The sequence below is a fragment of the Rhizobium sp. T1470 genome (assembly GCF_042140505.1).
In the GTDB taxonomy this organism is placed as follows: Bacteria; Pseudomonadota; Alphaproteobacteria; order Rhizobiales; family Rhizobiaceae; genus Rhizobium; species Rhizobium favelukesii.
Genome location: NZ_CP148091.1, coordinates 1,628,299 through 1,684,454 on the forward strand (window position 1 = coordinate 1,628,299; position 56,156 = coordinate 1,684,454).

The window sequence follows — 56,156 nt, forward strand, 5'->3', positions numbered from 1 at the left end:
AAAGCCGACCTGGTGAGAGAACGGGCACGCACCAGTGCTGGGCGCCGGCACTATTCCGAAGGCGCGATCGCAGGAGGTTTGCTGCCTTCAGCATTGCGGTCGGTCCGGAAAAGACGACGCTTGACAGCCTCCCTGACTGTTTGGATGAAAATATACAGAAGCGGAATGATGAGAATGCCAAATACGGTGCCGACGAGCAATCCTCCGAGCACTGTCGTGCCGATCGCCTGCCGACTACCAGCTCCCGCCCCCGTGGCCACGACCAAGGGTATGACGCCAAGCACAGACGCCATAGCTGTCATCAGCACAGGCCTAAAGCGCTGTGACGTTCCCTCGGTTGCAGCTTCCATGATGGTTAGACCTGCTTCCCTGCGCTCCTTGGCGAACTCAACGATAAGGATCGCATTTTTGGCAGCGAGCCCGATGAGCAACAGCAGGCCTATTTGCGCGTAGATGTTGAGGTCGATGCCCCCAACCACAAGGCCCCCCAACGCCCCGGCAACGGCCACGGTCACAGACAACATTACTGCCAGAGGCACGCTCCAGCTTTCATATTGTGCGACGAGAAACAGGTAGGTGAACACGATCCCCATGATGAGAATGACCACGGTCTGGTTGCCGGCCTGCTTCTCCTGAAGAGCCAACCCTGTCCACTCATACCCGAAGCCGGGTGGGAGTTTTTCCGACGCCAGCGTTGCCATGGCACCCAACGCATCGCCAGTACTGGATCCGGCTGCTGCCTGTCCGTTGATCGCGGCCGATGGGAAGAGGTTGTAGCGGTTGACCGTGCTGGGACCATAGACGGTCGATATCGACAGCAGGCCCTGCAGCGGAATAAGATTGCCGGACTGGCTGCGCACCCTCAGTCGCTGAATGTCCTCGACGCGACTTCGAAAACTTGGCTCGTCTTGAATACGAACCTGGTATACACGCGAAAATATATTGAAATCGTCCACATAAGACGATCCGAGGTGAGATTGTAGCGCGCCGAATATCGTCGCCGGCGAAACGCCATAAAGTTCTGCACGCTTTCGGTCAATGTCGAGATAAACCTGTGGTGAGTCAGCCGAAAACGTGCTGAATACACTCGCCAGTCCCCGGGTCTGGTTTGCCGAGACAATCAGGCTTCGCATGACTTCGGCCAACTCTTCCTGACTTTGCCCGGCGCGCGCCTGAAGGCGGAAGTCGAAGCCACCCGTTGTGCCGAGGCCGGGGATGGCAGGTGGATTGAATGGCACAACTGATGCCGTCGTGATCGCCGCGAACTCAGCCCGCAATCGGTTCATCAGGGCAAAAACGCTTTGATCCGCGCCACGCTCATTCCACGGTTTCAACGCCGAGATGATCATACCGGAATTGGAGCCGCCCCCGCCCACCATGCTTGCACCGGCAATTCCGATCGTGTTTGCAACGCCTGGCGTACGCTGAAGCATCGAGGTGACTGTTGCAATTGTCTGCTGTGTGCGTTCGAGAGACGCGGCATTCGGCAACTGGACGTTCATGAAGAGATAGCCCTGGTCTTCGGAGGGGATGAAGCCGGTCGGCAGGACACGATAGAAGCCGTAAATGCCAGTTACAATTGCCACAAGCAGCAAGGCACTAAGACCAAGCCTTCGGGCGAAGAGCGCCAATAAATGCAGATAAAAGCGGCGTGAAGCGTCTAGCCCCTCATTCACCTTGCTGAAAATTCGGGACTGGCTCTGTTCCACGGGAGGCCGCAGCATGAGGACGCATAGGGCAGGGCTAAGCGTGAGTGCATTGATCGTGGAAAACGTAATGGTGACCAATATGGTAACCGCAAACTGCCGGTAGAGCTCGCCGGTGATACCAGCCAGAAAAGCCACCGGCACAAACAGCGCGGCCAACACGAGCGTTGTGGCGACGATTGGACCCGTGACCTGGTTCATTGTTTGCAGCGTCGCTTCGCGCACGCCGATCCCGGTTTCGCTCATGATGCGCTGAGCGTTCTCCACGACGATGATGGCGTCGTCCACAACCAGGCTGATCGCGAGGATCATCGCAAAGAGCGTGATCGTGTTGGCCGAGTACCCCATGAGGTAAAGAACGGCAAAGCCACCCACCAGTGAAACGGGTATCGTTAAGGATGGAATGACTGTTGCACGCCAGTCTTGCAGGAAAATGAAGACAACGGCGACGACGAGGACAAATGTAATTGCCAGGGTGATGAAAATTTCCTCGATGGTTTGTCGAACAAAAGCGGTCGTATCGAAAACCACCGTATAGGCGATGTCGTCGGGGAACTGCTTTGACAATGTCTCCAGTTCGCCAAGCACAGCGGTGGACACCGAAAGCGCGTTGGCATCGGAGGATTGGTAGACAACCACCGTCGCGCTGGGCTGTCCATTCAGCGTCGAGGCTGTATCGTATGATTGTGCTCCGAGTTCCACGCGCGCAACGTCGCGAAGACGCACGATTGCTCCATCCCTGTTCGTGCGAACGATTATGTCGCCGAACTCTGCCTCGTTCGCCAGTCGTCCTCTTGCCATCACGGTCAGTTGCAATTGCTGGCCTTGGGTCGAGGGAGGAGACCCCAGTTGGCCGGCGGAGGCTTGCGCGTTCTGCGCCTGGATGGCTGCAGTCAGATCGGAGGCCGTGACCCCGAGGGCCTGCATGCGATCAGGATTCATCCATATCCGCATACTATAGGCAGGGCCAAAGACGCTCGCCTCTCCGACCCCCGGTAGCCGTGCGATTGCGTCTCTAATATTGATCGTTGCGTAGTTACTGAGGAAGACATCGTCGTGCGTACCCTTCGGGGAGTAAATTGCGAAGCCGAGCAGCATGCTCGACGAACGACTTCTCACCGAAACGCCGGTTTGGGTCACCGCAGCAGGAAGTCGCGGCGTCGCCATTGCTACGCGATTTTGTACATTTACCTGGGCGATTGCAGGATCTGTTCCGGCAGCAAACGTCACTGTCAGGCTGTAAGCGCCATTGTTGGTACTGGAGGACGACATGTAGAGCATGTCTTCAACCCCGTTCACCTGGTCCTCAATCGGTGCTCCCACGCTGTCGGTCATGACGCTGGCGTTGGCACCTGGATAACTCGCGGTAACCTGCACCTCCGGCGGAGTGATCTGAGGAAATTGGGCGACAGGTATTTGAAGGAGGGCGACAGCACCCGCGATGATCATGACGATTGCAATGACCATCGCGAACCTGGGTCTTGCAACGAAGGGCGCGGATATATTCATTGCGATGAACCGGACTGGGAGACGATCGACGTCACGCTGTTGTTTGCGGGCGAGGCTTGCGTGACAGTGACAGCCAATCCTTCGGCGACATTCTGTATTCCTTCCACGATCAGGCTTTCGCCGCCTTTCAGACCGTCGTCCACTGCCCAGTTTCCACCCACCTGTTCAGAAACTTTTATTCGCCGGAGCGCGACCTCGTTGTTCTCGTTGACAAGCAGGACAAACTTGCCCTCGCGATCCTGTTGGACAGCGCCCAACGGTACGATCGGGCGCATCTTCTTTTCCGCCTCCGAGACGATCACTGTTACGAACTGGCCCGGAACCAGCAGAAAGTCCGGATTGGGAAACAGAGTTCGAATCGACAGCGTTCCGGTTGCCTCATCGATCTCGTTTCCAAAAAACTCGATCTTGCCCGGCCCCTTGTATTCCTGCCCGTTGGACAGCCGCAGGGTGGGTACGAATTTTCCAGCGAGCTCATCCTTGCTGATGCCGCCGGCGGCCGCACGAAGCTCGAGAATTGATCGGTCGGTTACTGAGAAAACCACGCGAATGGGATCCATCTCTACGACGCGGGCAAGTGTCATCGAACTGCCACTCACAAAGCTGCCGTCCGATAATTGCGCGGCACCGATACGGCCCTCGATTGGTGAGCTTATCCTGGCGTAGCTGAGATTGAGTTCGGCTTGACTGACCCGTGCTTGCGCCGCCAAAAGGTTTGCTTGACCAGTTTCCAGCGCTGTTTGACTTTCCTCCAGTGTTGCGCGTGATACTGTCTGGCTGCTCAGGGATTTATTTCGCTCGACGCGGCGTTGTGCGTCTGCCAGCGTTGCCTGCGCACTTGCAAGTGATGCCTTGGCATCTGCCAGCGCAATTTCCAGCGCGCGACTGTCAATGAGGAACAGATCCTGCCCGCTCTTGACGGCCTGGCCTTCGTTGAAAAGGCGTTTGTCAATGAAACCCTCGATCCGGGAACGGATGTCAACGGCGTTCATCGCTTCGACGCGTCCCACGAACTCATGCTTTGGGGATACGTCTCCGACTGCAACGGCCATAACGCCGACGGAGGGACCGGTCTGCGCCAATGGGCTTTGAGGTACGAAAGCCGCCAGTATTACCAGCAGATAGGCCGGCGGAACTCGACGAGGCACTTTCATCGACCAATCTCCCACAAGACCGAGGTGTCTTTTCAACTCAAGGCATTCGAAGTCGATGGGCGCCAATGCGTTGATGCTGCCGGTGGTCGTTTCGATCCGCAAGCCCTGGCAAATACCACACTCACGGGGGGCGATCAGGTCGAAACCCATGACGAGCAGACCGATGCACTAACGGACCCTTTCGCCTCGCATGCCCACATTTGCGACCCGTTGCGGGGCAGTTGGCCACATACCATCGCCCGTATCACTCGCCGCCGGAACAATCTGCCGCTTGGCCTGCGACGTCGCCTGTCACGGCTGCTCGCCCCGCCGTTAGCGGTGCCGACGGCGATGCCGCGAAGATTGTTTGTCGCTGCCCCCGCCAGAACTCCGGTCGTTGCCAATGCCGGGTGCTTGTTGCGTTGGCGTGCAGCGAGTGATCATTCCCATGGTTCGACGGACAACGTGCTAGATTGTTGACTTCGCGTTGCCGGCTTCGATGCGCACGTCCGCGGGTGCCTTGGGGGAAAGCGCCGTGCGCAGTCTCGTTTCCTGTTCCGGCGAGAGCGAAGTCCGCAAGATCCGCGCGTTCGCACCTTTGAATTCCTCAAGGACCTTTTCCGGCTGGACTTTACGAACAAGCAGAAAGAGGGCCGAGCTGTCGACCGGAATGGTGTCCGCCAATTTCTTGATTAAATTGTCGTCTATGCCAAAATCTGTGATCGAACCGGCAAGTGCTCCAGAACCAGCTCCGAACGCTCCGCCAAGGACCATGCCGGCCAGCGGGTTCAGAAACAAAAGACCCACAAGAGATCCCCAAAGCGCGCCGGACAAACCACCCCTTGTGGCTCCCATTGTCGTGAGGTTCACGCTCTGCTTGAGCCGGACCTTTCCTCCGTTGTCGCGAACCGCGACAACCGCGTCCTCGAGGTCGATCAGGTACTCCTTTTCGAGCGTCAACAAGCGATTGAGTATGGCGTCCGCCTCATCGGCCTTATCGAAGCCAAGCACCACGAGTTCAGACATTGCTCCCTCCCTGATACGAATTCACGTCCAGATAGCGCCGCGGCTAGCTTCGTCCAGAGGTAGCTATCTACATTTTCGGCCTGTCATGTGAGATCATGTCGCGAGCATCCGTCAGCCGCCGTCGTTTATTCTTTTTGACCAACTCGTCGCAGGGACGTTCGACCGCAGGCTGATATGGCCCACCAGAAGCTCTTTGGCTGCACGAGATTCATAGACACCAAAGAGGAACGTCGGCGTTGCCACGCTCGCTTCAAAGGTCTCCCAATGGATGCCAAAGTCAGAGAGACAGCCTCGTCAAACGCCGTTTCGACGCCAGATTGAAGACGGGCGGCGGCTGCTTCGCGCCTTCCTTGGCGCGAATGAACGCGGTCACAAACGATTGAACAAAGATGCATTGACGGAATTCGAATTGCGCGATAATAGATTGTGCACAATCTAAAAGCAGGAGAAGAAAGATGAAATTGCTGTTGAGATCATTGCTGGCCTTTGGTGTCCTGGCTGCTCCGGCCGCCCCCGCGGTCTCCGCGCAGGCAAAGCCCACTGTCGTCCTCGTCCACGGTGCGTTTGCGGATGCATCCAGTTGGAACGACGTTGTCGCTCGGCTGGAGAAGGACGGCTACCCCGTCGTCGCGGTTGCCAATCCGCTGCGCAGCGTAAAGAGCGACGGTGATTACGTCGGCCGCATCCTCGCCGGAATCAAAAACCCGGTTGTGCTGGTCGGGCATTCCTACGGAGGATCGGTGATCAGCGATGCGGCCGCACGTGCAGACAACGTCGAATCCCTCGTGTATGTGGCGGCGTTCGCCCCGGAAAAGGGAGAAACAGCCGTCGAGCTTTCGAGCAAATTCCCCGGAAGCACCCTGGCTCCCACACTGGCCGAACCAGTTGTGCTCGATGGCGGCGACAAGGACCTCTATATCCAGCAAGGGAAGTTCCGCGAGCAGTTTGCGGCCGACGTGTCATCTAGAGCGGCCACGTTGATGGCAGCGACACAGCGGCCGATCACCGAAAGTGCGTTGAACGAACCAGCGCCAAACGCGGCGTGGAAAAACATCCCGTCCTGGTTCATCTACGGGGACGCCGACAAGAACATTCCGGCCAAGGTGCTTGGATGGATGGCCGAGCGGGCCCATTCCAAGGGGACTGTCGTGGTCAAGGGAGCCTCCCACGTCGTCATGGTCTCACACCCCGATAAGGTCGTTCAGGTCATCGAAGAGGCTGCTTCGGCCAAGTAGGTCTCGCAATGGGCGGCGACATATCGCGCCGCCCATCATGGCTGCGGTAGCCTCTCATGGAAGGGGTCCGCGGACATTCACGCTGTGCGGAATCACGAATAACGCGCGGGGGAGCCACCCGCCGGGCTAGCGCCTTTCGCGCGCCGCCGAGCCCAGTGGGTCCCTTGGTCTACCTCTCTGCATTTTCAAGAGAATCCCGTCGACAATGACGGCGAGCGGCGCAGTGGCGTCGATTACGAGACCACACTGCGGAACATCCTCTTTCGTCGCATGCAATCGCACAATCAGCTCCCGTTCGCCAGGTCTTCCGCCAAACTCGTCTTCTGGTCTCCCGATGGCCTGATCATCAGCTTCCTTGGCCTTGGCGACGGCAAGTTCGGCCACCGCAGCGGCTCGTTCCGCCCGTGCGACGATCAGCTCTGCCTCAAGGGCAGCGGCGTAATCGGGGTGCTGTTCCGAGCCGGTTTCCATGCTCGAAGTGGACCGCAAAACCCCTGATTTGCATAGCTTTTCTTCGGATTCTGAGCCGCAAATCCCGGCAAAATATGCGCTATCCGGCGCTCGTCGGACGCCAGGTCTGCAGCGGGTTTCGCCAGTCGATCCCCTCAAGCAGATAGGACATCTGACCGGCGGAAAGAGCGATCGCGCCACCCTCGGTCGCGGGCCAAACGAAACGGCCCCGCTCCAGGCGCTTTGCATAAAGCGATAGCCCGATCCCATCGTGCCACAGGGCCTTTATCAGTCGTCCATTTCTCCCGCGGAAGACAAAAACGTCACCTTGGAAGGGGTCACGACCGAGACCTTCCTGCACCAGAAGTGCGAGCCCCTGCATCCCCTTGCGCATGTCGCAGTGACCGCTCGCGATCCACACCCGCACCCCGGAGCTGATCGGGATCATTTGAGTGCTCGCATGACCGCAGCCGCCAGTTCGGCAGGTGCGGTACAGTCAATTCTCACCTTCGCGCCATTCGGGAAGTCCCACGAACATAGCCGTTTCGACCCCGCCGTTACCCGGAAGGCCAACGACCCGCGCTGGTACGAAGGCAGGGCCGACTTCTGCAGCCAAAGCCTGCCGCCGCCAAGTATAAATCAACCGGTCGAAACATCGAAGCGACGCGCAACTTCGGAAACAATCCCATCCGGCGCAAACGCCGCCGCCAGTATCTCTGCACGCTCATCTCGGGACCATCGCCGACGTCGCTCTCGCCCGGTCAATAAAATTGCCTGTGCCATCAGTCCTCAATGCGCTCTTAAGCCCACTCTTAAGAGCGCAAACTCACAACATCACAACAATTCCGCAAGGTGGCCCCCGCCGAAGGCGTACGCCGGTCAAGCAGGGCCTTCTTTAAGACTGGGCGCGCGCCGGCAAGGGGCGACGATGGACGTGATCGGCGTCACGACTGGGACAGGAGCCGTCATGCTCGCGAATGCACGCGTCGAAGCCGAGCTTCTCGGTCCGTCGAAGCCCCGCTGCTCGACGACCGCTACCTTCTTCGCGACGATCGCGCTGAGAGGGCCGCGAGCCGACCGGTTGGGATTGCCGACGTCGCTTCGGCCCTGCCGCCACTCGAAACACTTTCCGCGGAGAAAGCCCGGCGTGTGGCAGCACGTGAAAGCGGGCACACCGTTGTCGCGTTCGCGCTCGAGCGAAGCTGCACGGTCAGCGTCTCGATGCGCAAGCAGTTCAGAACCTTCTCCTCGGGTTCGCCAGTGGTTTGATCTACTCGTGCTGAATTTTGTACTAGCGGACGGCCTGCTTAAACTTCGCCGGCGTCAAGCCGGTAGCACGTCGAAATGCGCGCGCAAAGCTCGATTGCGACGAGTATTGACAATCAAAGGCAATCTCGCTGAGTGACATTTGTCCTATCGCGAGGAGTTTTTTTGCTCGCTCCAGCCGACGCCTACTCACATAGCTATGCGGTGGCGTCCCGACACTGGCCGCAAATGCGCGCGTAAAATGGAACACGCTCAGACACGCTATGCTCGCCAGATCGCTCACTGTAATTTCCTCGGTGAGATGCTCTTCAATGTAGGCAAGAACACGCCGCAATCTGACGTTATCAAGTCCAAGTCTCGGCTGGCGTTCTAAACGACGTAACGAACTTTCTGAATGCTCATGAAGGAGTCGGGCTGCCAGAAAGAGCGACGCAGTCTCGATCAGCATAGGTCCAGACGTCGTTGGATCCGACATTTCGCGTAGGATCGACAAAGCAATCTGGTTGATAAGGCTGTCGTGCACACCGGAAACATAGCGGATAGACTGTCCGGGGGTTCGAGGCACGCTGAAGTCTGTCGCCAAGCGGATGAAAGCGGAGGATGGAAGATAAAGGTGAGCGACTTGCAGTTCTTCCGTAAGCGCTAATTTCTGTGCGCCTTCTGTAGCGGAGTGCTGTGAGGCATGAAGCGTCCACCAAAAAATAGGTGGACACCAAATCATGGATGAAGATGCTCCTAAACTGCAGGTACGGCTTGTTGGTCGCGACGGCCGCCGTCGATATGACCCTGCGTCGAGAGATCAGCTTGTCGCGGCGTGCTTAGAACCCGGCGTTTCGGTCTCGCGGCTGGCGCTGGAGCACGGCGTCAATGCGAATCTCGTCCGGAAGTGGATGAAGAAGTCCAGAGCGGAGCGTCAATTGCCTTTGGCCTCGGCGTTCGTTCCGGTTCAGATTGCTCCGGATATGCACTCGGGTTCTGCTGGCGATCTGAAGAAGACCAAGCCATTGAGCCAGTGCCTTCCCGCATCCAAGGTGAGCGCACTCCTGCCGAACGGGGTCAGCCTGACCGTCGAGTGCGCCGGTGTGGAAGTGCTGGAAGCAATCATAGGAGCGCTGGGTCATGTTCAGACTGGGCGGTGATCTCAAGGTTTACCTGCATCGCGAACCGATCGACTTCCGCGCGGGCATCAACAGCCTGGCGGTCCTGGTCCAGGAGACGATGGCGCTGGATCCGTTTGCGCCTGCGGTTTTTGCCTTCTGCAATCGCCGGCGTGACCGAATGAAGCTGCTGTTTTTTGATCGTTCCGGTTTTGTGATGGTCCTGAAGCGGTTGACCGAGGACAGGTTCAGATGGCCCCGTTGCGAGGTGCCGGTGGTCATGCTGACGACAGAACAGCTTCACTGGATCCTCGATGGCATCGATATCGACGCAATGGTGCGCCATCCGGTGCGGCAATATCAGATTGCCGGCTGACGGATGTCGAATTGAGCAGTTGACGCGGCTGGGCGGTTCAGATTCAAGAATCTGATGACTCGCACCGGCGAACCGAGCATTGCAGAACTGATGGCGCAATTGGCAGCCAATGCTGCCGAAATCGCTGCGCTCAAAGCCGAGAAGGAAGCGCTCTCGCAGCGGGTCGTCAAGCTGGAAGAAGAGCTTGCACTGGCAAAACTCCATCGCTTTGCCCCCCGCAGTGAAAAGCACATTGATCGTCTCTTCAACGAGGCCGAAGAGGCTGCGGTCGAGGATGGCAGCGAAGCAGGCGATGTTGTCGAGCTTCCGGACACCGGCCTGCCAGCGGTAGAAGGTCAAACGGGAAAGAAGCGTGGACGCAGACCTCTGCCAGAAGACCTGCCACGCGAGCGCGTCGAATATGACCTCCCCGACGATCAGAAGTCTTGTCCCTGCTGCCAGGGTCAGATGCATCGCATGGGCGAGGCTGTTACCGAGCAGCTCCATATCGAGGTCAAGGCAAAGGTCCTACAGAATGTGCGGTTCAAGTACGCTTGCCGCCATTGCGACCGCACCGGGATCAACACACCCGTCGTGATCGCACCGATGCCGACGCAGCCCCTGCCGGGCAGCATCGCTACCGCCTCGACGTTAGCCTTCGCGCTCGTCCACAAATACGTCGACGGCACACCGCTTTACCGCGTGGCTCAGACATTCGAGCGTGCTGGTGTTCCGATCAGCCGCGGCGCTCTCGCTCACTGGGTCATCGGCTCAAGCGAGAAGCATCTGCACCGCATCTATGATGCGCTGAAACTGCGGTTGCGATCGCAGCCTCTCATTCATGGCGATGAGACGACGGTTCAAGTCCTCAAGGAAAAGGACAAGGAGGCCACCAGCACATCGTACATGTGGGCCTATCGCAGCGGCGAGGACAGTGACCAGCCAATCGTACTGCTCGATTATCAGCCCGGGCGCGGCCAGATCCACCCGCAGACCTTCCTTGGTGACTACCGCGGCATATTGGTGAGCGATGGCTACACAGCCTGGCGCACATTGCATGGCGCAACCCATGTCGGATGCATGGCTCACTCCAGGCGGCGCTTCGTCGAAGCCCTCAAGGCAAGAAAGAATGGCGGCGGCCCGCCGGAGCAAGCGCTCAGGTTCTTCGAGCAGCTCTACCGGATCGAGAGGCAGGCGCGAGAGATAAAGCCCGACGCCGGTGAAACGCAGGCCGCCTGCATTCGCCGCTTCCGGCAACAGCACAGTTTGCCTGTCCTGAACGCCCTCAAGACGTGGCTCGATAACATCGCGCCGAAGGTCGTGCCGGATACCAAGCTCGGCGATGCTGTGTCCTACACCCTGAACCAATGGGATTATCTGACGCGCTACACCAGCGACGGCAGGATGCCGATCGATAACAACATCCTGGAACGCGACATCAGGGTTTTTGCGACCGGAAGAAAATCGTGGCTGTTCAGCGACACTGCTGACGGAGCCAAGGCCAGTGCTGTGATTTACAGTCTGATGCTGACATGCCGCGCCTGTGGCGTCGACCCTCTGATCTGGCTGCGCCACGTACTCACCGAGTTGCCACAGCGCGAAGAGAATGCCGACATCGGCGACCTGCTCCCGTTCAACTTCTCCAAGACCTCCACGACCGAATAGAGCCGGATACCGCGACCGATGCTATCCGCCGTTCGGTGTGGAACAGGCGTCAATACGCATCGAAAATCGCGCTTACGTTCTTCCGATGCGATGTGAATTGCGTCGGCTTTGGCAGCCATGGGATTGAGCCAGATCGTACCGTCGGAAGGCCGAACGCGCCGCTGCTCTCCTCCGACCTTGCAGGTCACGACTCCTGCATCTGAGCCACTGACTATGACTGCTATTTCCAGATCCTGTCCTTCTGCACCCGGTCCTTCACAGCTGGAGTGAGATCGGAGCTCTGCAAAGAGCGTCGACCATCCCAAATCGTCCGAAGACCTGAGTAGCCGGGAGGCCGGGTATTTTCTGTAACCCTGTGAATGCAGTTGGTCCAACATGTCAGCGCACCAGCAAGTATAGGCAATGGCCTGTCCGACGGTAATAACCTGGACGGTTTACCGTCGTCCATGACCAGCCACAACCTGCACCTCAGGATAGGAGAATTTGGTCTAGTCCTTTGATAAAGACCAATCTCGGTGCCGTTATTCGTTGGATACACTCCTCAAGCGTTATTGCTTACGTGTGGCGACTTTTGGCTGCTCAGTTCATCTAGAAGACGCTGATAGCCACGAAATGCGGTTGACGCGGCGGTGCTATGCCGCGCCGAGTCAAGATCGGACCGCCTAGTTGTTGACCGGCCCGAGGTGCTGACGCAGACCATCGTTGATCTGCTTGATCGCCGCTTCTGTCGAGGGAACGTTGCGAAGTGCGTTGAGAAGCACGAAGTCATGGATCGTACCGTTGTATCGAACCGCATCGACCTCGACGCCGGCGTCCTTGAGCTTTCGGGCGTAGGCTTCCCCTTCATCACGCAGCGGATCATTTTCTGCCGTGATCACGAGCGCGGGGGGCAGGCCCTTCAGCTCGTCCTTGCTTGCAAGAAGAGGCGAAACGTACGGATTGTTTCGAGTCTTCTCGTCCGGCGCATAGAGATCCCACCCGTACTTCATAAATGCGCGGGCCAGGAAGCGACCTGTTCCGTACTCGTGATACGATTGCGTGTCCACGCTGGCGTCGGTTGCCGGAATGAGGAGGGCCTGGTACGCGATCTTGGGCCCTTGGCGGTCCTTGCTCATGAGAGAAAGCGCGGCGGTCATATTCCCGCCGACGGAGTTGCCGGCAACGGCGATGCGATTGCCGTCAGCACCAAACTCACCGGCGTGCTCGGCGACCCATTTCAGGCCCGCATAGCATTCCTCAAGCTGGGTCGGGAATTTCGCGGCCGGCAAGGGTGTGTACTCGACGAAAACGCCAATTTGTCCCGAGCCTACGACGAGATCGCGGAGCAAACGCTGATGGTTCTCAAAATTCCCAACGATCCAAACGCCACCGTGAATGAAGAACAGGACACCTGGCTTTCCGCTCAAGTGTTCGGGCTTCATGATGTACAGTTTCACTTGCCGCCCGTCCTGAGAGATGATCTTTTCTGTCGTCGTAACGCCGCTCATGTCGACGGGCGTCTTGGACTGCAGGCCCGTGAGGATATCCTGCGGCTTTGGTTGGGGCAGCTTCCAGAATGGGCTACTGTCCTTACTGATATCAGCCAGGAATGACCGAATCTCGGGATCGATCCGTGGATCGGTGTTGGCGTCGGCAGCCATTGCGATCGTTTGGGTCATGAGAGTTGCTCCTATCAGTACGTTTGCGAGTGTGCGGATGCGGCCCATGGAAATGCTCCGGATGGTGGGGTGGCGTCAGTTTTGCGGGGTCATTCTTAAGAGCTCAGCCGGAAGTCCTCTCTGCCGCGCCTGCTATTGTTTTGACTGATCTTGCGCTTTGCAGTGGCCTGTGATCGCCAGCGATATGCCGGCATTGCCGGGCCATGCTCCGGCAGAAGCCGTCAACGACTGAACATGAGAGGAAGGAGATGCTGGAAGCTCGACTTGTTGCCGTGATTTCAGTGGCTTGACTGTAAAACAGTGCAATTTCTGTCGGAGATTGTCGAATAATATCAGTGGGGGTGTAAAACGCGTTTTCCCCCATCCCAGCCATCCGCGCGCCTTAGATATAGCGACTCTCAACCGGATTTGAGGATGTGGCGAACGCTCAAAAAGACAGCAATGAGCAGCATTCCGCAAAAGAAGTTCAAAAGGTGGTTGAAATCCTCCATCGAGCGCGCCAAACGTACGCATCCGAGCAGGGCCGCCTTGTAGGAATTGTCGGATTTGGCACTGACTGTCCTTATTGACGTCAAAAAGGACAGTGCGGAATGGAACGGCTTGAGATTGTCGATAGCGGCCGGCGGCGACGCTTCAGCAAAGAGATGAAGCTGCAGATTGTCGCCGAGAGCTATTCGGAACCTGGCTTGTGTGCGACGACGGCGCGGCGACATGGGATTTCCCGTTCGCAGTTATATGAATGGCGGCGGCTCGCACGAGCGTGGCAACTGGATGTTGGGTCACCTGCCGGCGGCTTTATCCCAGCACTGCTTGTTCCAGAGATAGAGCCGGCAGCAGGGTCATTGCCGAACGCCGGCCGGATGGAGGTTGTCAGCTCGAATGGTCGCCGTGTGATCGTGGACCGCGATGTCGACGTTGAGGCGCTGCTTCAGATCATGCGCGGACTGGAGACGCTGCGGTGAATCCGTTTCCGATGGGAACAGGCGTCAAGGTCTGGCTTTCGACGGGGTATACGGACATGCGCTGTGGCTTCCCCTCTCTGGCGCTTCGGGTGCAGGAGGTTCTGAAGCATGATCCGTTGTCAGGGCATCTCTTCGTCTTCAGGGGCCGCAGATCGGATATTTTGAAGATCATCTGGCATGACGGTTTGGGTGCCTGCCTTTTTACCCGGCGGCTGGAGCGAGGCCGGTTCATCTGGCCGAATTTGGAGGGCGGTGCGGTTGCGATCTCTCCAGCACAACTGTCTTATTTGTTGTCCGGGATCGACTGGCGCAATCCGCAGGAAACATGGCGTCCGACACGGGTCTGATAGCATTATTACATTGAAAATACAGGGAGAATCTGATCGAATGGCTTCATGAATTCGAAGCCTGCCGATCTTCCCGCGGACCTTGCGAGCGCCTATCTGGCGCTGCTTTCCGAGCGTGAGATGTTACAGGCTGAACGCGATGTCGTTGTTGCCGAGCGCGACACCGTCGTCGCCGAGCGGGACATTGCGGTGGCGCAAGCCGCCAATGCGCAGGCCATGTTATCGGACAGCGAGGCACTGATTGCCCGTCTGGAACTGGCGATCGAAAAGCTGAAGCGCGAACTGCGCGGCCAGAGATCTGAGCGCACGGCGCGACTGATCGACCAGATGGAATTGCAGCTCGAAGAGCTGGTGATGGCGGCGACGGAGGATGAAATTGCGGCGCAGGCTGCGGCTGCCAGGACATCGAGCGTGCGTTCGTTTACACGCAAACGGCCGGTACGAAAGCCCTGGCCGGAGGATATCGAGCGACAACGTGTGATCATCGATCCTCCCACCGCTTGTGTCTGTTGCGGTGGATCGCGTTTGTCGAAACTGGGCGAGGACGTCACTGAGACGCTGGAGGAGATTCCGCGCCGGTTCAAAGTGATCGAGACGGTGCGGGAGAAATTTACCTGCCGTGACTGCGAGTCGATCAGCCAGCCGCCGGCGCCGTTCCATGCCACGCCGCGCGGCTTCATCGGCCCTCATCTGCTGGCCACGATCCTGTTCGACAAGTTCGGAATGCATAGCCCTCTCAACCGCCAGAGCACCCGGTTCAAAAGCGAGGGCATCGAGCTTTCGACCTCGACGCTGGCTGACCAGGTCGGGTTTGGGACAGCCGCGCTCATGCCGGTCTTTGATCTGATCGAGGCGCATGTCTTCGCGGCCGAGCGCCTTCACGGCGACGACACCACCATTCCCATTCAGGCCAAAGACAAATGCACGACCGGGCGCATATGGACTTACGTATGCGATGACCTGCCCTTCGGCGGTGCGGCGCCGCCGGCGGCAATATACTATGCGTCGAGTAACCGGCGTGGTGAGCACCCGCAGAAACACCTGGCCGGGTATGGCGGCATTCTGCAGAGCGATTGCTACAATGGCTTCGAGCCGCTCAGTGTCGCCGAGAAGAAAGCGGTGCCGATCACCTTTGCCTTTTGCCATGCGCATGCGCGGCGTAAATTCTTTGAACTGGCCGACATCCAGAAAAGTGCCCGTGATCGCAAACGCAGAGGCAAGCCGATCTCGCCGATCGCATTGGAGGCCGTCCAACGGTACGATGCGCTGTTCGAGATCGAGCGCCAGATCAATGGATTGAGCGCCGAAGAACGACTGGCCGCGCGGCAGGAAAAGAGCAAGCCGCTGTTCGATGACATGCACGAGTGGCTGAAACGGGAGCGCGCCACGCTCAGCAGATCCTCCGAGGTCATCGAGCCGATCGACTACATGCTGAAGCGATGGGATGGTTTTGCCGGTTTCCTGGAAGATGGCCGGATTTGTCTCACGAACAATGCCGCCGAGCGCGCGCTGAGAGGTATTGCCCTCGGGCGCCGCAACTGGACCTTCGCCGGTTCCCAGCGTGGGGCCGATCGTGCCGCCATCATGCTCACCTTCATCACGACCTGCCGTCTCAACGACGTCGACCCAAAGGCATGGCTCGCCGATGTGTTCGCACGCATCGCCGATCTTCCCGTCTCCCGCCTGCACGAACTGCTCCCGTGGACGTGGAAAAGGCTCCGTGAGGCCGAAAAGGCCCAGGATCAGTACATCGCCTGAGCGACAGCCTCACCATACATCAGCAAGTGCGCCTGCGCGCGAGCCAATTCCGCGGCCTTCCGCGTATGGATACCGCCAAACAAGCCTTCAAGAGTTCCACTGCAGATTCCGAGGCAATCCGCCCCCGCATTCCGAAATGATGCCGCCCCCCAATTCCGAGAATTAACCGCCCCCTTGTTCCGAGATGATGCCGCCCTCTGATTGGGGTGTTTGTCGGGGTGTTCTGCTGGTGAGACGTTCGTCCTTTCAGTTGCCTGAGAGGAAGGAACGCGATGCCAGCGGAGAGACTAAAGATGCGGCGTGTCCGCGAGATACTGAGATACAGATTTGAGGAAGGCCTTGGCCACAAGTCGATTGCGGTGCGCGTTGGTGCGGCGCCGTCGACGGTGCGTGAGACGCTGCGCCGTGTGGACATTGCTGGGCTTTCCTGGCCGTTGGGCGAGGACGTCAGCGATGCGATGTTGGAAGCGGCTCTCTACAAGGCTGCCGGCACGAAGACCGGTCATCGCCGCAGCGCTGAGCCGGATTGGGCAATTGTTCACCGGGAACTGAAGCGCAAGCATGTGACGCTGCAGATCCTCTGGGACGAGTATATCGGCCTTCATCCCGAGGGATATCGCTACAGCCGTTACTGTGATTTGTATCGCGGCTGGGCGCTGAAGCTGCCGGTGACAATGCGCCAAAACCATGCGGCCGGCGAAAAGCTGTTCGTCGATTATGCCGGCGACACGGTCACGGTGGTCGTCGACAGATTGTCGGGAAAGACGCGGCAAGCCCACCTGTTCGTCGCAGTGCTCGGCGCATCGAGCCTTTCATTTGCACATGCTCGCTGGAGCGAAACGTTGCCCGACTGGATCGAATGTCACCTGCTTGCGCTTGAGGCGTTCGGTGGCGCACCGGCGTTGCTGGTTCCCGACAACGCCAAGGTCGCCGTCATCAAGGCCTGCCATTTTGATCCGCAGGTCAATCGCACCTATGCCGGGATGGCGGCTCATTACGGAAGCGCTGTTCTTCCGGCACGACCGCGCCGGCCTCGGGACAAGGCGAAGGTCGAAGCCGCGGTTCGCATTGTCGAGCGCTGGCTGCTGGGTCGACTACGCCACCGCGTCTTTTACAGCCTTGCCGACGTGAATGCGGCGATTGCTGAATTGCTCGCTGATCTCAACGACAGGCGCGTCCTGCGTCGCGTCGGGCGCACGCGACGGCAATTGTTCGAAGAGCTGGATTATCCCGCCCTGCGTCCGCTGACTGTGGAACGATACGTCTTTGCGGAATGGAAGATACGCAGGGCCGGTCTCGATTATCATGTCGATATCGACAAGCACTATTACTCGGTGCCCTACCGCTTTGCGCGTGAGCAGGTCGAGGCCCGCATCACCGCCAATACCATCGAGATCTTCCACAAAGGTGAGCGGATTGCCGCCCACAGGCGTTCGAGTGGCAATGGCAAGCACACGACAACGCCCGAGCACATGCCGTCATCGCATCGCCGCTTTGCCGACTGGACGATCGAACGTATCAGCCGCGAAGCCTCCGCGATCGGCTCAGACGTTGCATTGCTCTGCGAGCGTATTCTTGCCGATCGACCGCATCCCGAACAGGGCTACAGAGCCTGTCTGGGCATTATCCGCCTCGTCAAAGCGTTTGAGCGCGAGAGGGTCAATGCAGCCTGCGGCCGGGCATTGGAAATCGGCGCTCGAACCTATGGCTCGGTGCGTTCCATTCTCGACAATCACCTTGACCGACCGTCGGCGTCATCAGGCGCATCATCACCCGAGCCGATCAACCACTCCAACATCCGCGGTCCCCGCTATTACCACTGAGGAGACGACATATGCTTGCACATCCCACCCTTGATAAATTGAATGCCATGGGCCTGACCGGCATGGCCAAGGCGTTCAACGAACTGCTGACCAACGGTGAGAGCGAACAACTCTCCCATGCCGAATGGCTCGGGCTACTGCTGGAGCGAGAATGGAGTTCGCGCCACGATCGCAAGCTTGCCGCCCGGCTGCGGTTTGCCAAGCTTCGCCATCATGCTGTGCCTGAGGATGTCGATTACCGCAGCGACCGCGGTCTCGATCGTGCGCTGTTCATGAAGCTGATCGGCGGCGACTGGATTGATGCCCACGACAACCTCGCGATTTGCGGGCCATCTGGCGTTGGCAAAAGCTGGTTAGCCTGTGCACTCGGGCACAAGGCCTGCCGCGACGATCGCTCAGTTCTTTATCAACGCGTGCCACGCTTGTTTGCCAATCTCGCTCTTGCCCACGGCGACGGCCGCTATGCAAGGCTGCAGCGAACCCTCGGCCACGTCCAGCTCTTGATCCTTGATGACTGGGGTCTGGAACCGCTCAATGAGCAGGCACGCCACGACCTCCTGGAGATCCTCGAAGATCGCTACGGACGCCGCTCGACGATTATCACCAGCCAGCTTCCGGTATCAGCCTGGCACGAGATCATCGGCAACCCAACCTACGCCGATGCCATCCTCGATCGCCTCGTTCACAACGCCCACCGCATCGACCTATCCGGCGAAAGCTTGCGGCGAAATCAGCGCCGGAAATCTTGACTCGTTACACGAATGAACTGACAACAATCACAGCCAGCAGGACCCCAGCCTCAAGGGGGCGAGATCATCCCGGAATCCGGGGGCGCAATCATCTCGGAACAAAGGGGCGGCTTCATCGGAATCGGCATTCCACATCTAGGGCCGGTGCACGGACGTACCAGAAAGGGTGCGGCAGCCTTAAGCGCGACCACTATTGCGGATGAGATGAGCGCAAGACGAGCCAGCGCCGCAGCGCCGCTCCGTGATTTCGTTAAGAGCGCGGGTTCATTCTCTCCTCGCGCAATCGCAATCTTCAGCAATGCGTAAGCGAACATCGCCGTCAGGCTCTGTGAGAAGTAGAGCCAAAGAAAGGATGGTTCATTGAACGAGTGGAGCGACGACGTAACAACAAGCGAACTTAGAAGCAAGGTTGTATAGAAAACAACAGAATTGTCCGTTCGCCTGATGATCAGGCCGCGAAAATACGAATAGGCCGAGAAAGCCGTGATTAAGATTGGGATCGGCCGATGATGGTCAGCATATTGCGTTCCGGCATTTTCTTGAATGTCATCTGTTGAAAACAGCTATAACACAACCTCAGCGAGCGCAAGCTACGTGACGCCTTTGGCACAAAGCCGTCATCTGCTGATGACCGCTGACGGCCGATAGGGTTGAAAAAGTCGAAAATCCGGGCTTGCCGAAAAGTCAGCCAATTCGCGATTTGAGTGAATGGTGCCGCTCGATGCTGTTTCACGTCCGTTACACGGCCCCACACGCAGCTTGAACGCAAAATTGGCAGGTCCCCCAGCTCAATTTTCTGTGTCGGCCTCTACGGCCGTTAAAAAAATCAGAGTTTGCAGAAAGCGGACTTTTTCAACAATATCGGCCCGAAGCGGTCACCCCTAGACTTCGGCATGTCCGTGATCTACTTTGATGCTTGGTGAGCCTGACATCTTATCAGGTCTCCGCCCCCTCGCATCGCCTGCCGCAAGAATTGCGGTTCGGGCCTGCGCTTCAGCCCTCACAATTCAACTTGATTTCACCGCGTAAGCGGGAGGAGTTTCCATGGCCGATGCCCAATGCGCCTGTGGCGCTCTCAGACTGGCCTTTAGCGAACGGCCGCAATTGACGGCGCTCTGTCACTGTTTTGCGTGCCAGCGAAGAACGGGCGCACCGTTCAGCGCCAATGCGTTCTACGCGACTGACTGTGTCGAAATATCCGGAACGTCGACGGAATTCATTCGCACCGCCGATAGCGGTCGCAAGGTTCACATGCATTTTTGCCCGACCTGCGGTTCGACCGTCTATTGGAAGGCCGATGCCGCGCCGTCCTGGATCGGTGTGGGGGTCGGTTCATTTGCCGACCCGGCCTATTCGCCGCCTGCCATGTCTGTCTTCGAGCAATCGAAACATCCGTGGGTACAGCTTGACGACACGGTTGAGCATTTCAAAGGTCTTCCAGCCCGCCTGGATTAAGGGTGGTGCGAAACCTTCTTTGTCCTCATTTGCCGCTGCGCCGGCCCGATCCCTCGTCTGCTTCCGCAGGGGGGCTCACGGGATGAATGCAACACACTATTCTTTTGTCAAAGAGGAGTGTGGACATGAAGCGTCGGCGGGTGATTTCCGAAGCGAGGCGTATAAACTGGCAACCTTTACGATGAATGGAGGATGTGCTGATGCCCCGCTTTCTTGCCGTTTACACCATGAAGCCCGAGGACCTGGCGTCCTTTCGAAGCCTGCCCAAAGCCGAGCAGGATGCAGTCGACGCCGTCGGCATAAAAGAGTGGTCGGCGTGGGAAGAAAGAAATGCTTCATCCATCCTTGATCCTGGCGGAATGGTGGGCAAGACGACACGCATGACCAAGGAGGGCGTCGTCAACGCGGTGAATTCGTTCTGCGGCTACTTGGTGGTCGAAGCGGAGAGCGCTGATGCCGCTGCACGACTGTTCGAAGACCACCCGCACATCACCGTTTTTCCGGGCGACGGGGTGGATATAATGCCTTTTTTGACGTGACCTCTTTGCGCGGGCATCACCACAGCCGATGATCTCACCTCAGCGACGAGGGGGTCCGCATTGGGCCCTGATTGGCCACGCGTAACGGCAGCTTTGTGCCCCATGCACGAACCCGCTTCGCGGGAGGGCGTGCGCGGTGAGGTTGGTGTGATTATCTGAAGTTCTGGGCAGGCTGTTGGTGTTGCCTGACCATTGAGTTCCCTTCAACGAGAGGAACGTTCAATGGCCAGCTTCTCCAATGATGCCCCGACCACCCCGCTTCGCCAGCGCATGCAGGAAGACATGGTGATGCGAGGGTTGGGATCCCACACTCAGCAGGACTACATCCGTCATGTCCGGCGCTTCGCCACGTTTCTTGGGCGTACCCCTGACACCGCAATGGTCGAGGACATACGACATTTCCAGTTGTATCAGCATGAGAACGGTGTGGGTCCGGCCACGATCAACGGCACGGTTTCGGCGCTACGCTTTCTGTTTGCGGTGACGCTAAAGCGGCGGGATCTGGCGCGAGCGCTGGTGATAACCCGCAATCCACGCAAGCTACCCGATGTGCTGAGCATGGAGGAAGCTGCGCGGTTGCTCGAGGCGGCGCCAGGCATCAAATACAAAGCGGCGCTTGGCGTGGCCTATGGCGCGGGCTTGCGCGTCTCCGAGGTCGCGCATCTCAAGGTCGATGACATCGACTCGACGCGCATGCTGATCCGCGTTGAACAAGGCAAGGGACGCAAGGATCGCAATGCCCTGCTTTCTCCGCAACTCCTTGAACTGCTGCGACTGTGGTGGCGCGAAGGAAAGCGGCGCGGCGTGATGCTGCCTCATGGCTGGCTGTTTCCGGGGCGCAGTCGCACCGACCCGATCTCGTCGCGGCAACTGCATCGCGCGGTTCAGGAAGCTGCGGAGGTCGCCGGCATCCACAAGCGCGTCAGCCCGCATACCCTACGGCACAGCTTTGCCACCCACCTTCTGGAGGATGGCACCGATATCCGCGTCATCCAGGTTCTGCTCGGACATAGCAAGCTGGAGACGACCGCGCTCTATGCGAAGGTCTCCACCCGGACTATTCACGCGGTCGCAGGGCCCCTCGACCGGCTGATGGCGCTGATGGAAGGCAAAACGCCCGACGGCTGAGCCATGCGCACCTCGATTGAGGTCGCCGATATCTTCCGTGTTGCCGGGCCGACCTATCGGAAAGCCCATGGGGGACACCTCAGCTTGGCCCAGTTCAAAGTGATGTCGGCGGTCGAGCACTGCCGCACCGCTTCATTGGGCGGCCATGTCGAGGCCTGCGAGGATTGCGGAGAGTGGCGCATTGCCTACAATTCCTGCCGGAACCGGCATTGCCCGAAGTGCCAGGGCGCCGCCGCACGCACATGGCTCGCCGAGCGCGAGGCTGATCTCTTGCCGGTCGGATACTTCCATGTCGTCTTCACGCTGCCTGCCGAGATCGCCGCGATCGCCTTCTACAACAAGGCGCTCGTCTACGACCTTCTGTTCAAGGCCGCATCGGAAACGATGCTGACAATCGCCGCCGATCCGAAGCATCTCGGCGCGCGCATCGGCATGACCGCCGTGCTGCACACATGGGGATCGGCCATGACCCATCATCCCCATGTTCACATGATCGTGCCAAGCGGCGGCATCTCCCTTGATGGGTCACGCTGGATATCGTCACGTCCTGCATTCCTCTTGCCGGTGCGTGTGCTAGGCAAGCTCTTCCGGCGCTTGTTCCTCACGAGACTGCTCCAACTCCACGATGCCGGGCGGCTCGCCTTCTTCGGTTCGGCTGCGCATCTCACTGACCGTCGGGCATTCGTACGGTACCTGTCGCCGGTGCGAAAGAAGCGTTGGGTCGTTTATGCCAAGCCGCCCTTCGCGGGACCTGAGGCGGTTCTTGCCTATCTGTCACGATATACGCACCGGGTGGCCATCTCGAACAGTCGTCTGATCTCGTTCGACGAGACCGGTGTCACCTTCCGCTACAAGGACTACCGCCGCGACGGCCGCGACCGGCAGCAAATCATGACGCTCGCGACCGTCGAGTTCATTCGCCGCTTCCTGCTCCATGTCCTGCCGCGCGGGTTCCACCGCATCCGGCATTACGGTCTGCTCGCCGGCAGCTCCCGAAAGATCAGCATCGCTCGCGCCCGCGAACTCCTGAACGCTGTCCCGCCGCCCGCTGACGACGCAACCGATGAGCCGAACGATATCCGCCCGCCATGCCCATGCTGCGGCGGACGTATGATCGTCGTCAAGGTGTTCGAACGCTGGCGGCAACCGCGCGGACCGCCAGATAAGGCAACAACGAACCGGGAGAGTGCGTCATGACCCGGCATGGCAGATCCATTCATATGGTCCACTCAAAACAGAGCCGGCCAACGGGAGGGCCTGCGCCAGTCCGAACGGCGCTGGCTTCCAACCGGCCAAACGCTCTCCCAATCACCACGAAACTCTCGGCCGTCACACCCGAAAACACCAATCTTCACCCGCTGGGACCGACAAGCGACGCTGCGAGCAGCGGCCCGCCGGAAGATCCGATACACAAAACCCCATAGCTCACGGAATGCCGACCGCGGGTTCCTGCATGAGAGGCTTTCGTACGCCTAACGGCACCCGAAACCCTTCACCAAAGGCGACATGACTGTGTCCCGAAGATTTCATTTACCACAGTTTTGAATTTGCGATTGGACGCTCGCATAAATTGTCTCATTCAGTTCTTTCGAAATTATCGGCAAGTCCTGGAACACGTCATGTTGTGGAAGCTCTTTGCAGGGGCCCTTTCTCTCTACCTCCTTGGTTGCATCTATCTTCTGTACGCTAATGAGCCCACTATCGAGTTGCTGGTCGATGGCATAATGCAGCTATTGGGCGTTGCCGCCGTCATAACGTACGGATTTGACATCGAGATAATCGACCGTCGATGCTGGAGCTACTTGTCCAAGGTATTTGTAGTTTACATTGTCTACTACGTGGTCCGACCGCTTTGGGTTCTTTGGAACATGCCGACATCTGGGACTGATCCAACAACAATATCATTGCTATGGGTTACACTAGGATCGGCGCTCTTGCTTATCATCGTCGTGGGCTACTTTCAGTTGCTCGCAATGCTGCGTTGTGCGCGCGGTGAAGCCGTGGCGCGGCGGTGACCGTCTGCAATTGGCGCGATGCCGCCGAGGTTGGCGTCTGCTGTTGGCCCAAAGCCGCCATAAAGTTGTATCAATGCATCTCACAATTTCGCAACTTCATGTTGATATTAGTGCTTTTTCGAGAAAGCTAATGGTGGATTATGGAGTTCTTGCGCGCTTCCATTTTGGCTGCCGTTGGTATGGTGATCTTAGGAGACTTCATCGCCTTGATGACCCGATTTGACCGCCTGAGGGACCCAGATCGGGTTGGCTTTATTTTGAATGTTCCGACGATTCCATCATCCGTCCGAAACGTCGAATGTTCGTCGGGCGCTATCACCGATGTGATAATCACCTGCGCCTTCGCCATTGACGCCAAGGATTTTGATCAGCTTCTGGTCGGCTGGCAGTTTGAGAAAAGTACCAGCGGAAGAAGCACCTCATACATGAGTTATCCCGATCTCGGGCGCGAGTTCGATGTTGCGACTGCCTATAGCGCCGAACCAGAAAGCTTCAAACACGGCGGCAGCGTCGATCTCGTCAGCAACGCTGATCGAACGCTTGCCGTGGCAAGCAGGTTCGAAGAATGATCTTGTGTTGGCAGGTGTTAGGTACAACGGTGTCCGCATCCGGCCGATAGTGTTGAAAAAGTCGAAAATCCGAGCTTGCCGAAAAGTCAGCCAATTCGCGATTTGAGCGAATGTTGCCGCTCGATGCTGTTTCACTTCCGTTACACGGCCCACACGCTGCCTGAACGCGAAACTGGCGGGCCCCCCAGCTTAATATTCTGTGTCGGCCTCTACGGCCGTGAAAAAAAATCAGAGTTTGCAGAAAACGGACTTTTTCAACAGTATCGGCCCATTGCAGACGTGCACCCCGCTGCTACGCAACAATGCGGACCATGGAGCATGTGCCACAAACCGTCGCGAGCGATTTAAGCTCGGCGCGTTGCACGCTGGCTGTCAGGGTCCTAGACTGGTGGGAACTCGGTCTTTCTCTTGATCAAGAGCGCTCGGCACTTTGAATTCATTCGGTCTGGTTTGCCGGATCAGGGTGCATCCGGCCCGACAACGGCACCGGCGTGACCGGCACCCGTGGCACTGAGAGTCAAGCTGGCAAACGCGATCTCGCCATCGGTAATGTAATGGTTGACCTTTCCGATGTTCAAACGTGAGCCAGATTGGTGCCGCGCGACCTCCCCGATTACTTGCTTTGCCCTCAGTTCATTGACTATGTAGTCGCGCTCGGCGTTCGTATCGGAATCGGTCTTATGTGTGACTTGGAATGTCAGCCAAGTCAGAGAAAGACCGGTATCTCTGGTGCCCGCCCCAACCCATAGGACCCGCTCCTCGGGCGATGGCCTGTCGGTATTCAACCAGAAGCTCGCCGCGCTCATGTCGTCCTCGGAATGGGCAAGACTAAGGGCCCAGAAACGGATGTGATGGCGCTTGCGGGGGCTATCGTCGATGGGCTCCTGGAATCCTATGTCCTGCCGTCGTCCAAAGAGATAGAAGGTGCTGAAAGGTGCGGTGGGATAGGCAGAGTTCATCAGGAAAGCGCGTACCATTCGCAACGAGCTTGCGATCCCCAAATGGTCGGCCGTGGACCAGCCTGCCGTTGCAAAGGCCTCGCGGAGTTGTTGAAGATTGCCGATGAGGGCGAAATTTATAGGATCGCCGGGCAGGCCATCGGCCGTGATCGTGTATCTGGGGATCAGCCCCCGATGAAGAACCTTCAGGGACAGTCGGACGACGTTCGGAAGAATGACGTAAGCAGCCAGGCCATATGTGAGGCACACCGCAACGAGCCATGGAAACCTGTGGTCCGCAGTATCGAAAACAACGAAGACGATCAGCCAAACGCTGAGTACACCCAGACAGAAAACCAGAAACCTCCGGAAAAGGCGCGTCAGCAATCTCAAGACACAGTCTCCTCGTCTGGCGTCTGATGGGCTGGCAGTCGCCCTCGCTGTTCGTCACCGGGATTTTAGCACCCGAGAGTATGCAAATGATAGCGCCGCCTTCGCTCATTATGGGCCATATCGAGCGAGCCCCCACCACACGCTAGCGGAACCATGTGGCACTTGCTCCATGACGCCGCAAAAGTGGTGACCTCACCGCGAGCGTAAATGCTCATCTCGCGAAGGTCGAGTATTCCTCCGATGAGGGACACTTCGCCTTTGTTTTCATCAGAAAGCAAGGCATCGAAATAGAACGGATCAAGCGATCACAAAAACTGGATTTCTTTGGCAATCGAAAGCTGCCGACGGCAATCTCTGATGCCGTGCCTCACAATTTCTCCCAAGAAGACTGCGTTAGTGGACCTTCCGCTGCCATCATCAAGATAAGGTTGGACGACCGGACCTACCTCCTCTTTGGTCAGGCACCGGCACCGTAGCTACAGCAATGTGAACGATGACCGCTTGTGGCGCATTCCGGCCAAGACCGTCTTCGTGGCCTTCGCCGGAAGGCGCTCGTCATTGCCCACGTGATGGTGGCCATCGGAGCAGTTCCGATGGGTGCCTGTTGTCTGCTGCCCAACTATGGCAAACGACTTCCGCATTATAATTCTGGCCGTTCTCAATGACGCGCGTGCTGTACATTGCCGTCGGCGGAAACCCACCTATCGCAGGCGTCCTTGAGCTTTGTTTTAGCCTCTTCGAGGGCCTCCTCGCCATATAAAGTCACGAAGCTCTGCTCATAGTAACCGTTCGCTGCCAGTTTCTGATGGATTTCTCTTGGCAGGGCATGCGGCGATAGTCGGCTGATCTCTTGGAAGTTATCTTTTCCGAGCCGCTCCATAAGATGAAGGCTATGTCTTGCCTCTACAATTACATTCACTAGCACCGTTTCTCGGTCGGGACTTGGATGGTCGGCGGGCATGAGACGGCATTCGACAGACAGTTCTTCCGGCAGACCATGCTGCTTGCCCTTTTCGGCCTCAGGAAAGAGCGAATAGCTTATGACCTTTCCATTAACGGTAGCCTGCCTAAAGGAATGCTGCGGCTGAGGCGCGGGGTGTTCGCAGAGGAGGGCATTCAGGCGAGCTAGAATAGCATCGGCAGACCCAACAAGGGCCTGACTTCCGAGTATCGTCAAACGGAGTTGCCCGTCTTTCGCACGAGGCACGCTGAAGATGAAGTTGGGACTGTTGAAATTCCTCTGCACGATTTTAAACGCGATTTGGGAATCAATTAGATCATAGAAGAGACTCGAAGGTATCATGGTCTTTCTCCCGATAGCTTTGGACTCGACAAGGGGGATAACGCGCGGCACGTTGGATCGCAGAAGCAAAACTGTGTGATCCGAATCGCTGTTCCTTCAGGGTCGCTCTCGCTGCCCGCGATGTCAAATTCATTGGTCTGCCGCAAGGTGGCGCTTCGGTTTTATGGATTGGGGCCGTAGTTGGTGAGTAGGTTGGCTCCCCAGGATAACATCCCGGCCCCTCCAATTCGCCGCCGCAAGTTCGGGCACCATGGGTGCGGATGTGGCCTGTGGGTGAGGAGAGGCGCTTGCCTCCTGCTAAAATGTGTAGGCCAAGCCGATGAGCAAGGCCACAAAGGCAGCTGCCGCGAACAATGCCCAGGTGCCCTCCTTGGACATAGCTTTCTCTTGGCCGTCGTAATTTGTTTTCTCATGGGTGGGCCCACAAGGATCGCTTGTGTTGTCTGACAAATCGCTTACTCCAATGTAGTACCTGACCAGGGCGGGCGGTTTGTTCCTGACGGTCGTTTGGCATCATTGGAGATCGACGCCGAGGTACTCGGACGGGAGATGCCTTGCGAATACCCTCGACGCCCCCCATCTCCAATGGGTCGGGCGAGCCGACTGCGTTCTCTTTCTGGCTACTGTTTTGCCAGCGGAAAGAATCGTGGTGATATCGGCCGGACTGCAGCTAACTGTCTCAAAAGGAATCCTATGAGCACCTTCGACGTCGCTGCCCTCCTGGTTGTCGCCGGATTTGCATTGGGCGCATTATCAATCAGTGGCTTTCTCTGGGTTCGGCCCATTTTTCAACAACGCGACGAACCCGTCCTTCATGACGATGCCCGCGACCTAGCCATGCGGATCGTTCTCATACTGGATGACTTCGTGGGGTCGTCCCATGCCGCCGCCATGGACTTTCCGGAAATCGACTTGAATGAGCCGTCGAACTTCTTCCTTCATTCCGATAATCCCGTTCTCTTGCTTCCAAAGGACGCGAACTGGACGCTGCTCGGGCGGGAGCTGTCTGACGAAATACGCTGGCTTCCGAACCGGTTGAGGAATGTGCTCGATGCGCTGGAATCGATTGAGATCGACCCTCCAGATTTCAACGATCTTTTCGAGCACCGACAGGAGGACTTCGCGCGACTCGGTTTGCGGGCTATGGACTTAATCGAAAGGCTTTGCTCCGAGTACGGATTGCCACTTCCCGAGCGCCCCGCCTATTTCGATCCGCGAAAAGGGCTTGTCGCAAAACTCCGGGAAATGGAAGAGTTCTGGAAGAGACGCGTCCAGAGTGCGGAGCGAGTTCCGTCTGGTGCGTCGAACATCACCCCAATATTTGGGAGGAACGGTTCGCCTGAGAACCAGTCAAGGTAGTCGACTGCAAGACGCGAAGGCCCCAGCTCCTTCGCGTGAATGCGGTGGAACCACCGACACGGAATTCCTCCCAGGTCAGAAATACCCTGAAAGATACGGTTCTGTCCGAAGATCAAGCTCGAGCGCTGGTTCTTGAGCGAAATCGCAAGATGGCGGGGTCGGCTCACGCTTATGTGCGGCAGCACGAAACGGATTTACGAGTGGCTATCGCAATCAGAGCACACTGAAATTCCGACCGGTCCGGCGATTTGGATTTGCGGCGATTGCGGGCAATCTTGGACCGGTTGCCACCGGCGAGGGGGTGCTCGCCATCCAAATCCGCGATCTCGATCAAACAGTTGTTGGAAATCGGCGTACGACCTGATCCGGCTTGCAGTCGCGGCTCGCTCATCCGACCTGCTCGGCGTGACCACCGCCCTCATGCTGGAGCGCATGATGGAAGGAATACGGCAAAGGCTCATTGCGAGACCTGATCGAAAGCGATCGACCGCACCGCCCATCAACGGGCGGGGCTGGAGAATTCACAAACGGACCGACACCTACCGATGGTCAGCGAAATCAACTGATGAGATGTCTACGCTCCATTCAAAATCCTTGGGCGAAGGTTTGTCTGGTAAGCTCTCCAAGCCTCTATACTTATTTAGCGCCCAGCATGTCCCGTAAACGCCATGCGGCTCAATGATCTTGTAGCTGCTGAGATAGTCGGAGTAAGCTTCAATGCTGAAGCCTGGGCGCTTTGCGACCAATCGGAAGCGCACTACGTTGACCTGCTGGTCCGAGCCGTTGAACAACTGAACGAAAACTGGCTTGGCAGGGTCAAGGCAGCCTTGGGTGCCGGTGCTCGTGCCAACCACCAAGCCCGCTGAGTTGTTGCGGTCGGATTGCTGGAAGTAAACATAGATCCCGATCCCAGCGCCGACGAAAATGGCCGCAATCAGCGCAATCAACGTGGGGCGGGGAAACAGGAAGAAAAAAACTAAAACGATCGCGACCGCAACTATCATGAGGATCATCTGGCGTGCTCCATTTGATTCAGGAGCTAAAGCAGGCACCGATGACAGGCAAGGCTGGTTCGAGACCGACCTCATTTAATCTTCGTTAATCAGTCATTGGTCACGATCAAACCACTCCCAAGTTGCCGCCTCTTTGATCTCGATTTGAAAGATATCGACTGGGTAAGGAGTTACGTCGCCTTCATCCAGACGTTTGTGGTCGGAAGAGGCTGGCGTCGCCTCCTGGCCCATTCCAAACACATTGAGGGCACCAATAGCGGCTGTGTTGTAAAGTGAGCGGTAAGCTCGAACCATAAGAGCTACTGCCGCCAGCGCTTTCGAATGAAGCCATTTCGTGGGCCGGTCAGAAACGACCGAATTATCGCCAAATAGATCGCGGTTCCGTTCGCAGATGTTGGCACTCTTATTAAGGGAAACCGTAGAGGTCTTCAATTAAGCCTGCAAGCCGGGTTGTTTCAAGCATGACCGCTCTTGGGCCCATGCACGAACCCGCTTCGCGGGAGGGCGTGCGCGGTGAGGTTGGTGTGATTATCTGAAGTTCTGGGCAGGCTGTTGGTGTTGCCTGACCATTGAGTTCCCTTCAACGAGAGGAACGTTCAATGGCCAGCTTCTCCAATGATGCCCCGACCACCCCGCTTTATAGCGCGACGATCAGGATGAGACGCGAGCGACAATCTGGATGAGATTCTTATGTCGCGGTTGGAGCGAAGTTATCATGTTGATTGTCGCTGGCAAGAGTTTCATCGTGTTCTGATTGCCGCTCCGCGACAAGCTGGGAAGAGCTTTTGATTGTCGCGAATGAGGCGGGTCTGCCGCGCTGGCGTTTGGCTTCCATGGCCGAACGCCGCCGGTAGCTTTCGACATTCATCTCGAAGATTGTTGCGTGATGGACAAGTCGGTCCACCGCGGCAAGCGTCATGGCCGGGTCTGGAAAGACGCGGTTCCATTCTCCGAAGGGCTGATTGGCGGTGATCATGATGGAACGCCGCTCATATCTTGCGGAGATGAGTTCGAAGAGCACGCTCGTTTCGGCCTGGTCCTTGGTGACGTAGGCCAGGTCGTCGAGGATGAGAAGATCGAACTTGTCGAGCTTTGCGATGGCGGCTTCGAGCTGAAGCTCCCTCCGCGCGACCTGAAGCTTCTGGACGAGATCGGTCGTGCGGGTGAAGAGCACGCGCCAGCCGTTCTCGATTAGCGCGAGGCCGACGGCTGCGGCGAGATGGCTCTTTCCGCCGCCGGGCGGACCGAACATCAGGATATTGGCGCCTTTGGCGAGCCAGCTATCGCCGGCTGCAATCGCCATGACCTGGGCCTTGGAGACCATGGGAACAGCGTCGAAGGCGAAGCTGTCGAGCGTCTTTCCGGGTGGCAGGTGGGCCTCGGCGAGGTGTCTTTCGATCCTGCGATGGGCGCGTTCGGCCAATTCATGCTCGGCGATGGCCGAGAGGAAACGGGCAGCAGGCCATCCTTCCCGATCGGCCTGCTCGGCAAATTGGTGCCAGAACGTCTTGATCGTCGGCAGCCTCAGTTCGTTGAGCATGATGCCGAGGCGGGCTTCATCGACTGTGTGGATGTTGCTCTTCATGCGACCTCTCCCGCATAGGCCGTGCCGATCAGGGCTTCATAACCATTGAGCGACGCGAGTTGCACATGAACGATCGGCAACTGATCCGGGTCCGGGCTGAAGACCGCTCTCAAAGCCGCCAGATCAGGCAGTTTGTGGGCGTCGAGCGTTTTGGCAAGCTCCTCGGCCAGTTCACGCTCGCAACTGCGATCGTGAGCCAAGGCAAGCAGTTCCACGGTGATCTTGCAAGCCTGCCGCTCGGGCAGTTGCTCGATGAGCGCGTCGAAAGTCCTGCGATATTCCGGCCTGGGGAAGAGCTTGTCGCGATAGACGAGCCCCAAAAGCGCCATCGGCTTTTTGCGCAGGGAATGAATGACGTGATGATAGTTGACGACTTGATCGTGCTTGCCACTCGCGTGGGCGCGGCCTCGGGGTAATGTCAGCAGATGCGTGCCGCCGATGAAGACGTCGAGGCGATCGTCGAACAGACGCACCCGCAGCCGGTGGCCAATCAGACGGGAAGGCACGGTGTAGAAGACCTTGCGCAAGGCGAAGCCGCCGGTGCTCGATACGGTGACGATGACCTCTTCGAAGTCGGTGGTGCGACGATCGGGAAGAGCTTGCAGATGCGTGCGCTCGGCATCGATGCGCTTGCCATGTGCGGCATTGCGGCGGCTGACGATCTCATCGATGAAGGCGCGATAGGATCCGAGGTCGCCAAAGTCCCTGGTTCCGCGCATCAGCAGAGCATCGCGGATCGCATTCTTGAGATGGCCGTGGGAACTTTCGATCGAGCCGTTCTCGTGCGCGACGCCCTTGTTGTTGCGCGTCGGCGTCATGCGATAATGGGCGCACAGTTCGTCGTAGCGATGCGTCAGATCGACCTTGGCGTCGGCATCGAGGTTGCGGAAGGCGGCCGATAAGCTGTCGCTGCGATGATAGAGCGGCGAACCGCCAACCGACCACAGGGCGTTCTGCAGCCCCTCGGCCAGAGCGACGAAGCTCTCTCCACCCAGGATGACATGGGCATGCTCGAAGCCCGACCAGACCAGCCGGAAGTGATAAAGCAGATGATCGAGCGATTGGCCGGCGATCGTCACGCCGAGGCTGCCCATGTCGGTAAAATCCGACAGTCCTAACCGACCGGGTTCGTGCATCTGACGGAAGATCACTTCCTGCTCCTGACCGTGAACAGCCCGCCATGATCGGATACGACGCTCAATCGTACGGCGAACACCTTCTGACAGCTCTGGATGACGCCGCAGCATCTCGTTGTAAACGGCGACCGCTCGGATGCCGGGCGCGGCCTTGAGGAGCGGAACAACCTCGGCGTCGAAGATGTGCTCAAGGGGATCGGGGCGACGCCGGTCGCGCGGCGGCTTGGTCTGCGATGGAAGACGCGCATCCTTCTCGATGCGGTAAGCCGTCGCCCGGCTGATCGACGCCTTGGCGGCAGCGACCTCAATGGGGTTGTTTTGTCGGTACTTCATAAAAAGCCTCGTCTGATGATCGGTTACATGGCGACCCGGCACAAAGGTGATTCTCCATTCTCAGAAAATCACCGACGCTACCGGGCCAACCGCGATCATGAGACGCCGAAAAATTGCGCCGCGGCGGGGGTGTAACTCCAGTCGGGCTACGCCCTCCCTTCGTCACACCCCCGCCGCCGAGTCTCATCCTGATTGACGCTGAGTCTCACCTTGTTTGTCGCCGCGCACCGCTTCGCCAGCGCATGCAGGAAGACATGGTGATGCGAGGGTTGGGATCCCACACTCAGCAGGACTACATCCGTCATGTCCGGCGCTTCGCCACGTTTCTTGGGCGTACCCCTGACACCGCAATGGTCGAGGACATACGACATTTCCAGTTGTATCAGCATGAGAACGGTGTGGGTCCGGCCACGATCAACGGCACGGTTTCGGCGCTACGCTTTCTGTTTGCGGTGACGCTAAAGCGGCGGGATCTGGCGCGAGCGCTGGTGATAACCCGCAATCCACGCAAGCTACCCGATGTGCTGAGCATGGAGGAAGCTGCGCGGTTGCTCGAGGCGGCGCCAGGCATCAAATACAAAGCGGCGCTTGGCGTGGCCTATGGCGCGGGCTTGCGCGTCTCCGAGGTCGCGCATCTCAAGGTCGATGACATCGACTCGACGCGCATGCTGATCCGCGTTGAACAAGGCAAGGGACGCAAGGATCGCAATGCCCTGCTTTCTCCGCAACTCCTTGAACTGCTGCGACTGTGGTGGCGCGAAGGAAAGCGGCGCGGCGTGATGCTGCCTCATGGCTGGCTGTTTCCGGGGCGCAGTCGCACCGACCCGATCTCGTCGCGGCAACTGCATCGCGCGGTTCAGGAAGCTGCGGAGGTCGCCGGCATCCACAAGCGCGTCAGCCCGCATACCCTACGGCACAGCTTTGCCACCCACCTTCTGGAGGATGGCACCGATATCCGCGTCATCCAGGTTCTGCTCGGACATAGCAAGCTGGAGACGACCGCGCTCTATGCGAAGGTCTCCACCCGGACTATTCACGCGGTCGCAGGGCCCCTCGACCGGCTGATGGCGCTGATGGAAGGCAAAACGCCCGACGGCTGAGCCATGCGCACCTCGATTGAGGTCGCCGATATCTTCCGTGTTGCCGGGCCGACCTATCGGAAAGCCCATGGGGGACACCTCAGCTTGGCCCAGTTCAAAGTGATGTCGGCGGTCGAGCACTGCCGCACCGCTTCATTGGGCGGCCATGTCGAGGCCTGCGAGGATTGCGGAGAGTGGCGCATTGCCTACAATTCCTGCCGGAACCGGCATTGCCCGAAGTGCCAGGGCGCCGCCGCACGCACATGGCTCGCCGAGCGCGAGGCTGATCTCTTGCCGGTCGGATACTTCCATGTCGTCTTCACGCTGCCTGCCGAGATCGCCGCGATCGCCTTCTACAACAAGGCGCTCGTCTACGACCTTCTGTTCAAGGCCGCATCGGAAACGATGCTGACAATCGCCGCCGATCCGAAGCATCTCGGCGCGCGCATCGGCATGACCGCCGTGCTGCACACATGGGGATCGGCCATGACCCATCATCCCCATGTTCACATGATCGTGCCAAGCGGCGGCATCTCCCTTGATGGGTCACGCTGGATATCGTCACGTCCTGCATTCCTCTTGCCGGTGCGTGTGCTAGGCAAGCTCTTCCGGCGCTTGTTCCTCACGAGACTGCTCCAACTCCACGATGCCGGGCGGCTCGCCTTCTTCGGTTCGGCTGCGCATCTCACTGACCGTCGGGCATTCGTACGGTACCTGTCGCCGGTGCGAAAGAAGCGTTGGGTCGTTTATGCCAAGCCGCCCTTCGCGGGACCTGAGGCGGTTCTTGCCTATCTGTCACGATATACGCACCGGGTGGCCATCTCGAACAGTCGTCTGATCTCGTTCGACGAGACCGGTGTCACCTTCCGCTACAAGGACTACCGCCGCGACGGCCGCGACCGGCAGCAAATCATGACGCTCGCGACCGTCGAGTTCATTCGCCGCTTCCTGCTCCATGTCCTGCCGCGCGGGTTCCACCGCATCCGGCATTACGGTCTGCTCGCCGGCAGCTCCCGAAAGATCAGCATCGCTCGCGCCCGCGAACTCCTGAACGCTGTCCCGCCGCCCGCTGACGACGCAACCGATGAGCCGAACGATATCCGCCCGCCATGCCCATGCTGCGGCGGACGTATGATCGTCGTCAAGGTGTTCGAACGCTGGCGGCAACCGCGCGGACCGCCAGATAAGGCAACAACGAACCGGGAGAGTGCGTCATGACCCGGCATGGCAGATCCATTCATATGGTCCACTCAAAACAGAGCCGGCCAACGGGAGGGCCTGCGCCAGTCCGAATGGCGCTGGCTTCCAACCGGCCAAACGCTCTCCCAATCACCACGAAACTCTCGGCCGTCACACCCGAAAACACCAATCTTCACCCGCTGGGACCGACAAGCGACGCTGCGAGCAGCGGCCCGCCGGAAGATCCGATACACAAAACCCCATAGCTCACGGAATGCCGACCGCGGGTTCCTGCATGAGAGGCTTTCGTACGCCTGACGGCACCCGAAACCCTTCACCGAAGCGGTCGCGTCTGTCTGGCAGCCGACCGTCTGCATTGGGGAAAGCGGTCAGGTCTCGATTTAAGGGAATGCACTCACGAAATCTGCAGTTGTAGAGAGATCGCGTTGTCCAGACGGGCGGACGGCCCCGGATCCGCCCGGCCGCCCATTCTGGTAGAATTTGGGGCGAGCGTTCGCGATCAACAAACTGCGTTTTTCGCGCGGGGCGATGCGACACCGTGAATGGGCCATTATTGAAAGAAAGCTTCCTGCGACTGCATAATTCCTCGAATCAAAATCGATTCTAAGGTAAAATTGCGCCGCTCATTTAAAGGGCTGCAGCGTCGTTGCGCGCCGTATTCGACGCGGGGCGCTGTAGAGGAAAGGTGAAGCCAATGAAAAGGTTAGCAATCGTTACCCTGTCGCTGGTGACGGCGCTGACGAGCGTCCCGCCGGCCATTGCGTTTCCCACCGTTGCCGTGCCGAAGATCGAAGTATCAGAGGCGCAGCCCGTCCAGTACAGGCATTACCGCGGCGGCTACAATCGCGGATACGGGGGCGGCTATCGCGGGTATGGACACCACAATGGTGGCGACGGTTGGGCTTGGGCACTCGGCGGTCTCGCGACGGGCGCAATTATCGGCGGATTGCTGGCGCAGCCGAGCTATTATGGCCCCAGCTACTACGATCAGGGCTACTACGGGCCGACCTATTACCGTCAGCATTACTACGCGCCCCCGCGCTATTACCGTCAGGTCTATTCTGGCGGCAACGCACATACGCGCTGGTGCTATGCGCGCTACCGGTCCTACAGAGCTTACGACAACACGTTCCAGCCCTTCTACGGTTCGCGACGCGCGTGCGCCTCACCCTACTATTGATTGCGGGCGTACTTGGCTTGGCATTAATTGAGATCAGTTCCAAGTCTCTATCGGCCCGAAGCGGTCGCTCGACGAGAGCTTGGGGCCTTTCCTATGCTGCTCACTCGGCCTTCTAGGGACAGTCTTAGAGAGCAAAGGCGGCAGACGACCAAAATGCTGGCGGAGATACTCAGCGACCGATCGAGGCCTCCATTCGAAAGACTTCGATCGTTGGTCCATGCGTTCCTCCGCTCGGAATGCGAGGAGGCATCCGTTCGGATCGCGCTCAGCGATGCCGCGCCGCTCTACCGCGACGCCCCCGAGGCCGAGGCATCAAAGAGCGCGACCGAGCCGGTCATGGAGGAATTCATGCTTGACGTCCTGCCGGCAGCGTCGAAGCCAGTTCGCGATGTCGCATGTGATTTGATCATGACCACGCTGGGTACGGTCGGCCAGGATTTCTCGGCAACGCCGAGGACAGAGGACGATCACCGCTTTCTTGTTTTGCGCATACCTGCAAAGCCTGGTGAACCGGACTGATCCGGCCGCGACGGCGAAATAGAAAGCAAGCCGCTCTTCACGTCTGCCTTGCCGTGACGTCGCCATGTAGTCTTGACCGCAATTGGCGCAAACGCTCAAGGTCTGATATGTCCGGAAGCGGCCCCCTTGCGGTCATGACTCACAGCGATCCTCTCGATGGTTTGACATCAGTTGTAGTTCGTATCCCTTTAATCCAGCCCCGGAAGCGGCGGCAGCCAAAGGCACGCCGGACGGCGAGCGCGTCTTGCGCCAGCACGGCGACGAACCTGGCTGTTCAATGCGAATACCGCTTCGATCGCTGGCGCGTCTCGCCTACGGTCAAACCGCCTTTTTGACAAAGGCTAGAGGAGACAAGCCGGCTTACTCTGACGGGATCAGGCAACGCCGAGCTTCCCGCGCTCCCCTTCACGAGGTGTCGAGAGTTTCTCGGGTGTCAGAAACTCGGCCAGATCCGCCGCCTCGTAGAACGGGCGGATCTCCATCTCACTCTTACCCGACATGAATTTGGGGGCGCGCTTCGCCCAAGCCATGGCCTCGTCCATGTCCCTGACCTCCCAGATCGAGAAACCGGCGACCAGCTCGCGGGTCTCGGCGAACGGCCCATCGATGACCGTGTGGCCCGGACCATCGAGAATGATGCGTTTGGCTTGAGCGCTATTCTGGAGGCCGGCGGCAGCAATGAAGACGCCGGCCTTGACCAGCTCCTCGGTGAACCGATCCATCGCCGCGAACGCCTCGGCCGTGGGAGGCAGGCTATTGTCGCGGACTTCAGTGGCTTTCGCGAACACCATAACTCGCATCATCTGTCTCCTTGTTTGTGCCGGCGCTTTTGGCCTCCAATATGTACGACGAATGAGCGTGTCGAAAATCGACATCGTTCAGCAGATTTTTCTCGAGGTTCGAAGCGGAGCAGGAACGGCCGCTTTCGGGGCGGTCCGATAGCGCGATGGCCGCACTTGGCGCGAGGGAGACCATCGGCGTTGGCCGATGGTCTGTTGATCACAATTCAATTTGCTCAGCAATCCGAAGGGCGTCATCGACCTCCACGCCGAGATATCTTACGGTGCTTTCGAGCTTCGTGTGGCCAAGCAGAATTTGAACGGCACGCAGGTTGCCCGTCTTCTTGTAAATCTGCGCTGCCTTGGTTCTCCTCATCGAGTATCTGCCGTAGGCGTCGCTTCCAGGCCGATGCTTCCGATGGACGATTCGGGCATACTGTCGCGTCGATAGATGCTGCGACGCCTTACGACGGCTTGGGAAAAGGTAGCGGCCGCCATTTCGTCGAACAAGGGGAACCATGCTATCAGCGCGGACTTTGTCTGCTCAGTGACTTCGAACTGAACGCGGCGCTTTGTTTTCTTCTGGATAATGGTCGCACGATCTCGGATGGGTCCTCCGGACCATAGGTCGTCGACCCTCAGCTGACGAGGTCGCAGGCGCGAAGCTTGCTATCTATCGCAAGATTAAAGAGAGCAAGCTCCAGCGTTGCGCCGGTCATTTCAAGACGGACGCAGATCGACCAAACGTTCTTTGGCTGAAGTGGCCGCTTCTGACCGACAATAATGCCCTTGTTCCACGGATGCCGGAGACGCGATACGACGGTTCTATGACAAAGTCTCCGCCACTCCTCCCGCCGCAACGCCCTGCTGGGCGGGCAGACAATATCACAATCGGCGCTTGTCGGCCCCAAGCAAGCTGACGCGTCGGCGCAATCCACCAGGCGGGTCGCGCGATCAGGCAGGAACGTACGTCAACCTGATGACGTCCTCGGCAATCCGATCGCTGGCCGCTAGGCGGAGCGGCTCGCGCGGGCCGGCGAAGAAAGGTTTACCGCGACCCACCACGACGGGGCAGAGGTAGAGTCGATCCTCATCAATGAGACCAAGATCGGTAAGGCTTCGCGCCAGGTCTGGTCCGGCAACTTCAATCTCCCCACCCAGCCGAGCCTTCAGTCCGCGCACTGCCGGCTCAAGCTCGTCCTCGACGAGCGTGGCGTTGGGGCCGGCCGACTTCAACGTGGGCGACACGACCCACTTCGGTTGGCTTCGCCACGCCGCCGCGAAGTCGCGTTCCTGCCCAACCCAATCAGGGCGATCTTCGTCCCAATAACGCATGATCTCATACATGCGGCGACCGTACACGCAGCCGGTCAGGCCGCGCACTTCCTCGATGAAGTGACGGAAGAGGGCGGGGCTTGGCGCAAACTCCATATCGACGTAGCCGTCTAACGACTGCATCATTCCGAAGACGAGCTTGGCCATGCCCTCTTTCTCCTCCTAAGCGCCCACGCCACCGCAATTCTAATTGCATTATGCAATCAGTTTTATAGCTGGACTGGTTTTATGTTGCTATTGGTTCTTTGGACTGCGCGTGAACGCGGTGACGCTCGGGCTGCCGATCAATCTGATTCTAGAGACGCTGGGGGATCGCCCTTGGTCAAAGGACGCTCCTCGGCATGCGCAGAACATCTGGCATCCGCACGCCGACGCTGCCATAAATGAGCTTCATCGAGGGAGGCATGATGATGCAGAAGAATGCGCCGGACTTCAGCCTTGAGGGCAAGGTGACTTTGGTGACGGGAGCAAGCCGTGGCATCGGTCGAGCTTGCGCACTTGCCTGTGCCGCAGCAGGCTCCGATATTGTTTTGGGGGTCCGCGATGTCGCAGCGTCGGCGGGCCTGGTTGCCGAACTCGAAGGCGCGGGACGAAAAGTTCTCCCTGTTGAACTGGACATTCCCAATAAGGCCCATATCGCACAAGCCGTCGATGCGGCGCTTACTACGTTCGGTCGGATCGACGTCCTCGTCAACAACGTCGGCGTGGCTCCGGGCAATCTCGCAGAACTCGTTGAGGAGAAGGACCTTGACGAGATACTCGATGTCAACATCAAGGGCACCTTTCTGATGACGCAGGCAGTAGGCCGTCACATGATCAAGCGCAATGGGGGCCGGATCATCAACATCAGCTCACAGGCCGGTACCGTGGCACTGCGCGGCGAGGCAATCTATTGCATGAGCAAGGCGGCAATTAATCATCTCACGCGCTGCCTTGCAGCCGAATGGGCACGCTATAATGTTACCGTAAATACCGTATCGCCGACGTTCATTCACACCGATGGTACAGCACCTTTTCTATCCGATGCCGACAATCGCAAAGCGACGCTCGGTCACATTCCACTCGGCCGGATCGGTGAAACCGATGATGTGGTGGGCGCCGTAGTGTTCCTTGCATCACCGGCTGCGAGCCTAATCACCGGCGCGAACCTGCTGGTGGACGGTGGATGGTCCGTCGCCTGAGGCCGAGGCGCCTGCAGCGCAAGTCTTGTGCAGATGAGAACGACGATTTCGGCGGATAAGGATCGCCTTACGTCATCGGCAAAGGCAGAGTTCGACCAGTATTACCTGAAGAACAATGCCTGTGCCGGCTTCTGGCGCACAGTTGTCATATCGCGTCACGCGGTGGCATCCGACTATATCCCGTCGACGTGTGAGCGGCACACCGCTTACTGTTCGTCTCCAAACAGCCATGAACTGCGCCCGATACGACGCGTGCTCGTTTCATGGAGAAATCAGGCGGGCCGCCTTGTTCCACTTGGAGATTTTTCAGGCAGTTGATCTGCACTCTTCCTTCTTCGTCGTCTGGTCCGTCTGACGAGGGAAAGGAAAGCTGAGGATTATCACCGGGCCACAAAAGCGCTCGCACGCCGATCTATGGATGCGCCGGTAGCGCGACCTTATGTCCTGCAAACGGACATTGTACGATGCCGTGCCTTGAAACCAGATCCCGGAATTGGAAACGAGAATGTACAACTTTTGATCGGGGGAGGCCGACCAATTTGGTAAATAGCCGCCGCCGTCGTTTTTGTTCAATCTTACCTTTGACAAGGGACTTACTTGATGGCCGGATATTGTCTCTGCATGAAATATGTCGGCTGGTCGATCATCGACAAAGCCACGCACATGCCGGCGCGACTTGACGGCGTTCCCCTCGTCTCGTTGGAGGCCGACGAAGCAAAGGATATGCGGGCCATTCTGGAGGGAATTGACCGCATACGATCGGACAAGGCGTGTTGGGTTTCTTTTGTCAAGCAGCAACGACTTCTTGCGAAAAAGTGGCAGGCCCGTCAGCTCCGGACGAACGAATGCGCGGCGTCCAGATCGTTCACGGGCTTTTGCGGACAAGGCCGGAGCAAAACCGATGCACTACGTGGCCGAAGAAGAGAAGCGACTTGGACGACCGATCGGCAGACGGCTCGGGACGATCAAGCGGGACGATGGGTTTTATGAAGCGCGGGTTGTCCCTGCGTATGCGGGCGAAGATCGCACGGTCGTCTTCATTCGCAGGCCGAACTGGAAAGAGTGGCTTTTATCGCTTGCGCGCTCATCGACGTCCTTGACAGGCCGGCGATCGAGCTGGCCATCGAACTCCTCGAACGTCCTTTGATTTGAGAGAAAAACGACAAATGGGAAGAGGTGTTCGTCAGGCACGCATTTCGGATATCGACAAGGCGATAGGTGAGCGCCTTCGCCAGCTTCGGCAGATGCGTGGGATGACGCAGACGACGCTCGGCGAAGCCGTGAATGTGACGTTCCAGCAGATGCAGAAGTACGAACGCGGGCTCAACCGGATCGCCGCGTCCACTCTCGTCGGCTTCTGCAACGCCCTGAAAGTGACGCCAATGGAAATCCTCGGAGGCTTCGTGGCCGAGGCGATGCAATCTGAAGACCTGCAACTATTGGAGAAGCTCCATGACGCCGAGAACCGCTTGCGGCAGATCCACGAGCTTTCGAAAAGTTAGCTGCTTCTCGTGGAAGTGGGTTCCATGAAACACGAGGGCAGGGCACGATCATTCCCTGACTACATGGATAGAAGCGCGATAAATGATCGGTTTCGTTGCGCTTTCCTTTATTTGTCGAGTCGCATAGGATTTTCATGTCTCATCGGGACACGAGAATCTGCGGGCGACCGTTTAAGGCAACGCGGTGTGCCGCAGCAGGTTTTTGCGGAGGGTCTAGCGCTGGTGCGTTAGCCCTCCAATTTTTGGTCCCGACATCCTGTCGACGGAATGGATCCTGGTTCGCTGTTTCTGCCGGTGTGAAGCACATGCCCCCGGTGCCACGCGTGATCAACTTGCCAGGGACGGTGCGCCGTCCCGTGCCGGACCCCGACGTTGTCTTAAAATCGTGGATTTAGTGCAAATGGTCCCTCGACCATCTCCAAAGCCAAAAAGGGTCAGATTGCAGGCGATAAGAGCGTTGTCCTAAAGTGTTGATTTAGTACAGCGAGGCCAACATGAAGCAGATCGATCTCATGTATCGCACGATGACTGAACTCGGGCAACCGTTGCTGGATGCCAGGTTCTCGGCTGACTTCCCGTTGAGGGTCGCTTCGTAGGTGTCACCAACACGGGTCGCAAATGCTGGTATTTCGATCAGCCGAGCGAAGGCGAGGGGCATAGGCAGCAACGCCAGTATATCGGCCCTGCAGATGATCCGTAAATCAACAGGCGCGTCGAAGATTTCAAGGCGATCAAATACGACGCCAAAGCCCGCCGGACATATGTCAGCACGCTCGTTCGCGACGCTGGCTTTCCGGAACCGGATCGGTTTGCAGGCAATTTGGTCGAAGCTCAGCGGTGGCGCGCAATGGTGACACTTAAGACTTTCATGTGCCTGTTTCAGATTACTGTCTGAAGGCCAAGTTCGACAACTCGCCCGCTCGGCAGTCCGAAGTAGTCTGTCGCATTGCTCGCGTTCCTGGAAAGGGCGATGAACAGCCTGTCCTGCCAGAAGGGCATACCTCCCTTCCTTGAAGGCAGGATGGTCCTTCGTGACAGAAAGAACGAGGTCGACATGATGTCGAACTTCAGACCGAGCTTGCGCACGAGGATGAGCGCGCGGGGAATGTTCGGCGTCTCCATATACCCGAAGGTAATCACGATCCGGCTGAAGAGCGGGTTGAAGCTCTCGAGAAAGATCTTCTCGTCGTCGGGCACAAACGGGGTCGTGGCGGTCGTGACGCTGAGGATGACGTTCTGCTCGTGAAGCACCTTGTAGTGCTTGAGACTGTGAAGAAGTGCTGTCGGCGCGCCCTCGACGTCACTCGTCAGAAAGACGGCAGTCCCGGGCACCGTCGGGAGCTTCTTGCGGTCGAGATTGTTGATGATGACGGACAGAGGAATCTCATCGGCCCTTGTCCGCTTCGCAAGAAGCCTGCGTCCGGCCGTCCAGGTCTGCATGATAAGCGCCATGACCGACGCCACGGTCACTGGAACCCAGCCGCCGTCGGCGAACTTGGCGACGTTTGCGGCAAGAAAGCCGGCATCGATCATCGCCAGCGGGACGATCACGGCGACGGCGCCGGCCAGCGTCCAGTGCCAGATCCGCCGCATCACAACAAAAAGCAGCACCGAGGTGATGAACATTTCCGCCGTCACCGCTATACCGTAGGCGGCCGACAGCCCGCTGGAATTCTGGAAGAAAAGGACCAGCGCGGCGACGAAGATGAAGAGCAGGCTATTCACCTGCGGCATAAAAATCTGCCCGGAATGCGTTTCTGACGTGTGCAGGATCTGAAGGCGAGGGAGCAGGTTCAGGTGCATCGCCTGTCGCACAAGCGAGTAGGCGCCGGAGATCACCGCTTGGCTGGCGATGACGGTGGCCGCGGTTGCGAGGCAGACGATCGGAAGCCTCGCCCATTCCGGATGCATGCCGAAGAATGGATGGGCTGCCATCTCGGGATGAGAAAGGACGAACGCGCCCTGGCCGAAGTAGTTGAGCAGCAAACTTGGGAAGACGAGCGCGAACCAGGCGATGACGATCGGGCGACGGCCGAAGTGGCCAAGATCGACATACAGCGCTTCGGCGCCGGTGACCGCAAGGAAAACGGCGCCCAGTACCGCGATGGTCGATCCGAGATTGTCGGCGACGTAGCGAAAGGCATGAAGGGGATTGATCGCGGCAAGGACGGAAGGATCGTCGAAGATATGGATCGCGCCGCTAATGCCGAGCACCAGGAACCATAGGGCGGTGATCGGCCCGAACACCGACGCTACTCCGCCCGTTCCGAACCTTTGGACAAAGAACAGAACGGCAATGATCATAAGCGTGATCGGCACGACCCAGTGCGACAAGGCGGGCGCGACGACCTCGATGCCTTCGACAGCCGACAGGACCGAAATCGCCGGCGTGATGATGGCGTCACCGAGAAACAGCGAAGCGCCCACTACTCCAAGGATCAGAACCCACTTTGGACGGCCCGCGAGGCCCTCGCGCGCCAGTGTCATCAGCGAAAGCGTGCCGCCTTCGCCTCGGTTGTCTGCTTTCAGGACAAAGGAGACGTACTTTACGGTGACGACGATGGTAAGAGCCCAAACGATAAGGGATAGGACGCCAAGAACGTTGGCGTGATGCGTCCCCGATCCGGCCGTGGCGTGCAACGCCTCCCTGAAGGCGTAGAGGGGACTGGTGCCGATGTCGCCGTAGACGACCCCGAGCGCCGCGAGCACGAGCGACGGCATTCCGCTCCTAGTCTCGTGTTCCAGTTCCGGATCATCGAGGCGCATCTGGGGGTGGGTCAAGTTGGGATCCTGATTGGCACCAAAGCGAAGGTTGCCACCGCGACGCTCGCATTGCAATGTCTGACGAGAGGCTGTCTTGCGACCCGCCGAGCTCGAACAAACGCGGCGTGTTTGACAGACCGCGTTGGCGAAGCTACTCCGATTTCGGTCGGTGTGCCGGCCGGACGATGTGTCGTTCAATCCGACCCACCACCGAAAAGATCAACACCTCGACATCCATGTCGATCTTGTCGCCATCAAGAAGCCTCACCACGTCGTCGATGCCCGATGTGGGGTGGCCATCGATTGCAAGCAGATAGTCTCCCTCCCGAAGTCCTGCTCGCGCTGCCGGGCTTTCCTCCTCCACCCGGCGCAGACGCACGGCCGTTGTCTGAACAAGCCCAGCCTCCAAGGCCACTCGCCGATGCAGTTCTACGGTATCGGCTGCGATGCCGATATAGGCGCGCCTCACGTGGCCGAACCGCAGGAGCTCTGACACAACATGTTTGGCGGTGTTGGATGCCACAGAAAAAGCGATGCTTTGCGCGCCTTGGATCACGGCTGTATTGACGCCGATGACCTCGCCTGCCGAGGACACGAGTGGCCCACCGGAATTTCCGGGATTGAGCGCAGCATCCGTCTGGATGACATCATCCATCAGTCGTCCGCTGGCGGCGCGCATCGATCGGCCGAGGGCCGAAACGATACCGGCCGTCACCGTCCACTCGAAACCGAGCGGATTTCCGATTGCGATTGCAATGTGCCCGCGCTTTAATGTCTTGGAGTCTCCAAGCCGGGCAAAGGAACCTGCCCAATCGTTCGCACGAATGAGCGCAAGATCGCTGTCCGGATCGCGACCCAGCACCTTGCCCTCGATCACGGTGCCATCTGGCGTTTTGATCCGAACGGATTTTGCATCGTCGACGACGTGGCTGTTCGTCACGACCAGACCATCAGGAGAGATCGCGAATCCGGAGCCATGTCCGGCCCGACCGCCCACCCTTTCGATGCGACTGACCGCCGGCCCAACAAGATCGACCGCGTTCGAAACTGACTGAGAATAGGCGTCCAGCAGGCTGGCGTCATGTGACGGCTGGACGTCACGATCAATGAAACCCATGAAAACTCCTCGGACGCGCGGCGTCCAATTTGAGGAACGGCAGCGGCTGCAAAGGCGAGAGGCTGTCGGTTCGACAGATTGAGATAGGGATATCAAATGAGATGGCAGCTTGCTCAAATCAAGTGGGGTCGAGCGAGACGTCTTTCACACCCATTACGTGACGCATCACCGAAAGTTGACTTGGAGGATGCATCGCGACGTCGCCTGCATATCAAGCTGTGTTACATTTTCGACAGTGGACAATGCGGTGATTGGAGCGCCGATGTTTGCAACGCTTGCGATGCTCATGAGCCTCTCAGCTGCGGCCCCGGTAACCGTGCCGCTGGGCGGAGGCGAGGTTGATGTGAAACTCGTCCTCGCTGTCGACACGTCCCGGTCTATGGATCAGGAGGAGGTGCGCATCCAGCGGGAGGGCTATGTCGAGGCGCTCAAGCACAAAGAATTCATCGAGGCGGTGACGGGAGGGCTCACCGGACGCATTGCGATCAGTTACTTCGAATGGGCGGGCTATGTGGTGCCCGGTTCCGTCATCGACTGGCATGTGATCGAGACACAGCAGGATGCGATTGGCTTTGCCAGCAAGCTTGAGCAGCGACCGATCACCACGCAGCGCCGCACGTCGATCTCCACCGCGATTGCCCAAGGGGCTGCAATGATCGTCTCCAGCCCATATTCAGGCACGAGACAAGTGATCGACGTGTCCGGCGACGGCACAAACAATTCCGGAAACCCAGTTGCGCCAACCCGCGACAAGGCCGTTCAGGCCGGCATCGTCATCAACGGACTTGCACTCATGTTGCGCCCCTCTGGCGCACCAGGCGGACTCGACAAGTATTATGCCGATTGCGTGATTGGCGGCCCCGGTTCCTTCGTCTTGCCAGTCAACAAGATCGAGGATTTCGCTGTGGCGGTGCGCCGCAAGCTTGTCCTGGAAGTCAGCGGTCTTTCTCCTGTGCCCACGATGGACAGGATTGCTGACCAACCGGCGACCGACTGCATGGTCGGTGAGCGGCAGTGGCAGGATATGTTCGATCGATGATGTCACGAGGCTCGCCTCGCCTTTGCAAATTCAGTCCCTCAGCGTCTCGCGCAGCACATCGAAGACCCGCGCATCAAGTGTCTGGGAAACATTGAAACGAATGAAGTTCTTTGCGGATTGGGAGAGGCTGAACGCATTTCCAGGCGCCAAGACAATCTTCCTTTTCAGGGCGGCACGTGCGACATCGGCTGCGTCAGCATCTTCGGGCAGTCGACACCAAATGAACATTCCTGCCGAAGGTTCGAGCCAAGGGATGATGCCGAGGTTCTTCAGTCTGGCCGAAACGTCGAACATCGCTTTCGAGAGCCGGCTTCGCAGGACCTCGACGTGTTTGCGATAGCTGCCATCGCTCAGCACTTTGTAAACAAGCTCGGCAGAGAGCCGTCCGCCGCCGAAAGAGGTCGCGATCTTGAGATCGATCAGCCCATCAACCCATTCCCGCTTTGCGGCAATGAAGCCGCAACGGGCCGAGGCAGACAGGGTCTTCGAAAAGCTTCCGATTTGGATCACTCGCTCCAAGCCGTCGAAGGCCGCCAGGCGTGGAGCCGGCGTATGCTCGAAATCGGCGAAGATGTCGTCTTCGATGATGGTCAGGTCGAACTTGTCGGCAAGTTTCAAGATCCTATGCGCAACAACGGGGGAAAGGATGGCGCCCGTCGGGTTGTGGATTGCCGAATTGGTGATGTAGAGGCGCGGTCGATACTCTTCCACGGTCCGAGCGAACAGCTCGATGTTCGGACCTGAAGGCGTATAGGGAACGCTGACGATCTTGGCGCGGTGCGCCCGCAGCAGTGCCTGGAAATTGAAGTAGCACGGATCGTCCACGAGCACCGTGTCCCCCGGTTCGAGGAGGAACCTGCAAAGGAGATCGATGGCCTGGGTCCCGGACTCGGTCAACATGATCTGATCCGGCGATGCCTCCATCCCGCGCTCCGCCATGCGCCTTGCGATGTGTTGGCGCAGTGGCGGCAATCCGAGAGGGGAGCCGTAGTCGGCGAGCGCAGTGCTGCCGGCGCGCGACAGCCCCCGCAACGCCCGGCGAATGCCGTCTTCTGGAAGCCACGATGGCGGAAGCCACCCGCAGCCTGGCTTTAGATTGCTGTCGTCGGCCTCCAGCGACTGGCGCGATACCCAGAAGGGATCGACGGCCCGGTCCAGCTTTGGGCTGATCTCGGAAAGCGAAAATGGAGCGGCCTGGTTTGCGACGTAGAAACCGGAACCTTGTCGGGACAGGATCACACCTTCAGCAACCAGGCGCTCATAGGCATCGACGACCGTCGACGTGGACACGCCAGCTGTTGCTGCCATTGCCCGAACCGACGGCAGCTTCGCACCTGGCGTCAAAATGCGGCCGGCAATCCGTTGTCGAATTGTGGCCATGACCATCGCCACTCGGCTGATATTGCGTTCCTCAGCTCCATCCATCTGTACTGCTTCCTCAGGCATAACAGTTTTCTAAAACTGTATCAGACTGTCACTGGCGTGACCATGCCTCCGGCCCGATAAGGACGGCACATGAGAAAGGCAAGGTATATGGACCGCTCGGCTTCTGGATGGCTTAACGGCCTTATCGGCGTAGTGATCTTCAGCGGCTCGCTGCCGGCGACGCGTGTCGCGGTCATGCAGTTTGATCCGGTGTTCTTGACGGTCGCGCGGGCGGCAATCGCCGGTGCGCTGGCGCTTTTACTGCTGCTTTTTTTCGCAGAGAAGCGTCCAGCACGGCGTGATGTCTTTTCGTTGGTCGTGGTCGCTGCAGGCGTGGTCGTGGGTTTCCCATTGCTGACGGCGCTCGCGCTGCAGCACATGACGTCGGCGCATTCGGTCGTCTTCGTCGGCCTGTTGCCCCTTGCCACCGCTGTCTTCGGCGTCATTCGCGGCGGAGAACGTCCGAAGCCGGCCTTCTGGCTCTTTGCAGTAATGGGAAGTGCATTCGTTTGCAGTTTCGCGTTGGGGCAGGGCCTCAGCGCTGCGCCCGTCGGAGATGCTCTGATGATGGCGGCGATCATCGTCTGCGGGCTCGGTTATGCCGAAGGCGCTAAACTTTCGCGAACATTGGGAGGATGGCAGGTCATTTCCTGGGCGCTCGTTTTGTCTCTCCCGGTGATGATCCTGGCCTCGATCTGGTTCATGCCGGCAAGCTTCTCGCATATCAATGCCCCTGCGCTAGGTGGCCTGGTCTACGTCTCGCTCTTCAGCATGCTGATCGGTTTTGTCTTCTGGTATCGGGGCCTGGCGCAAGGCGGCATTGCCAGTGTTGGGCAGTTGCAATTGCTTCAACCCTTCCTCGGTCTGACCCTGGCCGCAACCCTGCTGCATGAAACGGTGACTTGGACCATGTTTGCAGTGACCGCCGCGGTCATTGCCTGCGTGGCGGCTGCCCGCAAGTTCGCACGATAGCAACGGCCACTAACGCCGCTTTCCGGCCAAGCGGCAGCCACGCTCCCCGACGGTCGCTCGCTGCCCGATGCCGACGTCGATCTGAGAGCAGCTCGATGCCATCGGCGTGCGTGTAGCTTTGGCCCGACGGTCGTTGGAAGCGTAGATCCAGCTTTGATTGCCACGACAATGGCGTGCGTCTTCGCGCAATCGCAATCGAAGCGCGGCTATCATCACGAACTACCGCGCGGGCTTTCCTTGCTTATGTGGCGACCTCACCGGGGGATGCTTTGTACCAGAAGCCGATCTAACCGTATGTATAGTGTCTGGCGCCGCACAATCCTCCTACACTTCAAGCCTCATGAAGCAAGGGGAATGACGATGACTTCGGCTGATCTCATTCATTCGAGCAGGCATCCGGCTACTGCCAGGCAAAATGCGGTGTTAATCGCTGATGCCGAAGTGGGGACGGCCTCGCCGCTTGTCGAAAGCCTGATCGGGAAAGGCCTTCATGTATGCCTCGCCGATACCGCCGATGCGGCGAGACGGCACCTGCGCGAAAGAACCATCTCTTTCGCCATTGTGGAACTCGTCTTCGATGATGGCGATGGCATCGGCCTGGTTGAAGCTATCGCAACACGCTATCCGCGCTGCCGCACGCTGGTGCACAGCCGCTTCTGCAACCTGTCTAACGCCGTAAAGGCAATCAAGTCGGGTGGCAGCGATGTCCTTCCCAAGCCGACCGACGTCGAGTTTCTGATTGGCGTTCTGCTGAACAAGGATCTTAGACAGCCGACGTTCCGGTCATCCTTCCCGGCTCCCGGTAATGTCCGCCAGGAGCATATCAGGGACGTCTACAGGTCGTGCGGCGCCAATGTGGCGCGCGCTGCACGCCAATTGTCCATGCACCGACGGACGCTGCAGCGCCTCCTCAAGCGCACCCCGCTGTTGTGAGGGGCACGTACTAGGTGCCGGCATCACTGGTGGCGGTGCGGGTCGCCAATATCTTGTCAATACGCATCCCGTCCATGTCGATGATCTCAAACCGCCAGCCGTCAAAGTCGAATATTTCACCAACCTCTGGAATACGCTGCAGATGATGGAGGGCAAAACCTGCGAGCGTGTGGAAATCTCCTTCCGGCTTGTCGCGCATGCCAAGGCGATCAAACGCTTCGAATGCCGGCATCATCGCATCGACGAGCAATGAACCGTCGGCGCGTATGACGATATCTGGTTCCTGATCCGTACCCGGAAGGTCTCCCGCAATTGCCTCCAGCAGGTCTGTCTGGGTAATGATGCCCTCAAGGGTTCCGTACTCGTCGATGACAATCGCAAGCCGCACCGGCGATGCCTTGAAGCTGTCGAGCACCCGAACGACCGATGTTCTCTCGTGCAGCACCAATGGTTGCTTTATCACATCCATGGGACGCAATTTGCCTCCGTCCAGCACCTGATCGAGCAGGTCCTTCTTGAGAACCATGCCAATCGGTTCGTCGATCGATCCTCGTGCGACGAGGAGCTGCTCATGTCTACACTTCCGGATCGTCGTGAGGATTTCGGCTTGACTGCCATCGGCGTCGAACCAGTCGACATCAAGGCGCGGCGTCATGATGTCGGAGATCGGTCGATCTCCTATGTTGAACACGCGTTCGAGCAACTGCTGCTGGACCTGATTGAGAAGGCCGGCCTCTTGGCTCTCGGCAACAAGTAGTTTCAGTTCTTGTGGCGAATGGAAGGAGGCTTCGACAGTGCCGGGATGAAGCCCCACAGCACGCAGCACGAGGTTGCCCATGCCGTTGAGAGTGACGATGGCGGGCTTGAAGATCACCAGGAACAGGCGAAGCGGTCTGACGACGGCCAGGGATGTCACTTCGCTTCTTTGTAGGGCAAGGCTTTTTGGTGCCAGTTCGCCGAGGACGATGTGGAGCGAAGTGATGATGACAAACGCAATCACCACGGCAATGGTGTGTGAGCCCGTGGCGGCCCAGCCCGCCGGCAACCAGCCCAACAGCGGCTCGATGAGATGAGCAAGGGCAGGTTCGCCGACCCATCCAAGCGCCAGTGAGGAAATCGTGATCCCGAGCTGCGTGGCAGCAAGGTTGGCATCGAGGTTATCGACAGCGCGCTGCAGGGCCGACGCGTTCATCCTGCGAGCGGCTACAAGTTCGGCGACGCGACTGCGCCTGACAGAGACCAAAGCGAACTCTGCGGCGACGAAAAATCCGTTTGCCGCAACGAGTAAAACTACAGCAAGAATTCCGATATAGTCGAAAATACTGCCATCCTGGTCGGGCATGCGGAAAAGCTCCAGCTGTCGAAAGAGCTGGAACCTTAACATGACGGTGAGTTAATCATCTATCGCGAAGGTGCGGCAGCACTCCCCGCTTTCGCTGTCAAAGACCTCGACTTTCGCCAGTCGTTCTCGCCCGTCAGTTCTTTCCAGCGATCAGGGCTTGCGGCACGTCGTCTTCGCGGTGACCACGTCGCATCGCCCCGAAATTCGGCTGCGCGGCGAGGCCCAGCCGGTCAATCGCCGGAAAAGGAGTTGTCGATCGACCTGCGCAGTGACTGAAGCCGCTGTCGAAACATGCCACGTCGATCGTCTCCACGGGGCTCGTCACGCCAAAGTTCGCCAATGTGTATGATCGGCGCGACAGGTGATTGACTAGGCTGACACTCAGGGACAGCAATCCGTCTGTCTCCGACAGATGGGCATTCTTGAATGAGAACATGCGCGGCCCTTGCAGCCTCGATGAGGTGCGCCCTCGGCCCGCCATTTCCGTCCCTTCAATCTGCGCAAGGCACACCCACCGCTGTCTCGATGGGGCATGTCTGACCGGGGACCGCCTCGCGATGCTCGGCTCGATCGTCCTCCCGCAACGGCCGGCTCGTTTTCTTCCCCTGCCGGCTGCGCCGTCATTCCTCGCGATAGCCAAGAAAGCCTCGGCCCATGGCCGTCCTCCACTTCGTTGCGGCCCTGCGGGTGCGGGCCGATCGTCGCCGGTCTGATCGACAGCCATCGAGACCGCGATGGGCGCGGCTCGAGCAACAGAAAAGGAATGCGACAATGGCTCAGATCGGCACCTTCACCCGCGACGAAACCGGCGCCTACAACGGCACCATCAAGACCCTCACCCTCAACGTCAAGGCATCCATCAAGCCCTGCGACCGCGACAACGATCGCGCCCCGGACTTCCGGGTCACAGCAACTGGTGTCGAGTTCGGCGCCGGCTGGAGCCGGACCGCGCGGGAAACAGGCGCCGAATACCTCTCGCTCAAGCTCGATGACCCCTCCTTCACGGCCCCGGTCTACGCCTCCCTCGTCCAGGGCGACAAGGGCGAGCACAAGCTCATCTGGTCCCGCTAATCAGGCCAATGGCGCTCCGCTCACTGCGGGGCGCACCCCTTCCACCCCTCGGTATTATGCGGAGCAGGAACCCACCGCAAATGCCGGCCAAAGCGGCATTTGGAGATCGATACTCCGCTAATCCTGCTCTCTGCATAATCGACATATGTGGAGCTCCGCATAATGTCGAGTTCGGCGCCGGCTGGCAGAAACAGGCCCGCGACACAGAGCGCGACTGCATCTCGGTCAAGCTCGACGATCCGAGCTTCCCGGCACCGATCTACGCGCGCTGACCGAAGTCCCGGGCCAGGAAGGCCTCCAGCTTATCTGGTCGCGCAACACGCGCCGGTGATAGGGATCGAGCGACATGGACAACAGGATCGGAGATCTGGTGCTCGGCGTCCAACGACAGTTTTGAATCGGTCGCGGTGCATTGATTCATGTGCTTGATAGGTCAAAATCGACGCCACTCCTCGTTCTCCTAGGGCAGGGGCGGCATGTCGCCATCGGCGACGCGCCAGACCCACGGCGTCATATCCGGTCGCGCCTCGATCATCTCCTCAAGCGCAATCTCGAAGTCCGCGCCGGCGCCGGGCGGCACGACATAGAGCGCTGCGGGACAGGGCTTCAGCTCGGGAAGCATCGCGTTTGCGAGCGGCTGCGTGGTCGCAAGGTTGAAACGAAGCCCCTTGACGGTTTTTTGGCGCAACTTGGTCAATCGTTCCAGCAATCGCTCTTCGTGGATGCTTTCGACCGGTAGCCACTGTTCCGTGACGACCGTCAAGGCGATCTCGTTGACGGCGATTGCTCCCGACGCTGACGCGCCGATCGTCGCAATCGCGATCAGGTGACAGGTCCCGGTTGCTTTCCAGATGTCGAATTCGGCGGCAAAACGCGCGTTGAGGCGACGCCACGAGGCCTCTTCCAGGAAAAGGGAAAAACCAGGCAGGTGTTTGGCGACAATCCTTTGACCACTGCGTGTCGGCGTAAATTCCTTTATCTCGCAGATCAGAACCATCAAGGGTTTTGAACCGGTGGCTCCAGCGTGAAGAGAGGCCAATGCCGCGCCGCGTCGCTGTTCGATCGCGTTTCTATCGTCGAGCCGGAATGGTTCCGGTACGAACAGCCGATCGGCGAGTGGCTCTCCTTTGACAGACATGGTGCGCGCCGCTTCCAAAAGGTGGTTGCGAACCTGCGGCCAGTGCCGCTTGCCCGCCCAGTGTGCGGTCCATTCCGTCAAGCCGCCCTGATGCCAGAGATAATGGAGGAGGGCACGCAGTGACATCTTGCGGGCATCGTTCTTGACGGACTCTGAGCCCGCCGATGTCTGCGTTGGCGCGGTGCGCGGGCCTTTCGTGGAAAGGGAAAAATTCAGCTTCAAAGAAGCAACCCCGCTTTCCGTATCGATCTGGATAGCACTGCCGATCAGGGAGCCCAGCCCCGACAATTCGTAGGGTGGCTCATGAGATTCGCAGTCAGACGCGTGCGCACCGCCGGTCAATGGCATCCGTTTAATGACGAGTTGGTCCCCGATATTGGCAATGTACATCGCCACGCCAGGCGTCTGACAAAGACAGACCGGGCGCAGCTTCGATCGATAGGCCATCGCCAGGTTTTCCTGAATGCTTGCGGATTGCTCCTCGACGACTGTGTTGCCGATTTGGAAACGCCTCATTCCTGCAATGTCTCCTTGAGTGTTTCGAACACTCGTTCCGGTGCCACACGAGACCAAACCCTGTCTGCTCAGAACTGCGATTGTGCTGTGAGCGGAAAAGCCGCCTCAAGGTCGCGCAGTCCCTCCAATTTTGCCTGCGCTTGCGCTCCGACAAAATCGGTTCCTCCGCACGCCGGCTCCGCCGGTCGCTGATGCGAACCTTGACCCGTCTCCTCCCCTCACAGCCGCGCCGGTCATCTTTCACAAACGTCAATGGAGACGACGATGACGACCGAACAGCACATCGAAGAACTGCGCACTGAGGCCCGCAACGCCCCGACCCTCGAAGAGCGCCGGCAGATCGAAACCGAACTCAACGCTGCGATCGAGCACCTCGCCGCCGAAATCGCGAACCTGTCTCCGCGCTAGGAGGCATTTTGGCGTCTGCTTGAGATGACCCCGCCATATCGACCGGCTGGATCATCTTCGACGACACTCAATAACCGTTTTCCTTCAGATAAAAGTCGATCGCCGCCTGCATGATTACCGTCATCTTCACATCGTTCTCGTGCGCCGCCGTCTTCAGGCGCATCTTGGTCTCGTGGTTCAGCGCAACGTTGACATAGAACTTCGCGTCGCGCTCTTTGGCGCGCTTCAGGTTCTTGAGCGCAAGCCGCGCTCCTTCTCCGGCAATAGCTCGGGTGGTTGCCTTTTGCTGGCGCACACTCTGCGAAAGCTTGGCCAGGATAGGGGCCTCGACCGACGGCGCAGATCCTTCTTCGGCGAGACCTTCGATCGATCTCGCGTTCGCACCCCCGGCATTGTGGTCGGCTTTGACAGCGTTCGATGCGATGATGAAGTCGTCAAGGTCCAGGCTCGGCTTGTTCATGCGGCAATGCCCTTGAGGTGGATCGATCGTTTGCTCTCGATTTCGTTGACGAGCGCCTGAACTTCGGCGCGGGCCTTTCGGACGCTGTCGGTCAAGTCCTGCATCTGCAATGTGCCGAGGCCGTTTTGGATCGCGCGATAGATATTGCGCTCGAACAACTCCGTATCGAGAAGTGCAGTGCGATAGGCGGCTTGCTGCAAGCCGGCAACGAATGGCCGGATATAGCGATAGGCTTCGAGGTTGCGCCCCGGGATAGTCACGCGCGTTCTCACATTCAGATGCTGAATCTTGGTACCCGCTTCGTCGTTTATCTCGTTGACCATGGCGACCGCCTGTCCAGCCGCCTCGATCTCCTTGATCGCCGGTTGAATGGGAGAGATGACCAGTTCCGAGGCGCGAATGATGCTCGTCTGAAGTGAGCTGTCGACGCCAGGTGCATCGATCACGATGAGGTCGAAGGACGTTGCAAACCGCTCGATGGCCGTCTCGAGCGTTCGTGATGTCGATGCGGTCGTGACTTCGATGTTGTCGGGCACATTTTGCTTGTTGTGGCACAGTCGCCACCATCCCGACAGGTTCTGCCTGCTATCGGCGTCGATCAGAAGCACACGCTCGTTTCTAAGCGCATACTCCCCCGCCGCCAGGGTGACGAGCGTGGTCTTGCCCGCGCCACCCTTATTGCTCACCGCGGCATAGATCCGGCTCATCTTGATCGACCCTTTGAAAGCTGACGTGCTCAGTGTCTCTGTGAATATAACTCTATACGTATAGTAATCGTCAACCGAAATGCTGGCGATCAAACACATTCTATGGGCGATCGCCCCTAGAGTGGGATCACATGCCAATGGCACACGATGTGATTACACGATGTGTCTGTGTCGAACTAAAGTATTTAAATAGCGTGTGAACACGCGATGTGATTGCTCACATTGCGCACATGGCTGTTGTCCCTGCGAAGCTTCGTTCGTTCGCGGTCAGGCCCCATCAAGGCTCTCCGATGACAGCTTGAAAAAACAATACTAAATACGTATAGTGATGTTTGGCAGGATACGCAAATTTGTGATACAAATTTGCTGACGATCGACGGACAAGCCGTCGATGGCGCCTGCGGCGATTGTTTCGAAGAGGATGAAATGGCGGCAAGCCAGCGCAAGGTGATCGAATCGGGAGCGGCAGACAAGCGGAAGGATCGGGTCGTGCACGCGCGTTTCAGCACCTCCGAAATCGCCGTCATTGCGCGCGTTGCCGCAGGCGCCGGAATGACCATCTCGGCCTTTATGCGGTCACTGACATTGGAAGGCGCGGGCGTCCGCCCCTTCTTCACCGATGACGACCGGGCAATTCTGGATCTGCTTTTGTCGGACATGCGGGCGATTGGCGTGAACCTCAACCAGCTGGCGCGCGCCGCAAACAGCAGCGGTCACGTTGATGCCAAGGCGATCTCTGCTCAAACGGCAGATATTCAAAAGATCGTCGCCGCCGTCATGCTCGAGCTCAGGCGTTTCGCGGCGCGCGGCGCCCAACGGCGGCGAGGAACCGCCTGATGGAGTTCTTCTTCGGTGCGTTCGAGAATGAGTGGGAGCGGCGTAGGGCAGCGCTGCTACACGAGCGGTCGCTGGGCCGGGGCAAGACTTTGGAGGAAGAGGAGCGCCGGCGCCGCGGCGGAGCGGTCCCGACCGCATCTCTTGTCGC

Annotated in this window: 53 protein-coding genes and 2 pseudogenes (1 of these 55 running past the window's edge); 30 read left to right on the top strand and 25 right to left on the bottom strand. The window is 58.6% G+C overall.

Features of this window, described 5'->3' with window-relative positions:
• Nucleotides 1–50: 50 nt before the first annotated feature.
• From WGT02_RS08150 to WGT02_RS08160, 3 genes are all read right to left on the bottom strand, one after another.
• Entirely contained in the window at nucleotides 51–3,215 is a 3,165-nt protein-coding gene (locus tag WGT02_RS08150; RefSeq protein WP_208248350.1) for an efflux RND transporter permease subunit, read from the bottom strand.
• Nucleotides 3,212–4,369 carry an efflux RND transporter periplasmic adaptor subunit gene (locus WGT02_RS08155; protein ID WP_208250494.1) on the bottom strand — a complete coding sequence of 386 codons (1,158 nt, stop codon included), beginning with the start codon at nucleotides 4,367–4,369 and terminating at the stop codon, nucleotides 3,212–3,214. The genes WGT02_RS08150 and WGT02_RS08155 overlap by 4 nt, the downstream gene beginning before the upstream one ends.
• 447 nt (nucleotides 4,370–4,816) lie before the next feature.
• Nucleotides 4,817–5,374 carry a DUF1269 domain-containing protein gene (locus WGT02_RS08160; protein ID WP_024317375.1) on the bottom strand — a complete coding sequence of 186 codons (558 nt, stop codon included), beginning with the start codon at nucleotides 5,372–5,374 and terminating at the stop codon, nucleotides 4,817–4,819.
• A gap of 455 nt (nucleotides 5,375–5,829) precedes the next feature.
• Between WGT02_RS08160 and WGT02_RS08165 the strand changes: the two genes are divergently transcribed.
• Nucleotides 5,830–6,609, top strand: a complete 780-nt coding sequence (locus tag WGT02_RS08165) for an alpha/beta fold hydrolase (protein WP_208248349.1) — start codon at nucleotides 5,830–5,832, stop codon at nucleotides 6,607–6,609.
• 126 nt (nucleotides 6,610–6,735) lie between these two features.
• Here the strand turns inward: WGT02_RS08165 and WGT02_RS08170 are convergent, their stop codons facing one another.
• The 4 genes from WGT02_RS08170 to WGT02_RS08185 all read right to left on the bottom strand — a co-directional run bounded on the left by WGT02_RS08170 (nucleotide 6,736) and on the right by WGT02_RS08185 (nucleotide 9,046).
• Nucleotides 6,736–7,080, bottom strand: coding sequence for a hypothetical protein (locus WGT02_RS08170; RefSeq protein ID WP_225039869.1), 345 nt, complete (start codon nucleotides 7,078–7,080; stop codon nucleotides 6,736–6,738).
• 79 nt (nucleotides 7,081–7,159) lie between these two features.
• Entirely contained in the window at nucleotides 7,160–7,507 is a 348-nt protein-coding gene (gene tnpB / locus WGT02_RS08175; RefSeq protein WP_040680928.1) for an IS66 family insertion sequence element accessory protein TnpB, read from the bottom strand.
• Between the two features lie 191 nt (nucleotides 7,508–7,698).
• Entirely contained in the window at nucleotides 7,699–7,842 is a 144-nt protein-coding gene (locus WGT02_RS08180; RefSeq protein WP_082321335.1) for a transposase, read from the bottom strand.
• Between the two features lie 508 nt (nucleotides 7,843–8,350).
• Nucleotides 8,351–9,046: a helix-turn-helix domain-containing protein gene (locus WGT02_RS08185; RefSeq protein WP_208248347.1), complete on the bottom strand. Its 696-nt coding sequence runs from the start codon at nucleotides 9,044–9,046 to the stop codon at nucleotides 8,351–8,353.
• On the opposite strand from WGT02_RS08185, the gene WGT02_RS08190 reads away from it, so the two are divergent.
• From WGT02_RS08190 to WGT02_RS08200, 3 genes are read left to right on the top strand one after another with little or no spacing between them, the layout of a single operon-like run.
• A complete protein-coding gene (locus WGT02_RS08190) occupies nucleotides 9,045–9,464 on the top strand; it encodes a transposase (RefSeq protein ID WP_037069550.1) in 420 nt (139 codons plus the stop codon). The genes WGT02_RS08185 and WGT02_RS08190 overlap by 2 nt on opposite strands.
• On the top strand, nucleotides 9,445–9,798 hold the full coding sequence (gene tnpB, locus WGT02_RS08195) for an IS66 family insertion sequence element accessory protein TnpB (protein ID WP_037069548.1): 354 nt from the start codon (nucleotides 9,445–9,447) through the stop codon (nucleotides 9,796–9,798). The genes WGT02_RS08190 and tnpB (WGT02_RS08195) overlap by 20 nt, the downstream gene beginning before the upstream one ends.
• A gap of 54 nt (nucleotides 9,799–9,852) precedes the next feature.
• A complete protein-coding gene (locus tag WGT02_RS08200; protein ID WP_037069545.1) occupies nucleotides 9,853–11,442 on the top strand; it encodes an IS66 family transposase in 1,590 nt (529 codons plus the stop codon).
• Between the two features lie 662 nt (nucleotides 11,443–12,104).
• Here WGT02_RS08200 and WGT02_RS08205 read toward each other — a convergent pair.
• Complete coding sequence (locus WGT02_RS08205; protein WP_339151124.1) at nucleotides 12,105–13,100, bottom strand: alpha/beta hydrolase; 996 nt, start codon at nucleotides 13,098–13,100, stop codon at nucleotides 12,105–12,107.
• 590 nt (nucleotides 13,101–13,690) lie between these two features.
• Here WGT02_RS08205 and WGT02_RS08210 point away from each other — a divergent pair.
• The 10 genes from WGT02_RS08210 (at nucleotide 13,691) to WGT02_RS08255 (ending at nucleotide 24,445) form a co-directional block, all read left to right on the top strand.
• The gene (locus tag WGT02_RS08210; protein ID WP_208246116.1) at nucleotides 13,691–14,062 is read left to right on the top strand and encodes a transposase; all 372 of its coding nucleotides are present in this window, start codon (nucleotides 13,691–13,693) and stop codon (nucleotides 14,060–14,062) included.
• A gap of 11 nt (nucleotides 14,063–14,073) precedes the next feature.
• Nucleotides 14,074–14,409, top strand: coding sequence for an IS66 family insertion sequence element accessory protein TnpB (gene tnpB / locus WGT02_RS08215; protein WP_208246417.1), 336 nt, complete (start codon nucleotides 14,074–14,076; stop codon nucleotides 14,407–14,409).
• Nucleotides 14,410–14,457: 48 nt separating this feature from the next.
• The gene (locus WGT02_RS08220; protein WP_208246114.1) at nucleotides 14,458–16,167 is read left to right on the top strand and encodes an IS66 family transposase; all 1,710 of its coding nucleotides are present in this window, start codon (nucleotides 14,458–14,460) and stop codon (nucleotides 16,165–16,167) included.
• A 293-nt stretch (nucleotides 16,168–16,460) separates the two neighbouring features.
• Nucleotides 16,461–17,990, top strand: coding sequence for an IS21 family transposase (istA, locus tag WGT02_RS08225; RefSeq protein WP_208245675.1), 1,530 nt, complete (start codon nucleotides 16,461–16,463; stop codon nucleotides 17,988–17,990).
• An 11-nt stretch (nucleotides 17,991–18,001) separates the two neighbouring features.
• Nucleotides 18,002–18,739 carry an IS21-like element ISRel16 family helper ATPase IstB gene (gene istB / locus WGT02_RS08230; RefSeq protein ID WP_024317380.1) on the top strand — a complete coding sequence of 246 codons (738 nt, stop codon included), beginning with the start codon at nucleotides 18,002–18,004 and terminating at the stop codon, nucleotides 18,737–18,739.
• Between the two features lie 1,044 nt (nucleotides 18,740–19,783).
• Entirely contained in the window at nucleotides 19,784–20,194 is a 411-nt protein-coding gene (locus tag WGT02_RS08235; RefSeq protein ID WP_208248342.1) for a GFA family protein, read from the top strand.
• Between the two features lie 200 nt (nucleotides 20,195–20,394).
• Nucleotides 20,395–20,733, top strand: coding sequence for a hypothetical protein (locus WGT02_RS08240; protein WP_208248341.1), 339 nt, complete (start codon nucleotides 20,395–20,397; stop codon nucleotides 20,731–20,733).
• A gap of 222 nt (nucleotides 20,734–20,955) precedes the next feature.
• Nucleotides 20,956–21,861 carry a tyrosine-type recombinase/integrase gene (locus WGT02_RS08245; protein WP_040680778.1) on the top strand — a complete coding sequence of 302 codons (906 nt, stop codon included), beginning with the start codon at nucleotides 20,956–20,958 and terminating at the stop codon, nucleotides 21,859–21,861.
• A gap of 3 nt (nucleotides 21,862–21,864) precedes the next feature.
• On the top strand, nucleotides 21,865–23,058 hold the full coding sequence (locus tag WGT02_RS08250; protein ID WP_208248329.1) for an IS91 family transposase: 1,194 nt from the start codon (nucleotides 21,865–21,867) through the stop codon (nucleotides 23,056–23,058).
• Nucleotides 23,059–24,016: 958 nt separating this feature from the next.
• Complete coding sequence (locus WGT02_RS08255; RefSeq protein WP_208248339.1) at nucleotides 24,017–24,445, top strand: hypothetical protein; 429 nt, start codon at nucleotides 24,017–24,019, stop codon at nucleotides 24,443–24,445.
• Between the two features lie 458 nt (nucleotides 24,446–24,903).
• Here WGT02_RS08255 and WGT02_RS08260 read toward each other — a convergent pair whose 3' ends face one another.
• Both WGT02_RS08260 and WGT02_RS08265 read right to left on the bottom strand, forming a co-directional pair.
• Nucleotides 24,904–25,776, bottom strand: a complete 873-nt coding sequence (locus tag WGT02_RS08260; protein WP_208248337.1) for an LssY C-terminal domain-containing protein — start codon at nucleotides 25,774–25,776, stop codon at nucleotides 24,904–24,906.
• Between the two features lie 658 nt (nucleotides 25,777–26,434).
• The gene (locus WGT02_RS08265; protein WP_024319177.1) at nucleotides 26,435–27,079 is read right to left on the bottom strand and encodes a hypothetical protein; all 645 of its coding nucleotides are present in this window, start codon (nucleotides 27,077–27,079) and stop codon (nucleotides 26,435–26,437) included.
• Between the two features lie 693 nt (nucleotides 27,080–27,772).
• Here WGT02_RS08265 and WGT02_RS08270 point away from each other — a divergent pair.
• The gene (locus WGT02_RS08270) at nucleotides 27,773–28,438 is read left to right on the top strand and encodes a hypothetical protein (protein ID WP_208248335.1); all 666 of its coding nucleotides are present in this window, start codon (nucleotides 27,773–27,775) and stop codon (nucleotides 28,436–28,438) included.
• A gap of 539 nt (nucleotides 28,439–28,977) precedes the next feature.
• On the opposite strand, the gene WGT02_RS08275 is transcribed toward WGT02_RS08270, so the two are convergent.
• The 4 genes from WGT02_RS08275 to istA (WGT02_RS08290) form a co-directional block, all read right to left on the bottom strand.
• The gene (locus WGT02_RS08275; RefSeq protein WP_024319175.1) at nucleotides 28,978–29,451 is read right to left on the bottom strand and encodes a hypothetical protein; all 474 of its coding nucleotides are present in this window, start codon (nucleotides 29,449–29,451) and stop codon (nucleotides 28,978–28,980) included.
• A gap of 93 nt (nucleotides 29,452–29,544) precedes the next feature.
• Complete coding sequence (locus tag WGT02_RS08280) at nucleotides 29,545–29,883, bottom strand: hypothetical protein (protein WP_208248333.1); 339 nt, start codon at nucleotides 29,881–29,883, stop codon at nucleotides 29,545–29,547.
• Between the two features lie 256 nt (nucleotides 29,884–30,139).
• Nucleotides 30,140–31,036, bottom strand: coding sequence for an IS21-like element helper ATPase IstB (istB, locus tag WGT02_RS08285; RefSeq protein ID WP_208245168.1), 897 nt, complete (start codon nucleotides 31,034–31,036; stop codon nucleotides 30,140–30,142).
• Nucleotides 31,033–32,505, bottom strand: a complete 1,473-nt coding sequence (istA, locus tag WGT02_RS08290; protein ID WP_208245170.1) for an IS21 family transposase — start codon at nucleotides 32,503–32,505, stop codon at nucleotides 31,033–31,035. The genes istB (WGT02_RS08285) and istA (WGT02_RS08290) overlap by 4 nt, the downstream gene beginning before the upstream one ends.
• 260 nt (nucleotides 32,506–32,765) lie before the next feature.
• Between istA (WGT02_RS08290) and WGT02_RS08295 the strand changes: the two genes are divergently transcribed.
• The 4 genes from WGT02_RS08295 to WGT02_RS08310 all read left to right on the top strand — a co-directional run bounded on the left by WGT02_RS08295 (nucleotide 32,766) and on the right by WGT02_RS08310 (nucleotide 36,483).
• Entirely contained in the window at nucleotides 32,766–33,605 is an 840-nt protein-coding gene (locus WGT02_RS08295; protein ID WP_263622572.1) for a site-specific integrase, read from the top strand.
• 3 nt (nucleotides 33,606–33,608) lie between these two features.
• Nucleotides 33,609–34,802 (top strand): IS91 family transposase, encoded by a 1,194-nt coding sequence (locus WGT02_RS08300; protein WP_208248329.1) that lies wholly within the window; start codon nucleotides 33,609–33,611, stop codon nucleotides 34,800–34,802.
• A gap of 676 nt (nucleotides 34,803–35,478) precedes the next feature.
• Nucleotides 35,479–35,964, top strand: coding sequence for a BA14K family protein (locus WGT02_RS08305; RefSeq protein WP_208248327.1), 486 nt, complete (start codon nucleotides 35,479–35,481; stop codon nucleotides 35,962–35,964).
• Between the two features lie 210 nt (nucleotides 35,965–36,174).
• Entirely contained in the window at nucleotides 36,175–36,483 is a 309-nt protein-coding gene (locus tag WGT02_RS08310) for a hypothetical protein (protein ID WP_231052137.1), read from the top strand.
• Nucleotides 36,484–36,857: 374 nt separating this feature from the next.
• Here WGT02_RS08310 and WGT02_RS08315 read toward each other — a convergent pair whose 3' ends face one another.
• The 3 genes and pseudogenes from WGT02_RS08315 to WGT02_RS08325 all read right to left on the bottom strand — a co-directional run bounded on the left by WGT02_RS08315 (nucleotide 36,858) and on the right by WGT02_RS08325 (nucleotide 38,744).
• Nucleotides 36,858–37,358: a YciI family protein gene (locus tag WGT02_RS08315; RefSeq protein WP_339151126.1), complete on the bottom strand. Its 501-nt coding sequence runs from the start codon at nucleotides 37,356–37,358 to the stop codon at nucleotides 36,858–36,860.
• Between the two features lie 124 nt (nucleotides 37,359–37,482).
• A pseudogene (locus WGT02_RS08320) lies at nucleotides 37,483–37,981 on the bottom strand (tyrosine-type recombinase/integrase).
• Between the two features lie 235 nt (nucleotides 37,982–38,216).
• The gene (locus tag WGT02_RS08325; protein WP_024318420.1) at nucleotides 38,217–38,744 is read right to left on the bottom strand and encodes a dihydrofolate reductase family protein; all 528 of its coding nucleotides are present in this window, start codon (nucleotides 38,742–38,744) and stop codon (nucleotides 38,217–38,219) included.
• Between the two features lie 263 nt (nucleotides 38,745–39,007).
• On the opposite strand from WGT02_RS08325, the gene WGT02_RS08330 reads away from it, so the two are divergent.
• The 3 genes from WGT02_RS08330 (at nucleotide 39,008) to WGT02_RS08340 (ending at nucleotide 41,280) form a co-directional block, all read left to right on the top strand.
• A complete protein-coding gene (locus tag WGT02_RS08330; RefSeq protein ID WP_024318419.1) occupies nucleotides 39,008–39,778 on the top strand; it encodes an SDR family NAD(P)-dependent oxidoreductase in 771 nt (256 codons plus the stop codon).
• A 621-nt stretch (nucleotides 39,779–40,399) separates the two neighbouring features.
• Entirely contained in the window at nucleotides 40,400–40,768 is a 369-nt protein-coding gene (locus WGT02_RS08335) for a hypothetical protein (protein ID WP_208248323.1), read from the top strand.
• Nucleotides 40,769–40,944: 176 nt separating this feature from the next.
• The gene (locus WGT02_RS08340) at nucleotides 40,945–41,280 is read left to right on the top strand and encodes a helix-turn-helix domain-containing protein (RefSeq protein WP_208248321.1); all 336 of its coding nucleotides are present in this window, start codon (nucleotides 40,945–40,947) and stop codon (nucleotides 41,278–41,280) included.
• An 879-nt stretch (nucleotides 41,281–42,159) separates the two neighbouring features.
• Here the strand turns inward: WGT02_RS08340 and WGT02_RS08345 are convergent.
• Entirely contained in the window at nucleotides 42,160–44,046 is a 1,887-nt protein-coding gene (locus WGT02_RS08345) for a potassium transporter Kup (RefSeq protein ID WP_375679388.1), read from the bottom strand.
• A gap of 148 nt (nucleotides 44,047–44,194) precedes the next feature.
• The gene (locus WGT02_RS08350) at nucleotides 44,195–45,160 is read right to left on the bottom strand and encodes a S1C family serine protease (RefSeq protein WP_208248317.1); all 966 of its coding nucleotides are present in this window, start codon (nucleotides 45,158–45,160) and stop codon (nucleotides 44,195–44,197) included.
• Nucleotides 45,161–45,422: 262 nt separating this feature from the next.
• Here WGT02_RS08350 and WGT02_RS08355 point away from each other — a divergent pair, with 262 nt between their 5' ends.
• The gene (locus WGT02_RS08355) at nucleotides 45,423–46,199 is read left to right on the top strand and encodes a DUF1194 domain-containing protein (protein ID WP_208248315.1); all 777 of its coding nucleotides are present in this window, start codon (nucleotides 45,423–45,425) and stop codon (nucleotides 46,197–46,199) included.
• Nucleotides 46,200–46,229: 30 nt separating this feature from the next.
• Here the strand turns inward: WGT02_RS08355 and WGT02_RS08360 are convergent, their stop codons facing one another.
• Nucleotides 46,230–47,645 carry a PLP-dependent aminotransferase family protein gene (locus WGT02_RS08360; RefSeq protein WP_208248313.1) on the bottom strand — a complete coding sequence of 472 codons (1,416 nt, stop codon included), beginning with the start codon at nucleotides 47,643–47,645 and terminating at the stop codon, nucleotides 46,230–46,232.
• A gap of 87 nt (nucleotides 47,646–47,732) precedes the next feature.
• Here WGT02_RS08360 and WGT02_RS08365 point away from each other — a divergent pair, with 87 nt between their 5' ends.
• Together WGT02_RS08365 and WGT02_RS08370 are read left to right on the top strand one after the other, a co-directional pair.
• The gene (locus WGT02_RS08365; protein WP_208250492.1) at nucleotides 47,733–48,596 is read left to right on the top strand and encodes a DMT family transporter; all 864 of its coding nucleotides are present in this window, start codon (nucleotides 47,733–47,735) and stop codon (nucleotides 48,594–48,596) included.
• A 360-nt stretch (nucleotides 48,597–48,956) separates the two neighbouring features.
• The gene (locus tag WGT02_RS08370; RefSeq protein ID WP_208248310.1) at nucleotides 48,957–49,529 is read left to right on the top strand and encodes a response regulator transcription factor; all 573 of its coding nucleotides are present in this window, start codon (nucleotides 48,957–48,959) and stop codon (nucleotides 49,527–49,529) included.
• Nucleotides 49,530–49,539: 10 nt separating this feature from the next.
• Here the strand turns inward: WGT02_RS08370 and WGT02_RS08375 are convergent, their stop codons facing one another.
• Both WGT02_RS08375 and WGT02_RS08380 read right to left on the bottom strand, forming a co-directional pair.
• Nucleotides 49,540–50,871: a hemolysin family protein gene (locus WGT02_RS08375; protein ID WP_208248308.1), complete on the bottom strand. Its 1,332-nt coding sequence runs from the start codon at nucleotides 50,869–50,871 to the stop codon at nucleotides 49,540–49,542.
• 133 nt (nucleotides 50,872–51,004) lie between these two features.
• Nucleotides 51,005–51,307, bottom strand: a complete 303-nt coding sequence (locus WGT02_RS08380) for a hypothetical protein (protein ID WP_208248306.1) — start codon at nucleotides 51,305–51,307, stop codon at nucleotides 51,005–51,007.
• A 335-nt stretch (nucleotides 51,308–51,642) separates the two neighbouring features.
• Between WGT02_RS08380 and WGT02_RS08385 the strand changes: the two genes are divergently transcribed.
• Entirely contained in the window at nucleotides 51,643–51,942 is a 300-nt protein-coding gene (locus WGT02_RS08385; RefSeq protein WP_024318408.1) for a DUF736 domain-containing protein, read from the top strand.
• Nucleotides 51,943–52,103: 161 nt separating this feature from the next.
• A pseudogene (locus WGT02_RS08390) lies at nucleotides 52,104–52,273 on the top strand (DUF736 family protein); the annotation flags it as partial.
• Between the two features lie 129 nt (nucleotides 52,274–52,402).
• On the opposite strand, the gene WGT02_RS08395 reads toward WGT02_RS08390, so the two are convergent.
• Nucleotides 52,403–53,596, bottom strand: coding sequence for a DUF1173 domain-containing protein (locus WGT02_RS08395; protein WP_208248304.1), 1,194 nt, complete (start codon nucleotides 53,594–53,596; stop codon nucleotides 52,403–52,405).
• A gap of 264 nt (nucleotides 53,597–53,860) precedes the next feature.
• On the opposite strand from WGT02_RS08395, the gene WGT02_RS08400 reads away from it, so the two are divergent.
• Nucleotides 53,861–54,004, top strand: a complete 144-nt coding sequence (locus WGT02_RS08400) for a hypothetical protein (RefSeq protein ID WP_208248302.1) — start codon at nucleotides 53,861–53,863, stop codon at nucleotides 54,002–54,004.
• Nucleotides 54,005–54,071: 67 nt separating this feature from the next.
• Here WGT02_RS08400 and WGT02_RS08405 read toward each other — a convergent pair whose 3' ends face one another.
• Nucleotides 54,072–54,464: a hypothetical protein gene (locus WGT02_RS08405; protein ID WP_225039599.1), complete on the bottom strand. Its 393-nt coding sequence runs from the start codon at nucleotides 54,462–54,464 to the stop codon at nucleotides 54,072–54,074.
• The gene (locus WGT02_RS08410; RefSeq protein ID WP_208248300.1) at nucleotides 54,461–55,171 is read right to left on the bottom strand and encodes a ParA family protein; all 711 of its coding nucleotides are present in this window, start codon (nucleotides 55,169–55,171) and stop codon (nucleotides 54,461–54,463) included. Before WGT02_RS08410 ends, WGT02_RS08405 begins: the two co-directional genes overlap by 4 nt.
• Before the next feature lie 363 nt (nucleotides 55,172–55,534).
• Here WGT02_RS08410 and mobC point away from each other — a divergent pair, with 363 nt between their 5' ends.
• Nucleotides 55,535–56,008, top strand: coding sequence for a plasmid mobilization relaxosome protein MobC (gene mobC / locus WGT02_RS08415; RefSeq protein ID WP_318246544.1), 474 nt, complete (start codon nucleotides 55,535–55,537; stop codon nucleotides 56,006–56,008).
• Nucleotides 56,008–56,156, top strand: the 5' end (the start) of a protein-coding gene (locus tag WGT02_RS08420) for a conjugal transfer protein TraA (protein ID WP_208248299.1). It continues 2,245 nt past the right edge of the window; 149 of the gene's 2,394 nt are visible here — the first part of the coding sequence; the start codon lies at nucleotides 56,008–56,010; the stop codon falls past the right edge of the window. The genes mobC and WGT02_RS08420 overlap by 1 nt, the downstream gene beginning before the upstream one ends.

Excerpts from the sequence above, each read along its gene's own strand:
- WGT02_RS08165 (WP_208248349.1), top strand. The coding sequence starts at position 5,830 with ATGAAATTGCTGTTGAGATCATTGCTGGCCTTTGGTGTCCTGGCTGCT.
- WGT02_RS08305 (WP_208248327.1), top strand. The coding sequence starts at position 35,479 with ATGAAAAGGTTAGCAATCGTTACCCTGTCGCTGGTGACGGCGCTGACG.
- WGT02_RS08360 (WP_208248313.1), bottom strand. The coding sequence starts at position 47,645 with ATGCCTGAGGAAGCAGTACAGATGGATGGAGCTGAGGAACGCAATATC.
- WGT02_RS08325 (WP_024318420.1), bottom strand. The coding sequence starts at position 38,744 with ATGGCCAAGCTCGTCTTCGGAATGATGCAGTCGTTAGACGGCTACGTC.
- WGT02_RS08375 (WP_208248308.1), bottom strand. The coding sequence starts at position 50,871 with ATGCCCGACCAGGATGGCAGTATTTTCGACTATATCGGAATTCTTGCT.
- WGT02_RS08190 (WP_037069550.1), top strand. The coding sequence starts at position 9,045 with ATGGATGAAGATGCTCCTAAACTGCAGGTACGGCTTGTTGGTCGCGAC.
- WGT02_RS08180 (WP_082321335.1), bottom strand. The coding sequence starts at position 7,842 with ATGGCACAGGCAATTTTATTGACCGGGCGAGAGCGACGTCGGCGATGG.
- WGT02_RS08340 (WP_208248321.1), top strand. The coding sequence starts at position 40,945 with ATGGGAAGAGGTGTTCGTCAGGCACGCATTTCGGATATCGACAAGGCG.
- WGT02_RS08370 (WP_208248310.1), top strand. The coding sequence starts at position 48,957 with ATGACTTCGGCTGATCTCATTCATTCGAGCAGGCATCCGGCTACTGCC.
- WGT02_RS08400 (WP_208248302.1), top strand. The coding sequence starts at position 53,861 with ATGACGACCGAACAGCACATCGAAGAACTGCGCACTGAGGCCCGCAAC.
- tnpB (WP_208246417.1), top strand. The coding sequence starts at position 14,074 with ATGGGAACAGGCGTCAAGGTCTGGCTTTCGACGGGGTATACGGACATG.
- WGT02_RS08210 (WP_208246116.1), top strand. The coding sequence starts at position 13,691 with ATGGAACGGCTTGAGATTGTCGATAGCGGCCGGCGGCGACGCTTCAGC.
- WGT02_RS08365 (WP_208250492.1), top strand. The coding sequence starts at position 47,733 with ATGGACCGCTCGGCTTCTGGATGGCTTAACGGCCTTATCGGCGTAGTG.
- WGT02_RS08150 (WP_208248350.1), bottom strand. The coding sequence starts at position 3,215 with ATGAATATATCCGCGCCCTTCGTTGCAAGACCCAGGTTCGCGATGGTC.
- WGT02_RS08410 (WP_208248300.1), bottom strand. The coding sequence starts at position 55,171 with ATGAGCCGGATCTATGCCGCGGTGAGCAATAAGGGTGGCGCGGGCAAG.
- WGT02_RS08295 (WP_263622572.1), top strand. The coding sequence starts at position 32,766 with ATGCGAGGGTTGGGATCCCACACTCAGCAGGACTACATCCGTCATGTC.
- WGT02_RS08385 (WP_024318408.1), top strand. The coding sequence starts at position 51,643 with ATGGCTCAGATCGGCACCTTCACCCGCGACGAAACCGGCGCCTACAAC.
- WGT02_RS08405 (WP_225039599.1), bottom strand. The coding sequence starts at position 54,464 with ATGAACAAGCCGAGCCTGGACCTTGACGACTTCATCATCGCATCGAAC.
- WGT02_RS08330 (WP_024318419.1), top strand. The coding sequence starts at position 39,008 with ATGCAGAAGAATGCGCCGGACTTCAGCCTTGAGGGCAAGGTGACTTTG.
- tnpB (WP_037069548.1), top strand. The coding sequence starts at position 9,445 with ATGTTCAGACTGGGCGGTGATCTCAAGGTTTACCTGCATCGCGAACCG.
- WGT02_RS08275 (WP_024319175.1), bottom strand. The coding sequence starts at position 29,451 with ATGATCCTCATGATAGTTGCGGTCGCGATCGTTTTAGTTTTTTTCTTC.
- WGT02_RS08270 (WP_208248335.1), top strand. The coding sequence starts at position 27,773 with ATGAGCACCTTCGACGTCGCTGCCCTCCTGGTTGTCGCCGGATTTGCA.
- WGT02_RS08380 (WP_208248306.1), bottom strand. The coding sequence starts at position 51,307 with ATGTTCTCATTCAAGAATGCCCATCTGTCGGAGACAGACGGATTGCTG.
- WGT02_RS08235 (WP_208248342.1), top strand. The coding sequence starts at position 19,784 with ATGGCCGATGCCCAATGCGCCTGTGGCGCTCTCAGACTGGCCTTTAGC.
- WGT02_RS08200 (WP_037069545.1), top strand. The coding sequence starts at position 9,853 with ATGACTCGCACCGGCGAACCGAGCATTGCAGAACTGATGGCGCAATTG.
- istB (WP_208245168.1), bottom strand. The coding sequence starts at position 31,036 with ATGAAGAGCAACATCCACACAGTCGATGAAGCCCGCCTCGGCATCATG.
- istA (WP_208245170.1), bottom strand. The coding sequence starts at position 32,505 with ATGAAGTACCGACAAAACAACCCCATTGAGGTCGCTGCCGCCAAGGCG.
- WGT02_RS08255 (WP_208248339.1), top strand. The coding sequence starts at position 24,017 with ATGGAGTTCTTGCGCGCTTCCATTTTGGCTGCCGTTGGTATGGTGATC.
- WGT02_RS08155 (WP_208250494.1), bottom strand. The coding sequence starts at position 4,369 with ATGAAAGTGCCTCGTCGAGTTCCGCCGGCCTATCTGCTGGTAATACTG.
- WGT02_RS08345 (WP_375679388.1), bottom strand. The coding sequence starts at position 44,046 with ATGCGCCTCGATGATCCGGAACTGGAACACGAGACTAGGAGCGGAATG.
- WGT02_RS08355 (WP_208248315.1), top strand. The coding sequence starts at position 45,423 with ATGTTTGCAACGCTTGCGATGCTCATGAGCCTCTCAGCTGCGGCCCCG.
- WGT02_RS08160 (WP_024317375.1), bottom strand. The coding sequence starts at position 5,374 with ATGTCTGAACTCGTGGTGCTTGGCTTCGATAAGGCCGATGAGGCGGAC.
- WGT02_RS08395 (WP_208248304.1), bottom strand. The coding sequence starts at position 53,596 with ATGAGGCGTTTCCAAATCGGCAACACAGTCGTCGAGGAGCAATCCGCA.
- istB (WP_024317380.1), top strand. The coding sequence starts at position 18,002 with ATGCTTGCACATCCCACCCTTGATAAATTGAATGCCATGGGCCTGACC.
- WGT02_RS08250 (WP_208248329.1), top strand. The coding sequence starts at position 21,865 with ATGCGCACCTCGATTGAGGTCGCCGATATCTTCCGTGTTGCCGGGCCG.
- tnpB (WP_040680928.1), bottom strand. The coding sequence starts at position 7,507 with ATGATCCCGATCAGCTCCGGGGTGCGGGTGTGGATCGCGAGCGGTCAC.
- WGT02_RS08240 (WP_208248341.1), top strand. The coding sequence starts at position 20,395 with ATGCCCCGCTTTCTTGCCGTTTACACCATGAAGCCCGAGGACCTGGCG.
- WGT02_RS08335 (WP_208248323.1), top strand. The coding sequence starts at position 40,400 with ATGAAATATGTCGGCTGGTCGATCATCGACAAAGCCACGCACATGCCG.
- WGT02_RS08185 (WP_208248347.1), bottom strand. The coding sequence starts at position 9,046 with ATGATTTGGTGTCCACCTATTTTTTGGTGGACGCTTCATGCCTCACAG.
- WGT02_RS08300 (WP_208248329.1), top strand. The coding sequence starts at position 33,609 with ATGCGCACCTCGATTGAGGTCGCCGATATCTTCCGTGTTGCCGGGCCG.
- WGT02_RS08265 (WP_024319177.1), bottom strand. The coding sequence starts at position 27,079 with ATGATACCTTCGAGTCTCTTCTATGATCTAATTGATTCCCAAATCGCG.
- WGT02_RS08315 (WP_339151126.1), bottom strand. The coding sequence starts at position 37,358 with ATGTCGATTTTCGACACGCTCATTCGTCGTACATATTGGAGGCCAAAA.
- istA (WP_208245675.1), top strand. The coding sequence starts at position 16,461 with ATGCGGCGTGTCCGCGAGATACTGAGATACAGATTTGAGGAAGGCCTT.
- WGT02_RS08170 (WP_225039869.1), bottom strand. The coding sequence starts at position 7,080 with ATGGAAACCGGCTCGGAACAGCACCCCGATTACGCCGCTGCCCTTGAG.
- WGT02_RS08350 (WP_208248317.1), bottom strand. The coding sequence starts at position 45,160 with ATGGGTTTCATTGATCGTGACGTCCAGCCGTCACATGACGCCAGCCTG.
- WGT02_RS08220 (WP_208246114.1), top strand. The coding sequence starts at position 14,458 with ATGAATTCGAAGCCTGCCGATCTTCCCGCGGACCTTGCGAGCGCCTAT.
- WGT02_RS08245 (WP_040680778.1), top strand. The coding sequence starts at position 20,956 with ATGGCCAGCTTCTCCAATGATGCCCCGACCACCCCGCTTCGCCAGCGC.
- WGT02_RS08205 (WP_339151124.1), bottom strand. The coding sequence starts at position 13,100 with ATGACCCAAACGATCGCAATGGCTGCCGACGCCAACACCGATCCACGG.